We start from the raw sequence: 57,414 nt of genomic DNA on the forward strand, positions 1-57,414 counted from the left end.
AACCCGCTGATCGGCAAGAGCTTCGTGGTGTACGCGACGAAGCCGCACCTGCCGCGCGTCGCCGACTCCGACGCGACGGCGGCCGGGACCGACGCCGGTACCGCGACCGAGGCCGGTACCGCGTCCGAGGCAGGGGTGGCCGCCAAGTGACGACGCCCCGGACAGAACACCTGGTCCTGCCCGGGGTCCTCACCGCCGAGCAGGCCGCCGCCACCGTAAGCGGGATCCTCGCGGTGCAGCGGCAGGACGGCGCGATCCCCTGGTTCCGCGGACACCACCTGGACCCCTGGGACCACGTGGAAGCCGCCATGGCGTTGGACGCCGCCGGAGAGCACGAGGCCGCCGAACGCGCCTACGAGTGGCTGCGCCGCCACCAGCACGAGGACGGCTCCTGGTACGCCGCGTACGCCGACGGCGACGCCGACGACGTCACCGACCGGGGCCGGGAGACCAACTTCGTCGCGTACATAGCCGTCGGCGTCTGGCACCACTACCTGGCCACCGGGGACGACACCTTCCTCGACCGCATGTGGCCCGCCGTGTACGCGGCGATCGAGTGGGTCCTGCGGCTGCAGCAGCCCGGCGGCCAGATCGGCTGGAAGCGCGAGGACGACGGCACGCCCGTGCACGACGCCCTGTTGACGGGCAGTTCGTCGATCCACCAGGCGCTGCGCTGCGCGCTCGCCATTGCCGAGCAGCGGGAAGAGCCGCAGCCTGACTGGGAGTTGGCCGTGGGCGCGCTGCGGCACGCGATACGTCGCCACCCCGAGCGGTTCCTCGACAAGGACCGCTACTCGATGGACTGGTACTACCCCGTGCTGGGCGGCGCGTTGACCGGCACGGAGGCCAAGTCCCGCATCGAGGAGAGCTGGGACCGCTTCGTCGTGCCCGGCTTCGGAGTCCGCTGCGTGGTCCCCAACCCGTGGGTGACGGGCGGCGAGTCCGCCGAACTCGCCCTCGCCCTCTGGGCGATGGGCGAGTCCGACCGGGCCCTGGAGATCCTTCAGTCCATCCAGCACCTGCGCGACCCGGCGACCGGCCTGTACTGGACGGGCTACGTCTTCGAGGACCAGGCCGTCTGGCCCGAGGAACTGACCTCCTGGACGGCTGGGTCGCTGCTGCTGGCCGTGGCCGCGCTGGGCGGCGACGAGGCGACCTGCGCGGTGTTCGGCGGCGAGCGACTGCCGCGGGGCCTGGACGACTTCGACGACTCGGAGTGTTGCTGAGGGTCCGCCTTCCGGGCGGGGTGCCCGGGCCGTGAGGCGGCTGCGGGTGAGTGGGGGCTGGTCGTACAGTTCCCCGCGCCCCTAAAGCATGGGCCGGGCCCGGGGTGTTCAGGGGCGCGGGGAACCGCGCGAGCAACCACGACCCACCCGCAGTCACCCAGCGCCGCAACCCGCCCGCGCCCGCTCCGCGAAGCGCTAGTGGCGGTGCATGCGGTTCGCGATGGCGTGCCCCACGAACAGGTAGACGACGGCGGCGAGCCCGTACCCGGCGACGACCCGCGCCCACTGCTCGTCGAAGGTGAACAGGTCGTGGGACCAGCCGGCGAGCCAGCGGGCCGCGTCATGGACGAACTGCACGAAGTCGTTCGCGCCGTTCGCACCCAGCAGATACATCAGGATCCACAGGCCGAGAATGAAAGCCATCACGTCCGCGACGATCGCGATGACCCGGCCCGCCTGATTGGAGCCGCTATATCGAGACATGCCTGACGGGTTGCCCGTAACCCCTGGCCGAAACCTATGAGTTGAGCTCCGCCAGCACCCGCAGCGTGGGCCGGTCCGGTGCCACGACGAGCAGATCCGTCACCGGACCCTTCCGCCACGCCTCCAGCCGCTCGGCGATCCGCTCCCTCGGCCCGACCAGCGAGATCTCGTCGGCGAACGCGTCCGGCACCGCGAGCACGGCCTCCTCGCGACGGCCGGCCAGGAACAACTCCTGGATCCGGCGGGCCTCTTCCTCGTACCCCATGCGCGCCATGAGGTCGGCGTGGAAGTTGCGCTTCGCATGCCCCATCCCGCCGATGTAGAAGCCGAGCATGATCTTCACCGGCAGCAGCCCCTCGGTGATGTCGTCGCAGAGCTGCGCCCGAGCCATGGGTGCGATGAGGAACCCCTCGGGCAGGTCGGTCAGCGACGCCTCGTAGACCTCCGTCCGCGTCGGCGACCAGTACAACGGCAGCCAGCCGTCCGCGATCCGGGTGGTCTGCGCGATGTTCTTGGGGCCCTCGGCGCCGAGCAGAACGGGCAGATCGGCGCGGAGTGGATGCGTGATGGACTTCAGCGGCTTGCCCACCCCCGTGCCCTCCGGCCCGCCGTACGGCAACGTGTGGAAACGCCCGTCGAGCTCGACCGGGCCCTCCCGCCCGAGCACTTGCCGTACGACGTCGACGTACTCCCGCGTCGCGGTCAACGGCGACCTCGGGAACGGCCGCCCGTACCAGCCCTCCACGACCTGCGGCCCGGACAGCCCGAGGCCGAGGAGCATCCGCCCGCCGGAGAGATGGTCGAGGGTGAGCGCGTGCATCGCGGTGGTGGTCGGCGACCGCGCCGCCATCTGCGCCACGGCCGTACCGAGTTTGATCCGTGACGTGCGCGCCGCGATCCAGGTGAGCGGCGTGAACGCGTCCGACCCCCACGACTCGGCGGTCCACACCGAGTCGTACCCGAGCCGCTCCGCCTCCTGGGCGAGCGGCACATGGTCCGCCGACGGACCGCGCCCCCAGTACCCGAGTGCCAGACCGAGCCGCATGCGCCCGCCTCCTGACGATCCGTCAGTTCCACTGGTGAGGAGGGCGACTGTACGACAACGGCCCCCCGCTCGGAAGAGCGAGGGGCCGGTCGTACGGCGAGGGTGCGGTCGGTGCCGCGTTCAGCCGCGCTGGATGCCGGTGGTGTCCTGGAGGACACCACGACGGCCGTCCTGCGTCTGGGCGACCAGGGCGGGGCCGCGCTGCTCGACCGCCAGGTACCAGGTGCCCGGCGCCAGTTCCGCGATCGTCGACTGCGAGCCGTCCTCGGCGAACAGGGGACGCGCCACCGGCACGGCGAACCAGAAGGGCGAGAAGTCGCTGGCCGCCGCCTGCTGCGGGGCCGGGGCCTGCTGCTGCGGCTGCTGGCCGCCGAACGGCGCCCCCGGCTGCCCGGGCTGCGGCTGGCTCGCACCGTACGGCGCCTGGGCGCCGGCGCCCGGGTAACCGTAACCACCGGGCGGCTGGGCGCCGTACGGCTGCGGGGCCGCGGGGCGCGGGGCGCCGACGAGGGCGGCCTTGAGAGCGGGGACCATGGGGGTGGCGATGGCTGCGGCGGCCAGGAGCAAGGCTGCGATCAGGCCGAGGATGAGACCGGCACCGGCGTCGGGCTCGGAACTCCCGAAGGCGCCGAAGAGCTCCTCAACTGCTCCCAGCGGGTCGATGATGGACCAGAACGAGGTCCACGCGGCGAAGATCGTCAGACCCACTCCGAGCTGAGCCACGTCGAGACCGATGAGCTTGGGCGGCTGCGGCAGCGCACGGGAGATGACGATCAGCACCGCACCGATGATGCCGCCGACGTACATGCTCATCACCAGGCCAAGGTTGTCCCAGGCGTTGGGGATGTCGTCTCCGGAGCCGTCGAACGTGTCGAGGAACGACGCGATGAACAGCAATACCGCTGCTCCGATCACGACGCCGTCGCCTCTGGTGAGGGAGCGGATATTCACTTCAGGTCCTTCGTCAGTCGTCTCGTCATCGGTGTGGAGGCGTCGCTGTTCACCATGTCGCCGTCCGGCTCTGGTGGGAAAGCGCGGGGGTGGCCCCTCATCGTAGGGATGACCATATCGTCCACCCGACGTAGCCGTACGTCGGGATTGCAACGATGATCACGACCCTTCCCCTACCCGCGCAGGAAACTCACGATTCCCTCAGAGATGCCCTGCGCCGCCTTCTGCCGCCATGTGCCACTGGTCAACAGTGCCGCGTCCTTGCTATCGCGCATATTGCCGCACTCGATGAACACCTTGGGAACCGTTGACAGATTGAGACCGCCCAGGTCCTGACGTGTGACGAGACCGGTACCTCCGCCTACATAGTTGGAGGGCGCGCTGCCTGTCTCGCGGACGAACTTGCCCGCGATGCGCTCCCCGAGATCGCGGGAGGGGCCGACGATGGGACGGGTGTCGGCGGCGCCCTCGTGCACTGCCCCCGGAAGGATGACGTGGAATCCGCGGTTGCCGGCCGCCGATCCGTCCGCGTGGATCGACACCACCGCGTCGGCCTCCGCCTCGTTGCCGATGCGGGCGCGCTCGTCGATGCAGGGGCCCCACTCCCGGTCGCCGTCCTGCGTGAACTTCACGGTGGCGCCCTGTCGTTCCAGGATCGCCCGGACCCGACGGGAGACGTCCAGCGTGAACTTGGCCTCCGTGTAACCGTCGTTGGTCGACGTCCCCGTGGTGTCGCACTCCTTCATACCGGTCCCGATGTTCACCTTGCGGTTGATCTCGGTGGTGTGCTGGAAGTTCGCCGGGTTGTGGCCGGGGTCGATGACGACGACCTTGCCCTTCAGGGGCCCGTCGGCGGCGGCCCCGGAGGAGGCCGTGGCGCTCGCCTTGCCGCCGTCGCCCCCCTCATCGCCGTCGCCGTCCTTCGAGGGGGTCGGCTCGGCGGAGGGCGTCGGCGACGCCGGGGGAGCGGTTCTCGGCTCGCCCTGCGGGGCCGCCCGGTTCGACCTGTCGCCGCCGCTTCCCGGGTCCCCGACGGCCTGCCACACCCCCCAACCGGCCACCGACCCCACCACGACGGCGGCGACGGCCACGGTCAGCGGACGGCGCAGAGGCGAACGGCGGGGCTGGGGCGGCTCGAAGTCCGGTCCTACGTACGACACGCCTGCCACCATACGGGGCGGGCCACCGGTGACGGCTGCCCGATGCCCTACCGCCGTCCCCGCGACTGGGGGCTCGCTCCCTCCGCTGTCCCCCGTGTCGCTGCGGTCCCATGGCCCGCATGGGGGTGTGACCAGCGGATGGGCGAACGCGTGGTCGCACGGTAGAGTCGGCCAATTACTGCTTGTCGTGGGGCAGGGCCCGGCCGGGTGAGGTGGCAGGGTCCTGGGGGGAGGGCCTGTAACGGATGAGTCGTCGCTCCAACGGGTTGGTCGGGGTCTGGGCCGAGGCGCAGCGCCAGCAGCAGCGTCAGCTGGAGGCGCGGGCCAGGCAGCAACGCGAGTACGAGCGGCAGCAGCGCGCGTACCAGCGGGAGGTGGCCCGCAGCCACCGCGAGCAGCAGCAGGCGTACCGGCAGCAGCGTGAGGCGGAGGCCCGGCGGCGCACCGAGGAACTGGACGCGCAGGTCGCCGCCCTCCAGGGGCTGCTGGCCGCAGGCTGCCGGGCCCCGGCGTTCCGCGCCGCCTCCCTCACCCGCTCCGAACAGCTGGAGCCCTTCGCCCCCGGCGTGCTCGCCCAGCCCGTGCCCATGCCGGACCCCGCCCACTACCAGGCCCAGGGCGGCTGGACCGCCGGCCGGCGGGCCCAGGCGCAGGCCGAGGCACGGGCCCGGTTCGAGCAGGACTGGCACGCGGCACAGGCGGCGGAGGCCCAGCGGCAGCGGCAACTCGACCAGTACCAGCGGCAGTACCAGCAGTGGGCCGACGGACAACTGGCCGACGTCCGCCGGCACAACGCGGGCATCGCCGAGATGACGGCGGCCCTGCGTGCCGGCAGCGACCCGGAGGCCGCCGTCGAGTACTTCTCCGCCGCGCTCTACGCCTCCGCCGCCTGGCCAGAGGGCTTCCCCCGCCAGGTCCGTGCCGCCTACGACGCGGCCGCCCGCGAACTCGTCCTCGACTGGGAGCTGCCCCGCTTCGATGTCGTCCCCGAGGCGAAGTCCGTGCGCTACCAGCCCGGCGTCGACCAGGACAAGGAGACGGCCCGGCCCGTCACCCAGCGGCGCGCCCTCTACCGGGACGTCCTCGCGCAGTGCGTCCTGCTCGTGCTGCACGACCTCTTCGCGGCCGACGAGTTCGGCGCCCTCGAGGCGGTCACGCTGAACGGGTTCGTCGACGACCACGATCCGGCGACCGGCCGGCGCGCGCCGATCGTCCTCGCGAGCGTCATGGCACCGCGCCCGGTGTTCACCGGCCTGAACCTGGAGCAGGTCAACGCCGTCGACTGTCTGCTCGACGGGCTCCGCGGCCAGCTGTCCGCGAAGCCGGACCAGCGCACCGCCGTACGGCCGGGCCGCCGGCCCGCCGACGTCGGCAACGGTGTCGTCACCCACGGCGGCGACGAGGACCCCGACCTGCTGGAGATGGACCCGGTCGCCTTCGAGGCACTGGTCGCCGAGCTCTTCCAGGCCATGGGGATGCAGGCGGTCACCACCCAGCGCTCGAACGACGGTGGTGTGGACGTCGACGCCCTCGACCCGACGCCAATCCGCGGCGGCAAGATCGTCGTCCAGGTCAAGCGCTACCGCAACACCGTGCCGCCGACGGCCGTCCGGGACCTCTACGGCACCGTCCAGCACGCCGGCGCCAACAAGGGCGTTCTGGTGACGACGTCCAAGTTCGGCCCCGGCTCGCACACCTTCGCCAACGGCAAGCCGCTCGAACTCGTCTCCGGCAGCGAACTCGTCGACCTGCTCCACCGGCACGGCCTGCGCGGGCGCCTCGGCGACGGCGGGCGCGCCGTCCCCGCCCAGCGGACGGCACCGGACCCCCGGCAGGCACTGGCCACGGCCCCGGCCACCGGCCCGGACGCGGAGCCCCCGTCGGGGGCAGGGGGCGACCACAGCGTGCTGGGCATGGGCTGGCGCGGCACCGTCGCCCTGGACGTCTGCGCGCTCGTCTGCCGCGGCAACCGGGTGCTCAGCGACGACCACTTCGTCTTCTACAACAACCTGCGCACCCCCGACGACACGGTCCGCGCGCTCCCTCCGACGGCACCGGACAAGGCCGCGATCCTGGTTTCCTTCGACACGCTGCCCGCCGAGGCCGACCGGCTCGTCCTCGTGGCGGCGATCGACCCCGCCGTCAACCCGGACGCCGACCTGTCCGGCTTCACCGACGCCTGCATCCGGCTCCTGGACCCCTCACGCACCGAACAAGGCCGGCTCGACGTCTCAGACGGCCGCCCGGGCGAGACCGCCCTGGTCCTCGGCTCGTTCCGCCGCCGCGCCAACGGAGACTGGGACTTCGTCCTCGGCGGCAAGGGCTACCGCGGCGGCCTGGAGGAACTGGTCCAGGACTACGGGATCGAGGTGGCGTAGGCGGCCCTGGAGGTCGTGTCAGACACCGGCAGCCGTGCGCCGCAGCACCCGCAGCGAGTCCGTCACCGACACCTCCGTGAAGGCGCCCGAGGCGAGGGCCCGCAGGTAGACGCGGTAGGGGGCCTGGCCGGTGAACTCGTCCACCGGGTCGGGGAAGACGTCGTGGATGACGAGGAGGCCGCCCTCGGCGACATGCGGGGCCCAGCCCTCGTAGTCGGCGGTGGCGTGCTCGTCGGTGTGGCCGCCGTCGACGAAGACGAGGGCGAGGGGGGAGTTCCAGACCTTCGCCACCTGCGGGGAGCGTCCCACCAGGGCGATCACGTGCTCCTCCAGGCCCGCCCGGTGCAGGGTGCGGCGGAAGGTGGGCAGCGTGTCCATCAGGCCGATCTCGGGGTCGACGGTCTCCGGGTCGTGGTACTCCCAGCCCGGCTGCTGCTCCTCGCTGCCCCGGTGGTGGTCGACCGTGAGGGCCGTGACGCCCGCCTCGCGCGCCGCGTCCGCGAGGAGGATCGTCGAGCGGCCGCAGTACGTGCCGACCTCCAGCAGCGGGAGCCCCAGGCGCCCCGCCTCCACGGCCGCCGCGTACAGGGCCAGCCCCTCGCCGACGGGCATGAACCCCTTGGCCGACTCGAACGCGGCGAGGATCTCCGGCTTGGGGGCCGCGGGCATGGGGTCCTCCGTGGTGGCGCAGGCATGGGTGGGTCGGGCGCGGAACGGGGCCTCGTGGCCGTACGTCCCCGGGAGTGCCCCATGCTGCCATGCGGCCGGTCGGCGGCGTCAGGACACCCGTCCGCTGGACGCGGTCGCGGTCAGGACACCCGCTCGGCCGGACGTTCGACGGCTGTTGTGTCCGCCGCACTGCTCGCCCGGAGCGTCGGGCCGTTCACGGGGCGGCGGCCGGGGAGGAACACGGCGAGGAGGATGCCGACGGCCACCGCGGCGGTGGCGATCAGGAAGGACATCCGGAAGCCGTGCATGGTGGGGACCGCGACACCGCCGACGTGGTTCGCGGTGTCGGCGAGCACCATGCCGATGACGGCGCTCGACACGGACGTGCCGATGGAGCGCATGAGGGTGTTGAGGCCGTTCGCGGCACCTGTCTCGGACGGGTCGACGGCGCCGACGATCAGCGCCGGAAGCGAGGAGTAGGCGAGGCCGATACCCGTGCCGAGGAGCACCGACACCACCACCGTCTGCCAGGCGGCGCTCATCAGCCCGAGACCCGCGCCGTAGCCGACGGCGATGATCGCCAGGCCGAGGATGAGGGTGGTCCTCGGGCCGTACTTGGCGGACAGCCGGGCGTAGACGGGCGCGGTGAACATCATCGTCAGGCCGAGCGGGGCCACGCACAGGCCGGCGACGACCATCGACTGGCCGAGCCCGTAGCCGGTGGCGGTGGGCAGCTGGAGGAGCTGCGGCAGGACGAGGGAGACGACGTAGAAGGAGACGCCGACCATGATCGAGGCGAGGTTGGTGAGGAGCACCTCGCGGCGGGCGGTCGTGCGCAGGTCCACCAGGGGCGCGGTGACGCGCAGCTCCAGGACGCCCCACAGGAGCAGGACCACGGCCGACGCGGCGAACAGGCCGAGTGTGGTCACGGAGGTCCAGCCCCAGTCGCTTCCCTTGGTGATGGGCAGGAGGAAGAGGACCAGGCCGAGGGAGAGGCCGAGCGCCCCGAGGAGGTCGAAGGTGCCCTCGGCGCGGGTCTTCGTCTCGGGGACCGTGATGACGGTGAGGGCGATCGACAGGACGCCGAGGCCGGCCGCGCCGAAGAAGAGGACGTGCCAGTCGGTGTTCTGGGCGACGGCCGCGGCCAGCGGCAGCGCGAGTCCGCCGCCGACGCCTATGGACGAGCTCATCAGGGCCATCGCGGAGCCGAGGCGTTCGCGGGGCAGCTCGTCGCGCATCAGGCCGATGCCCAGCGGGATCGCGCCCATGGCGAAGCCCTGGAGCGTGCGGCCCACGATCATCGGGACCAGCTCACTGGTGAAGCCGCTGATCAGCGCGCCGACCACCATTACCGCCAGGCTGGCGAGCAGCAACCGGCGCTTGCCGTGGAGGTCGCCGAGACGGCCCATGATCGGGGTGGCCACGGCGCCCGACAGGAGGGTGGAGGTCAGGACCCAGGTGGCGTTGCCGGGCGTGGTGTCGAGGAGCTGGGGGAGGTCCTTGATCACTGGGACCAGCAGCGTCTGCATCACCGCGACCACGATGCCCGCGAAGGCCAGCACGGGGACGATCCCGCCGTTGGTTCTCGTGGTCGGCTGGGGGGCGGCTGGGGTGGGCGGGTGCGTCATCGAGCGGGGCCTCCTGGCCGGACGAAGGTGCGGGCCATCGGAACCTCGTCGACCAGGGCAACTATTCCGATGGTTTGAGTAGCTAATGAAAGCTTGACCTGCTCATGGGAATGTGATCGTCCGTCAGCTGGGGAGGGGGCGCGCTGGAACTGGGTGACGTCGAGACTTCTCCGCCGGACGAGGCAACGGATCCGGGCCCTCGTGGACTGTTAAAGACATCTAGGAGGTGCTCATGGGGGATCGGAAACAGGCTCGGGACAAGGAGTTCCAGAGCTTCCTCGTCGGTCGCTGGCCACGGCTGATGCGCACGGCATTTCTCCTCACGGGGGAGCAGCACGCCGCGGAGGACCTGGTACAGACGACGCTGGAGCAGGTCTACGCGGCCTGGCGCCGGGTCGCTTCCACGGACGACCCGGACACCTATGTGCGGCGGGTGATGATCAACGCCCATGCGCGCAGACACCGCAGACGCCTCAAGGAGTTCCTGGCGCCGAGGAGCGACTCGGATCTGGTGCCCGAGGTGCCGGACAGCGGGGACCGCATCGCTCAGGCCGACGACCGCAGCGCGCTCCTCACCGCGCTCTCCCAACTGCCGCCCCGGCAGCGGGAGGCCGTGGTCCTGCGGTACTGGGAGGACCTGAGCGAGAACCAGGCAGCGGAGGCGATGGGCTGCTCCGTGGGCTCGGTGAAGAGCAACGCGGCGAAGGGGATCGCGAAGCTCCGCGCCATACCGGGACTGGCCGAGACGGTGACGCAGGGAGGGCGGAAGTGAGGGACGCGGACGACACACACGGCATCGACGGCGGGCACGGGAAGGCGGAGCGGGACATGACGCGGGACGACGGCATCCATGGCGACGGCACGCTCGGCGGCCTCACCGGGTGTACGGCACTGGAGAGGGACATCGCCCTGCTGCTGGCGGACGCGACCGACCGGGTGGAGATCGGCATGGCCCCCTATCAGGCGGTCGTCCGGGGCGGCCGGCGCCGCAAGGCCCGCCGCTGGGCCATGGCGGCTGCGGTGACCGTGGTGCTCGGGGGCTCCACGGGGGCTCTGGCTCTGGCCGGAGCGACGGACGGGGGCCGCCGGGTCGCGGTGCCCCCGGCCGCCACGGAACCGGTGAAGCCCGAGCAGCGGCACGTTGATCGACCGGAGTCGACCGAACTGGCCTCGGGGCGCGACGGGGGCAGTGCCTGGAAGGTCACGGTCGACTTCTGGGACGCCCCGAGGACCGCGCGGGAGGCGGAGAGACAGCTCGCCGCGATGGCCCTGCGCGGGGACCAGCCCACGGACGTGGACGACCCCGCCGAACTCGTCGGACGGGCCTGGCACTTCGTTCACCTGTCCGTGGGCCGGGGTCGGACCGACGGGGTGATCGACGGTGAGGAGTGGACCGCGTCCGGCAGTGATCTGCAAGCCTTCGCGATGGTCCTGCCCACGGGCGATCAGGACAAGGGCGACGCCCCCAAGCGCCTCGTCATCGGTGAGGTCGCCCCGACGGCCCAACAGGTCCGCGTCACCTGGTCGGACGGCACCTCCTTGGACGTCAATCGCGAGACCGACCTGCCGGGGTACGAGGACCTCCGCAACCCCCGCATCGTCGACGCCGAGGACTCCCCCGTGAGCTGGTTCGTGGCCCTCGCGCCGAAGGGGACGGAGTACGAGTCGGCGAAGGTGGTGCGGTGATCAGGTGACGGATCGGGCGGTGGCTGCCGGGTGGCCTACGGGGGTGGGCACGCGGGGTCGGCCCCGGCGCCTGCGGTGGCCGGCGATCCACATCTGACACGGCGTCAGGAGTCTTCACAAGTGCACGTGCCTCGGCTATACAGAGGGTCGCCGGACTGGAACGCGTTCTAGAAGGGCGGGTTCCGGACCCCTGTGACGACCTCGGCGCGGCCGCTGGTGCGGACGGTCGTGCCGAGGTTCCGAGGTTCTTCCGAGAACAGGAGCCCCATGCCCATCGACGCAGCCAAGGCCCTCGCGGCCGAGCCCCGTTCCGCCGAGATCACCTGGACTCGCAAGGACGTTCTGCTCTACCACCTCGGCATCGGTGCCGGCGTCCCCGCGACCGACCCCGACGAGCTGCGGTACACCCTGGAATCCCGGCTGCATGTCCTGCCGAGCTTCGCCACCGTCGCGGGCGCCGGCTCACCGGATGTCATCGGCGGGCTGAACGCCCCGGGCGTGGACGTGGACCTCGCCAAGGTCCTGCACGGCGGCCAGCGTGTCGCAGTGCACCGGCCCCTCCCCGTCGAGGGCCGGGCGACCGCGACCTCACGGGTGGCGGCGGTGTACGACAAGGGCAAGGCCGCCGTGCTGGTCATGCGCACCGACGTGGCCGACACCGACGGCCCGCTGTGGACGAACGAGGCCCAGATCTTCGTCCGGGGCGAGGGCGGCTGGGGTGGCGAGCGCGGCCCGTCCGCCCGCCAGGAGCCCCCGTCCACCGCCCCCGACAAGGAGGTCGAGCGCGTCGTACGAGAGGACCAGGCGCTGCTCTACCGCCTCTCCGGCGACTGGAACCCGCTGCACGCCGACCCGGAGTTCGCCGCCCGCGCCGGGTTCGACCGGCCGATCCTGCACGGGCTGTGCACATACGGCATCACGCTCAAGGCGGTGGTGGACACGGTGCTCGACGGTGAGGTCGCCCGGGTCCGCTCGTACGGCACCCGCTTCGCGGGAGTCGTCTTCCCGGGCGAGACCCTCCGCATCCGGATGTGGCGGCCGGACGACCGCTCGGTCCATGTGGCGGTGAGCGCCGTCGACCGGGAGGACGCGCCGGTCCTGGCGGACACCCTGGTCGAGCACGAATGACCAGCTCAGCACAACCGTAGGTCTTGTACGCCGGACAGGTTCCGTACCCCTGACGGGTTACTGCCGGCCGGTACTCCAGAGGGGAGCCGCACCATGCGCGCAGCCGTACTGCACGAGATCGGCCAGGACAAGCTGGAGGTGCTCGACGACGTCGAGGTGGCGGGCTTCGGGCCGGGCAGGGTGAAGATCCGGGTGCGGGCCACGGGGCTGTGCCACTCGGACCTGTCCGCGATGGCCGGGGTGCTGCCGCAGCCCGGGCCGTTCGTCCCCGGACACGAGGGCGCCGGCGAGATCCTCGACGTGGGGGAGGGCGTGAGCGGCCTGAAGCCCGGCGACCGGGTCGTCGTCTGCTGGCTGCCGGCCTGCGGCAGCTGTCCCGCGTGCAAGCGCGGCCAGACCCAGCTGTGCCTGGCCGGGTTCCTCAACGCCGGCACCCCCAACTTCAAGCGGCCCACCGGTGACCTCTTCGGCTTCGCGGGCACCGGCACCTTCGCCGAGGAGGTCGTCGTCGACGCCGGGTGCGCCGTGCCCATCCCCGACGACGTGCCGTTCGACGTCGCCGCCCTCATCGGCTGCGGGGTCACCACCGGGCTCGGCGCGGCCCTCAACACCGCCGACGTCGAGGCCGGTTCCTCGGTCGCCGTCATCGGCTGCGGCGGTGTCGGCATCTCGGCCATCCAGGGCGCCCGGCTCAAGGGCGCCGCCGAGATCGTCGCCGTGGACCCGGTGGCCTCACGCCGCGAGGCCGCCCTCACGTTCGGCGCCACCAAGGCCGTCTCCCCGGAGGAACTGGCCGACACCAGGCAGTCCGTCACCGGCGGCGAGGGCTTCGACTACGTCTTCGAGGTCGTCGGCCGCTCGGCCACCGCCCGCACCGCGTACGAGAACACCCGGCGCGGCGGCACCCTCGTCGTCGTCGGCGCGGGCGCCATGGACGACTTCCTCCAGCTCAGCATGTTCGAGCTGTTCTTCGACGAGAAGCGCATCCTGCCCTCCATGTACGGCGGCGGCGACGTCCTGCGCTCCTACGAGCGGGCCATCGCCCTGTGGCGGGCCGGCCGGATCGACCTGGAGGGCCTGATCACCCACCGGGTGCCGCTCGCCGACATCAACGAGGCCCTCGACCAGATGCGCACGGGAGCGGCGCTGCGGACCTGCATAGAAATCTGACGTACCCGGACACCGGGGGCGATTTCCGAGGCGGACCCGCACGCCCAGGACGGCCTGGGCGTCCCCGCCGACTGGTCGAACTCCGACGACTTCAAGGATGCCCATGTCATTGCCACTGGAGGGACTGTCGGCGATCGTCACTGGCGCGGGCCGGGGCCTCGGCCGGGCCGAGGCGCTGGAACTCGCCCGGCTCGGCGCGGCCGTCGTCGTCAACGACTACGGGCAGCCGGGCCGGGACGGCACCGGGGGCGCGTCCACCGGGCCCGCCGAGGAGGTGGCGGCGGAGATACGGGCCGCGGGCGGCCGTGCCCTCGTCCACACCGGTGACGTCGCCGACCACCGCCAGGCGCGGGAGCTGGTCGAGTCGGCGATCGAGGAGTTCGGAAAGCTGGACATCCTGGTCAACAACGCGGGCATCCTCCGTGACCGGATGGTCTTCTCGATGTCCGAGGACGAGTGGGACTCGGTGATCCGGGTCCACCTCAAGGGCCACTTCAACACGATCCGTTTCGCGTCCGCGCACTGGCGTACGAGGGCGAAGGCGACGGATGAGCCGGTGTACGGGCGGATCGTGAACACCTCGTCGGAGGCGTTCCTCGCCGGCTCGGCCGGCCAGCCCAACTACGCGGCAGCCAAGGGCGGCATTGTCGGTCTGACCACGTCCTCGGCCCAGGCGCTCGCCCGGTACGGCGTCACGGCGAACGTGATCTGCCCCCGGGCCCGGACCCGGATGACGGAGGACGTGTTCGCCGGCCTCGCCCGTCCCGAGCGGGGCCCCGACCCGCTCGCCCCCGAACATGTCGCCCCGCTCGTCGGCTACCTGGCCTCGCCGGCCGCCGGCCACATCAACGGACAGCTCCTCGTCGTCCACGGCGGCATGGTCGCGGTCGTCGAACGGCCGCGTGTACAGGCGCAGTTCGACACCAAGCAGGACACGTTCACCTACGACGAACTGGACGGCCTCCTCACGCCGTACTACGCCGACCGCCCCCAGGGGGAGACCTTCGCGGCGACGGAGGTGCTGGGGCTCCGGAGACGAGAGGGATCCGGCTGACTCCGCGTCGTCAGGGTGACCCCGCGTCAACCGGCTGACCTCGCGTCAACCGGCTGACTCCGTCCCGTTCGGCTGACCCCTGTCTCGTTCGGCTGGCCTGCCTCGGCCGGTTGATTCGTCTCGTTCGGCTGGCTCCGTCTTGTTCGGCTGGCCTGCGGCGGCCGGCTGACTCCGTTTCGTTCGGCTGGCCTGCGTCGGCCGGTTGATCCGTCTCGTTCGGCTGGCCCGCCTCAACGGGCTGGCCTGCCTCAATCGGTTGACCCGTCTCGTTCGGCTGACCCCGTCTCGTCCGGCTGGCCCGCCTCAACTGGTTGACCTGCCTCGGCCGGTTGATCCACTTCGGCCGGACGGCCTTGCTCGGCCGGCCCGTCTCGGTCGGCTGACCCCTCGGCTGCTCGGCCCCGTGCCGCTGGCCGGGCCCGAGCGGCGGAACGGCAGCGGCCCCGTCCCGTCGGTGACGGGGCGGGGCCGGGTGTTGCACCGGTGAGCGGTCCGGTGTCGGATTGACGTTTCTTCAGATCGACTGTCCGGACCGATCGGACATGACGTGTGCCGCGGTTCAGGCGGCCGTCGTCGTCTCCGCCTTCTCCACCGGCTTGCGGTGACGCCCGCGAGGCGTCGTCTCGGCGTCGTGGGCCGAGATCTGGCCCCGGTGCCTGCCATGGCCTTCCGCCTCGTGGGGGTCGGCAGTGGGCGGCTGAGTGGTGTGCGCGTCGCTCATGGAAAGTGTTCCCCGTCGGCATGATCTTCTTACAGGCGGGTGAGTTTATCGGGCTTCGGCACACGATCCGAAGGCACCCAAGGGCGTGTCGGCCTCCGCCGTGTCACCTTGACCAAAACGTATACAGGCCCGACACGAGTACCTCATCCGACGGTCACCTCCTCGCTCATCCGTCCTTCCAGCGGCGCCTGTTGCAACGGCACGGGCCGGGCGGGGGCGGGTCCGCCCGCCGCCGCACCCGCGGGTCCGGGCGAAGCCCCGGGGAGACCCTCGGCCCCCACCGGCCCCGGCATCCCTGCCCCACCGGGCTCACTGGGCACAGGGGGCTCACCGGACTCACTGAGCACACCTGGTTCAACCAGCACCACACCTGGTTCGCCCAGCACCACACCGGATTCCCCCGGCATACCGCACACACCCGGCGACGCCCCCTCGCCCGCCGCAGGCGTTCCCCGCGCACCCTCATGGGCCGGTTCACCGGAATCCGGGTCCTCGTCCCAGGACACGCCCACCCGGGCCAGCCCGCAGCGCACCGCCCGCGTCGCGTACGGCAGGTGCAGCACTCCGTCCCTGGTCCACAGGCCCGCCCCCGTCAACCACCCCTCGGGGGCCGGTAGGTGGTGGACCTGGCGGGAGGCCGGGCGCCACAGACCGACCCAGCTGCCCCGGGCACCGTCCACGCACAGAGCGACCGCGCAGCTCTCCGGTGTCAGGATCTGGCCCGGCTGGATGGCGAACGGGGTGATGCGGTGGCCTTCGGGGCCCCGCAGGCACTCCGGGAAGCGGACCGGCAGGGTGCTGCCCAGCACGCCCCAGCCCAGCCGGTCCCGGCCGGGCGAGGGCGCGTCCGAACTGATCAGCAGCAGCCCGCTGTCGGGATCGGCCAGCAGCAGCCGGTCGTTGCTGTCGTCCGCGATCTGAAGGAGGGGCGAGACCTCGCCGTCCCGCTCCAGGTCCACCACGACCGTCTTCGTGCGGCCGTCCGACTCCCGGTCCAGGGCGAGCAGTCGGCCCGACCCGTCCAGCCAGACCCCGCCCGAGCACCGCCCAGGCACCTCCGCCACCCGTTCCGGCCCGAACGCTCCGCCCGCCACCAGCCACACCACCGTGGAACTCCGGCCCACGGCGAGGGCGTACGCCCACTCCCCGCACGGACCGGGCGGCAACAGCCGCACCTCGGTGGCGGGATCCCCGCAGTCGACCGCGCCGAGGAGCAGTTCGCCGGTGCCGGGGCCGGTCGGGTAGAGGAGCGAGAACAGATGCCGTTCGGCCGCCAGCCGGTGAATGAGGACACGGCCGTCGGTCAGGGGAAGGACCTCGGTGCCGGGTTCCTCGGGCTGACTGGCGGGCAGCGGTACGGCGTACGGCTCGGGGCCGTCCAGGGTCCAGCGCTCGGGAAACCAGGACTCGTCGCCGGCGAGGGCGAGGCGGGCCGCATAGCTCCCGTCCGCGGTGATCACGCAGCCGGGCGGCGACGCGTACCGTTTCTTCTCGTCGCCGGGGCCGCCTTCCTCGCTCTCGTCGTGCCCCTGTCCCGTCTCGTTCCCGTGGCCCGTCGCGGGGGATGGGGATGCACAGGCCGTCATCGTTCGATCACCTCCGGCCACGAAGCTAGTTTTCGCACGCACAGACGTGGGGCAACCGGGCTTCCCCTTCACACATAAGGGTGCTCGTCCCGCGATTCACCTGAGGGAACGGCGCGGAATGTGCTGGCGGGCAGGTCGGGGGCGGGGGCGGTCACGCCGGGGAGAGGGTGACCATCGGCCCGCCGGAGGTACGGAGAGGCGGGCGGGGCGAAGCGGTGGCCGCGGCGGGTGTGTGTCTGGCGGCTGGTCAAGTGACCCATGGCCGGTCGGGGAGGGCAGAGGTGCAGGTAGCCTTTGTGCGTGCCCCGTCTGTCTGAAGTCATCGCCGAGCTCGACGCCCTCTGGCCGCCCGAGAGGGCCGAGGGGTGGGACGCGGTCGGCACGGTCTGCGGCGACCCCGACCAGGAGGTCACCAGGGTCCTGTTCGCCGTCGACCCCGTGCGGGAGATCGTCGAGGAAGCGGTGAAGCTGGGGGCCGACCTGCTGGTCACCCACCATCCGCTGTATCTGCGCGGTACGACGACGGTGGCGGCCTCCACCTTCAAGGGCCACGTCGTGCACACGCTGATCAAGAACGACATCGCGCTGCACGTCGCCCACACCAACGCGGACACCGCGGACCCCGGGGTGAGCGACGCCCTCGCCGGGGCGCTGGACCTGAGGGTCGTACGGCCCCTCGTGCCGGATCCCTCCGACCCCGCCGGGCGGCGCGGTCTGGGACGCGTCTGCGAGCTGGACGGCCCGCTGACCGTACGGGAGCTGGCTGCGCGGGCAGCCGAGCGGCTGCCCGCCACCGCGCAGGGCATCCGGGTCGCCGGCGACCCCGAGGCGCTGGTCCGCACGGTCGCCGTCAGCGGCGGCTCGGGCGACAGCCTCTTCGACGACGTACGCGCGGCCGGTGTCGACGCCTTCCTCACCGCGGACCTGCGTCACCATCCCGCCTCCGAGGCCGTCGCCCGTACGACGGAAGCCACCGCGACGCCCCTCGCGCTGCTCGACGCGGCGCACTGGGCCACCGAATGGCCCTGGTGCGAGCTGGCCGCCGCCCAGCTCGACGAGATCTCCGACCGCAAGGGATGGGACCTGCGCGTCCACGTCTCGAAGACGGTCACCGACCCCTGGACCGCCCACGCGGCGTCCACCACCGCCACCGAGAACCTGGGAGCCCCCAACTGAACGCCGCGCCCGCCGACCAGATCCGACTCCTCGACGTCCAGGCCCTCGACGTGCGCCTCCAGCAGCTCGCGCACAAGCGGAGGTCGCTGCCCGAGCACGCCGAGATCGAGTCGCTGACGAAGGACCACACCCAGCTGCGCGACCTTCTCGTCGCCGCGCAGACCGAGGAGAGCGACACCGCCCGCGAGCAGACCAAGGCCGAGCAGGACGTGGACCAGGTGCGCCAGCGTGCCGCCCGCGACCAGAAGCGCCTGGACTCGGGCGCGGTCAGCTCCCCCAAGGACCTGGAGAACCTCCAGCGCGAGATCGCCTCCCTCGCCAAGCGGCAGAGCGACCTGGAGGACATCGTCCTGGAAGTCATGGAGCGCCGGGAGTCCGCGCAGGAGCGGGTCGCCGAGCTGACCGAGCGGGTCGGCGCCGTCCAGGGCAAGATCGACGACGCGACCGCCCGCCGGGACGCCGCCTTCGAGGAGATCGACGGCGAGGTCGCCTCGGTGACCAAGGAGCGCGAGGTCATCGCCGCGTCCGTCCCCGCCGACCTCCTGGGGCTCTACGACAAGCTCCGCGAGCAGCAGGGCGGCATCGGCGCGGCGAAGCTGTACCAGCGCACCTGCCAGGGATGCCGGCAGGAGCTGGCGATCACCGAGCTGAGCGAGATCCGCAAGGCCGCGCCCGACACGGTCGTCCGCTGCGAGAACTGCCGCCGGATCCTGGTGCGCACGGCCGAGTCGGGCCTGTAGAGCGGCCGTGGCGGACAGACCAAGAGGCTGATGTGGTGCGGGAGTTCATCGTCGAGGCCGACGGGGGTTCCCGGGGCAACCCGGGACCCGCGGGCTACGGTTCGGTCGTCCTCGACGGGGCGACGGGGGAGCCGTTGGTGGAGGCCGCCGAGTACATCGGTGTCGCCACGAACAACGTCGCCGAGTACCGGGGCCTCATCGCGGGCCTGAAGGCGGCGTACGAGCTGGACCCGACGGCCGTCGTCCGCGTCCGTATGGACTCCAAGCTCGTCGTGGAGCAGATGTCGGGCCGCTGGAAGATCAAGCACCCCGACATGAAGCCGCTGGCCGCCGAGGCCATGCGGGTCTTCCCGCCCGGCCACGTCACCTACGAGTGGATCCCGCGCGACCAGAACAAGCACGCCGACCGGCTCGCCAACGAGGCGATGGACGCGGGCAAGCGGGGTGAGCGGTGGTCGCCGTCAAGGTCCATGGCGGACCTGGACGCACGAACGGCGGGGGCCGGTGCCGGCACGGCCGCCGGCTCCGCCGCCTCCGCAGTCCCCGAACCGTCGGGCCCGCCCGGGGACGCGACCGCGGGTGCGGCGCGGGCGAGGGCCGCGCTGGCGGGGGCCAGGGCCGAGGCCGGTGTTGAGCCCGGCGCCGAGACCGATGCCGGGGCCGCCGCCGACACGAGTACCGCCAGGGATGTCGGAGCCGACACGCGAGCCGCGACGCACGCCGACGTCGACGCACGAGCAGCCACGGACGCGGACGTCGACGCACGAGCAGCCACGGACGCGGACGCCGGCACACGTGCCGCGCGGAACGTCGCCGCCGGCACCCCCGCCGTGAGCCGGAAGGTCGCCGCAGACATCCGCGCCGCGAAGAACGTCGCCTCCGCCGTCCCCGATCTCGGCACTCCCGCCACCTTCGTGCTGCTTCGGCACGGGGAGACACCCCTGACGCCCCAGAAACGGTTCTCGGGGAGCGGCGGTTCCGATCCGTCCCTCTCCGATGTCGGCCGCTACCAGGCGGAACGGGTCGCCGCCGCGCTCGCCGCCCGAGGGACGATCCAGGAGGTCGTGTCGTCGCCGCTGGCCCGCTGCCGGGAGACGGCGGAGATCGTCGCGGCCCGGCTCGGGCTGGGGGTGACCGTCGACGACGGGCTGCGGGAGACGGACTTCGGCGCGTGGGAGGGGCTGACGTTCGGCGAGGTGCGGGAGCGGTACCCCGACGACATGAACGCCTGGCTCGCCTCGCCGGACGCGGAACCCACGGGCGGCGGCGAGAGCTTCGAGGCCGTGGCCCACCGCGTCGCCGCCACCCGTGACCGGCTGATCGCGGCACACCGGGGCCGTACGGTCCTGCTCGTCAGCCATGTCACCCCGATCAAGACCCTGGTCCGCCTGGCCCTCGGCGCACCGCCCGAGTCCCTGTTCCGCATGGAACTCTCGGCGGCCTCCCTGACGGCCCTGGCGTACTACGCCGACGGCAACGCCACCCTCCGCCTCCTCAACGACACGTCACCTCTGCGCTGACCGGCGGCCGTCAGGGTCACGGCCGCGCAGGGCCGCGGCCCGACGCGCCAGCGCCTCGACCCGCCCCCAGTCCCGCGCGGCGACCGCGTCCGCCGGGAGCATCCAGGTCCCGCCCACACAGCCGACGTTGGGGAGGGAGAGGTACTCGGGCGCGTCGTCCGGCCCGATCCCGCCGGTAGGGCAGAACCGGGCCTGTGGCAGCGGTCCCGCGAGCGACTTCAGATACGCCGTGCCGCCCGCCGCCCGCGCCGGGAAGAACTTCATCTCCCGCACCCCGCGCTCCAACAGCGCCACGACCTCCGACGCGGTCGACACCCCCGGCAGGAACGGCACCCCGGACGCCTGCATCGCCGCCAGCAGGACGTCCGTCCAGCCCGGGCTCACCAGAAAGCGCGCCCCGGCCCGCACCGCCTCCCTCACCTGCTCCGCCGTGACGACGGTGCCCGCCCCGACCACCGCGTCCGGCACCGCTCCGGCGATCGCCCGGATCGCGTCGAGCCCCGCGGGAGTCCGCAGCGTCACCTCGATCGCCGGCAGCCCCCCGGCTACCAACGCCCGCGCGAGCGGCACCGCGTCCGAGGCGTCCTCGATGACGACGACGGGCACCACGGGGGCCAGGTCCAGCACGGAGGGCGTCGAGACGGGCCACGGCGATGTCATGACCTCATCGTCCCCGACGTCAGCAGCATGCGCAAAGGTCGTTGCACATGCTGCAATGGGTCACTCGGTGCGGCCCACAGCCGCGTCCGCGGGAGTCAGTGCACCTCCGTCACCAGCACGTCCAACGTCCATGCCTTCCCCGTCCCCGCCGGAGGTTCGACCTCCACCACGTACCCGAGGTCCCGCAGCGCCTCCACCAACTGCGCCGGCCCCTTGGGCGCGGCGCCGGCCGACAGCAGGCTGCGGACGATGCGGCCCTTGGTCGCCTTGTTGAAGTGGCTGACCACCTTCCGGGTCGGCGCGTGCAGCACCCGTACGGTCGCAGTGCGGCCGGCGACCTCGCCCTTCGGCTTCCAGGCGGCGGCGTAAGCGGAGGACCGCAGGTCGAGGACGAGCCCGTCACCGGCCGCGTCGGGGAGCGCCGACGCCATCGGCGTACGCCAGTGGGTACCGAGCGCCCCGACGCCGGGCAGCTTCACGCCCATCGAACAGCGGTACGAGGGGATGCGGTCCGTGACGCGGACGGCGCCCCACAGCCCGGAGAAGACCAGCAGCGAACGCGCCGCCCGTCTCTTCGCGGCGGTGTCGAGGGAGGCCAGGTCGAGGGCGTCGTACAGCACGCCCGTGTAGATCTCGCCCGCCGGGCGCGCCCCCGCCGTCCGCAGCTGAGCGTTCTTGGCGACCTCGCCGCGCAGCCCCTCACTCAGGCCGAGCACTTCGCGGGCCTTGTCCTCGTCGCCCGCGCACACCTCGACCAGTTCACCGAGCACGGCCTCGCGCGCCTCGGTGAGCGCCGGGAGGGAAAGGGACTCCAGCTTCAGCGGAGCGCCGCCCCCTGAGGGGGCCTTTCCTTCGGACGGGGGCAGCAGGACGAGCACGGGTACTCCTTCGGATAGGGCTCCGCGACAGCGTACGGGGTCGTTCGGAGCGCGAACCGGGCCCCCGGCGACCCGGTCGGCCCGCACAGGACCGTCGTCGGCGTGCCTCCGCGTCCGCCCCGCCCTACGCTCGACGCATGCCCCGCCGCCACCTCCGCGTCCTGGGCGCCCCCGAGGCTCCCCTGCGGGCGGCCCTGCGCGCACTCCGCGGTGAACTCGGCGTGCCCGACGCCTTCCCGCTCCAGGTCCTCGTCGAGGCGGAGCACGCCGCCAAGTCGCCCCGCCTCCCGTCGTACGACGCCACGGACATCCCCCTCTTCACCATCGACCCGCCCGCCTCCACCGACCTCGACCAGGCGATGCACCTGTCCCGCCGACCGGGCGCCGACGGCCGCCGGGGCTACCGGGTCCGTTACGCCATCGCCGATGTCGCCGCGTTCGTCACCCCCGGCACCACCCTCGACGCGGAGGCCCACCGCCGGGTGACGACGCTCTACTTCCCCGACGGCAAGGTCCCCCTGCACCCCGCCTGCCTCTCCGAGGGCGCCGCCAGCCTCCTCCCGGACCACACCCGCCCGGCGGTGCTGTGGACCCTGGACCTCGACGCGGACGGCCGTACCGAGAGCGTCGACGTCCGCCGCGCCCTCGTCCGCAGCCGCGTCAGGCTCGACTACGCGTCCGTGCAGAAGGAGATCGACGCGGGCACCGCCGAGGAACCCCTCGCCCTGCTCAAGGAGATCGGACACCTCCGCGAGCGCCTCGAAGTGGAACGCGGCGGCATCTCCCTCAACGTCCCCGAACAGGAGATCATCGAACGGGACGACCCCGGCGACCGCGGGACCCGGGGAACGTACGCACTCGAACTCGCCTACCGTGCGCCCCTCCCCGCCGACGGCTGGAACGCCCAGATCTCCCTGCTCACCGGCATGGCCGCCGCCGAACTGATGCTCGGCAGCGGCACCGGGATCCTGCGTACCCTGCCCGCCGCGCCGGACGGCGCCGTGGGCCGCCTCCGCCTTACCGCGAAGGCGCTGCGCATCGACTGGCCGCACCACGTGTCGTACGCGCACCTGGTCCGCTCCCTCGACCCGCACGACCCCCGCCATGCGGCCTTCCTCCAGGAGTGCACGACCTTGCTGCGCGGCGCGCACTACACGGTCTTCCGCGACGGCGCACTCCCCGACATCACCACGCACTCCGCCGTCGCCGCGCCCTACGCCCACTGCACGGCCCCGCTCCGCCGCCTCGTCGACCGCTACACCGCGGAACTCTGCCTCGCCGCGACCTCCGGAACCCGGGCCCCCGAATGGGTCCTGGCCGCCCTCGACGCCCTCCCCGACGAGATGTCCGGGGGCAGCCGTCTGGCGGGCCGTGTGGAGCGCGAGTGCGTGGACCTCGTCGAGGCCGCCCTGCTCCGGGACCGCGTCGGGGAGATCTTCGAGGGCTGCGTGGTGGACGTGGAGGAACGGGCGGCCGGTGACGGCGAACCTGCGGTCGGCACCGTGCAGTTGGAGTCCCCGGCGGTCATCGGCCGTATCGTCGGACGGGCCGGCGAGCCGCTGCCGCTGGGAGAGCGGCTGCGCGTCCGGCTCACGCAGGCCGAGCCGGGAGCGGCGAAGGTCCGCTTCGTGCCGGCGTGAACCCCGCCTGTGTTTGACGGAGCCGCTCGATCTCCCGCACGAGCAGATCGGCGTCGTCAGCGTGGCAGCGCACGATCCGTACCGCCCTGAGCCGCCCGAAGAACGTCAAGTACGCGATGTCGCGGGAGAGTTCGAGGGTGACGGTGGTCTGCGAACCGGCCTCCAGGTTCAGCTCCCCGTCCTTCTTCTCGTGCGTCAGGCACAGCTCGCGGCGGACCGAGGAGACGGCGGCGAGCGGGACGAGGAGGTCCACGGAGGCGAAGCGGCGCAGCCGCAGCGTCGTGTCGGTGAGCACGTGGGGACGGGTCACCGATGCGGCGTGCAGCCCGGCGACGATCAGGATCGTGTAGAGGTCGAGGACGAGGAAGGCCCGGTGCGCCAGCGGATGGTCGTCGAGGAGGACGGACATCGTCACCGTCTCGACGACGCACACGAACCCGAAGCCGAGCATCATCGCGCCCTGCCCGCGCGCGTACCCGAAGGCCCGCCCCTCCCCGGTCCCGTGCGGCCGACGGGCCGCCCAGCGGAACAGACTTGCGAACAGCAGGAGTTCATGGCGCACAAGGGCGCGGCTGATCCGGTGGACACTCGCCCATGGTGTCCCCGTCCCCGTCCCCGTCCCCGTCCGCGTCCTCGGCATTGGATCAGGTGTCCGCGGTGCGTTCATCGGCGATCCTCCATGAGTATCCGGAACGTACGGCGGATGGCCTCCGCCTGGGCGGGTGCGAAGTCGGCGAAGAAGGCCCGCAGAAAGCCGCTGCCGCTGCCGCTCGCGTTTGAGCCGCCGTTGTCGTTGTCGAGGTCGAGGTCGGGCGGGATCAGCTCGGCGGGAATGAGATCGGCGAGCAGCCTGGCCGCCTCGGTCACGCGCGGGTCGTCGAGGTCGGCGTCGGCGAGGTCGTCGAGCAGCGCGTACGCCTCGTGCGCCCGCTCCACCGCGCCGGGCGCCGCCATCATTGCCTCCAGCCCGGCCAGCAACTCGGCCCGAGCCTCAGGGGGCGCGGTCGTCTCCAGGAGCGCGAACACCTCCCGGTCCTTGGCGGCCATCGCGGACTCGGGCGCCACAGGCCCGAACTTCCCGAAGAGATCGGCGAGTTCCGGCGAGACGGGACCCTCGGCGGGCAGCCGCCCGCGCCGCGCGTCCTCCCTCAGGACCCGCAACCGGGCCCGCCGCTCCCGGATCGCCGATTCCTGCCGCGCCAGGTCCTCGTCCAGCTCGCCCAGCACCTCGACGAGCTCACGCCCCGCGTCGTCCGCCAGCACGTCCCGCACCTCGGCGAGCCCGAGCCCCAGCTCCGTCAGCCGCCGGATCCGCGCGAGCACGACCGCGTGCCGCAGGGTGTAGTCCCGGTACCCGTTCGACCGCCGCTCCGGCTCCGGCAACAGCCCCAGGTGGTGATAGTGCCGCACCGCCCGGGTGGTGACCCCGACGGTCGCGGCCAGCTCTCCGATCCGCATGGGACCAGTAGAAACGTTGACGTCGCGGCAGGGTCAAGCCACACAGGGCGGGGGCCGGTCCAAGCCTCACGGTGCCTGACCGCAACGACTCGTTCGAGGGAACAGCCCTCGATCTCCAGGTCAGGAGGTCGGCCGGTACCGCAGTCTGGCGAGGTGCAAGGAAGAGGGCATGTGACGTGAGTTCCACGGATCGTGGGGCCCGTGGGGCTCGCATCGATGCGGAGATCCTGATCGAGGGCTTTCATGCCCTGGCCACCCGGAGGGCTTTCGGGCGGAGCTGATCGAGGGGGAATTCGTGATGACGGCGCCGGCGGACGGAGACCATGAGGACTGCATCGGGCTGATCGTGAGCCAGGTGATCAGACGGTCCCGAACCGCCATGCAGTTCACCGGCAACAAGGGCCTGTCGCTCGGAGCCAGGGAGTCCTACCCCGAGGACCACGTCATCCCGGACGGCACCTTCGCCCCCATGGATCTGCGGCTCTTCCGTGGCGCCGGTCCCTGGATGCCGTGCGACGGCGTGGCCATGGTGCTCGAAGTGACGTCACCCAGGCCCCGGGCCGACCGCGAAACCAAACACCGCTGCTATGCCCGCGGCGGAATCCCCCTCTACCTGCTGGTCGACCGCGAGGCCTCGTCGATCACCCTGCTGAGCGACCCCGAGAACGAGAAGTACCGGCAGCTCGACACACGCCCCCTCGGCAAGTCGATCACCCTCCCCGAACCCTTCGCCTTCGACCTGGACACGGCGGACCTCCTCTGAAGAGCCGAGGGACCCGGCCCGCGGGGATGGAAACGAGCCGCCCGCGTGTTGCACCCCCTGTGACCGACCGGCGGAAGGAGCGGGGGACGTGGGCGGCAGCGAACAGACCCGGTGGACCCGGGCGACCCTAGGCCGCCCCGACCGCCCCCTCGACCTGCTGACCGCCCGCTTCGACCGCCACCGCTACGCCCCGCACACCCACGAGGAGTTCAGCGTGGGCATCTGTGTGCTCGGCGCCTCGTGCATCGACTACCGGGGCGGCGCCCTGACCGTGGGAGAGGGCTCGATCGTCGTGCTGGCCCCGGGAGAGGTCCACACCGGCGAGTCGGCGTACGGCACCTACGCCTACCGCGCCCTCTACCCGGCCCCCACCCTCCTCGCCGACGGCATCCTCGGCGGCACCCCGCACTTCCGCGAACCCCTCCTCCACGACCCGGAACTCGCCGCCGCCCTGCGCACCGCCCACCACGAGCTGAGCACCTGCCCCGACCCCCTGGAGGCCGAGTCCCGCCTCCCCTGGCTGCTCACGGCTCTGGCCCGCCGCCACTCCACGGCCCGTCCCGTCTCCGACACGGTCCCGGGCGCCGGCACCATCGCCCTCGCCGTACGCGACCGCCTGGCAGACGAACTCCAGGCCCCACCCTCCCTCGCCGACCTGGCCGCCGAACTGGGCCTCTCCCGCTACCAACTCCTGCGCGCGTTCCGTACGACGATGGGCATGCCCCCGTACGCCTGGCTGGCCCAGTACCGGGTGAGCCGTGCCCGCACCCTGCTGGAGTCCGGCGACCGCCCGGCGGAGGTCGCAGGCCAGGTGGGCTTCGCCGACCAGGCCCATATGACGCGCTGGTTCAGACGGGTCCTCGGGGTCACCCCGGCGGCGTACCGGACGGGCGTACGCCCGTAAGCCCTGCCAGCCCCGCAAGTCTTGGCCCGGCGACCGCTGCGCAACAACGTTCAAGACACAGCCCCCCGACCGGCCGGAAACTCTCCCCATGACTGCACGCGGCTGGTTCCTCTTCTCCTTGATGGGAGTCCTCTGGGGCATCCCCTACCTGATGATCAAAGTGGCGGTGGACGGAGTGTCCCCGTCGATGGTGGTGTTCGTACGCTGCGCCCTGGGCGCAGCTCTCCTGCTCCCCTTCGCGATCCGCCAGGGCGGACTGGCCGCGACCGTACGGACCCACTGGCGCCCCATGCTGGCCTTCGCCGTGATCGAGGTGATCGGCCCCTGGTGGACCCTGACCGACGCCGAACGCCACCTCTCCAGCTCCACGGCCGGCCTGCTGATCGCGGGCGTCCCGATCGTGGCCGTGCTCCTGACCCGTTTCTTCGGCGACACGGAACACCTGGGCGCGCGGCGGCTGACGGGACTGATCCTGGGCCTGGCCGGAGTGGCGGTCCTCACGGTCCCGCACCTGACCGGGGGAGATGCCCGCTCCCTGGCGGAGGTGGCCGTCACGGTGATCGGCTACGCCACGGCCCCGCTGATCATGGCCCGCCACCTGAAGCAGGTCCCGACGCTGCAGCTGATAGCCCCGGTCCTGCTCCTGTCGGCGATCGTCTACGCCCCCGCGGCGGCCCTGACCTGGCCGACGACCATGCCCTCGCCCTCCGTCCTGGCCTCCCTGGCGGGCCTGGGAGTGATCTGCACGGCGCTCGCCTTCGTCGTCTTCCTGGAACTGATCCGCGAGGTCGGCCCGACGAGGGCGACGGTCTTCACCTACGTCAACCCGGCGGTGGCGGTGGCGGCGGGCGCGCTCTTCCTCGACGAGCAGCTCACGACGACGGTCCTGCTCGCCTTCGCCCTGATCCTGGCGGGCTCGTTCCTGGCGACGGCCTCGGCGGGACCGAGGCGCCCCAGCCGCCCGGTAACATGGTCGACACGGCAGACGAGCCGGGCGGACGGCCGCGTGGAGTCCCCCTAGGGGGCTTCCCGAGGAACGTCCGGGCTCCACAGGGCAGGGTGGTGGCTAACGGCCACCCGGGGTGACCCGCGGGACAGTGCCACAGAAAGCAAACCGCCGGGGACCGTATCCGTACGGGCCTCGGTAAGGGTGAAACGGTGGTGTAAGAGACCACCAGTGCCCAGGGTGACCTGGGCAGCTAGGTAAACCCCACCCGGAGCAAGGTCAAGAGGGGCCGCCGTGAAAAGCGACCCTGCGCGGACGTTCGAGGGCTGCCCGCCCGAGTCCGCGGGTAGACCGCACGAGGCCGGCGGCAACGCCGGTCCTAGATGGATGGCCGTCTCCCCGGCCGCCGCGAGGCGACCGGGCGACAGAACCCGGCGTACAGCCCGACTCGTCTGCCGCTACCTGCGGCTTTGCCTGGGAAAGGGCCTCTGACCTGCGTCGGAGGCCCTTTCCGATCTTTCAGGAGCTTGCCGCGTTAGGCGGCAAAAAGTCCCTCGCAAGTCCCTCGGACAGAGCTGAAAGTCCCTGAAAAGTCCCTGGAGCGGAGGGGTGCGCGAGGCCTCTGGGCTGGGCGTTTGCGACAGCCGTTGGAGCATGGCGCTGGAGCCGCGGGCATCGTGGCGGTCCTGGCCCGGCGGGGTTACGCCGCCTCGGCGTCGGCCGTCGTGTCGTTCCGCGCGGCCCATTCGGCGCGGGCTGCGGTGAGCCGAGGGTGCATGGCGCGAAGCTCTTCCAGCTGCCCGGCCACCGTTGCGATGAACTCGGCCAGCTGGTCCGGCCCCATCGGGCGGGTGTACATGTCGGCGGCTACTTCGACCAGTACGTGCGGGACTCGGTAGGCCGGGCTGACTGTCGAGTCCGGACTTACGGCGAGGTGTGCGCAGAGCACCTGCCAGGACTCGTACTCCTCGTAGGCCTCGGTGTATTCGGTAGAGGCCACAGCGCCGTACATCTGGTGGTGTACGTCGGCGGGGTGGGGCCTGCCCTTCATTTCAAAGGTGTGGTCCGTCGTGCACCAGGACGGGCAGGTGACGGTGTGCCGGGTGCCGTATCTGTCGTCGTACATCCAGGTGCGGTCAAGCGCTGCGGTCGTCTCGCCGGTCCGCCCGGATACCAGGCACGCGAGCTGCGTACGTGCGGCCCGGAGCTTCGCCAGGTGCGCGCTCATGTCGCTGATCAGTTCGTCGACCTCTCCGAGGTCGAGCGTCGGCCAGTCGCCGCCGGCCACGAAGTCCAGGCCGGGCGTTTCGTCGTCGACCTGGGACAATTGGAACGCCATGATGCCGTCCCTGCGCTGACAGGCGTAAGGGCGGTGAGCACCCATGGCGATTAGCGGGCCGTGGTGAAGGTGTTCGCGCGGGTCCTCGTGGTCCCTGGGGTTTCCATCGCAGAACGAGACGCCGGCGGGGCAGGCGGTCATCTGCGGAGTGCCCGATGGCTCGTGGCTGGCGGAGACCTCCACCTTGTCCGCGAGGGTCTCGAGCTCGTCGGCGAACCCGCGAAGCTCCGTCGCCTTGACGCGGGCCTCGGCCGCAGTCGTGTCCGTGTCGCCCAGACCGATGATCGGCTTCGAACCAGACAGATCCAGAAGGTGCGCATTCAGCAGCTCCCGGCCGTCATTGCCCTTGACGGTGTGCAGGGTTCCGAAGTGGTCGTAGTGGTTGCCGGTTTCTGTGCACCAGTCTGGGTGGACAGTGCACGGCTGCCGGTCACTGGGCTCGAGGCTTGCCTCGGTCGGGGGCATCGAGGGGGCGTCGGCAAGTTGGAGGGCCCGGGCGGGGAAGTCCTCGTCGCTCTCAGTGGCTGTCGTTGCGATGATGCTCACGCTTCTCTCCTTGTTGCAGAAAGGCTGGGGCAGAGACGTTGGCCTGTGGGCGCGACTGTCGAATGCACGGTTGCTCTGCTGCTTCGGTCCTCGTGGTCGCCCAGCTCGCCAAGGTCAGGCACCTGCCTCTCCGTTCGGGCGGCACTTGCCTCAGAACTGGCTGCTCGGCGGTACACTGCGCGGCTTTTGCGGCGAAGCGGAGCACGGTGGGGCGCTGTGTAGACAACGTGATGTCGGCGAAGTAGTGGCGACGCTTCGATTGAAGGGGGGCGAGCAGGCGCCCGTTCTCGCCGTGTGAAGTGACTGGTTCCAGCCTCATGCCGCAGCACGATGTTGTGTCCGCAGTGGCGTACGCGAGAGCATGTTCGATGATCGATGAGACGTTCGTCTTGTCGGGACAGTCGGTGCGGCGGCAGGGGCTGACGCCCTGTATCGGGTGGCTCTTGGCGTGTACGGGGTTGGGAGAGCGGTGTGACGGGCTGGGACATAGACCCGGTCGGGGTGCGCGGTGTTCTGGAGACGTCGGGTACGCATGGGAAGAACCTGTCGGAGGCGGGTTCGGCGATGCAGGGCAACCTGGAGGAGGCGGCCTCGGCGGCGGGGATGATCACCAGTCAGTACGGGCCCTACACCAGCACCGTTGGCGTGGTGGGCGCGGCGCTGGGGGAGTTTCTGCAGCAGTGGAGCCATGACCTGCTCTATATCGCCGAGCGGGCGTCCAAGTCGCTGAGCGGGGCTGCGGAGGCCACCGGGCACTACGTCGAGGGCGACCTGACTCTGGCGGCCAACGCACAGCGTGAAGCGGCCAAGGAACCGAAGGTCGAGCTGCCTGGGGTCGATTCGCCGGCCAAGGGTCAGTGATGGCGGACGAGGCGAAGCTGATCGACCCGTCGGGGATACCGCAGTTCCTCGGGGATCTGTCCACCCTTGGCATCGACGTGATGTTGCTGTACGCGAACGCGGGTCAGTTCCGGGCTTCGGGCGCGGATCTGCACACCGCCTTCCAGGGGTTGTCGGCCTTCTACCGTGCCCCGGAGGCCCATGACCTGTTCTCCTCCACGCAGCCGGTGAAGGCGAAGGCGGACGCGTTCGCGGACGATCTGGAGAAGGTCGCTGGCGCGTTGGATGAGTATGGTGTCGAAGTCAGGCCGCTGGTGGAGAAGTTGGCCACCCTGAAGGCGGACGCGCGGACGTTCGTGGACTCGGTCGCGGGGGACGACGACTAGCGCAAGGACAAAGACAAGGTCGACACCAACAATGGCTTATGGCGCGAGGTCAACCAGACAGTCGCCGCCTTCCAGGCCGCTGAACGCGCCTGCCACAACAAGATCACCGCCCTCGTCGGCGGCACCACGCTCACCGTCGATGACGGTTCGCACGGCGAGAACATGTACGGCTATCGCGCCGAGGACCTCGATCACGCCGGGGAGACCCCGTGGGGCGCGGCTGTCGAGCAGGAGTACGAGGGCTGGGACTGGTTCACGCACACGTCCGGGCAGGTCTGGGACGGTTTCTGGACCGACGGTGTGATGGGCACGGTCCATGGCGTGGGCACCCTGTTCGGCGCGGACGGCTCGGACGCGGCGGGCGAGGCGTGGACGGGCCTGGCCAAGCTCGGCGCTGCCTCCTTCCTGACCAGCGCCACCCTCGGCACCTGGTGGCTGGTGCCCGACGACAAACTCCCCTCGTGGCTGCGCGATTCCCGCACCACCTACAAGCAGACCGTCAAGGGATTTGTCGCCTGGGACACGTGGGAGAGCAACCCGGCCCGGGCTGCTGGTGCCGTCAGCTTCAACGTCCTGGGCCTGCTGGGCACCGAAGGGGCGGGCGCGGCGGCCACCGGTGCCGGCCGGACCGGAGCGGCCGCTCGTGCCGTGTCGGTCGTGGGCAAGGTCGGCCGGGCCGTCGACCCGTTCACGCATGTCGGCAAGGCGGGCAAGTTCGCCTACGTCAAAGTCGGTGACGCCTTTAGCACATTGAAGAGACTGGACTCCGGGGCAACACTGGACCTGCTCGAGCGAGGCGATGCCCTCCGGTCGCCCAGGGTTCCCGACAACGCGATCCCGTACGTCGACGACGCGACCGGAAGGGTCGTCTACCTCACCGACAAGGGCCACCTGCTCAACGCCGACGGCACCCTTCACCAGCACGCCTCCCAGGCCAAGGCCGAGCCGTCGGCCGCCGCCCGCGCCGGGGACGACTCCACGTCTCGCGCCCCGGTGACAGGAACCCGGGAGCCAGAACTCGTCGGTGCTCACGCGGGGACGAATTCCGTCGCCGACGTGGGCCGGACGGGCGAGCGCGCTCCGGGCAACGGTGTCGGGCATGGTTCGGGAGACGGTCCGGGGACGGGCAGGGGGACCCCAACCGGTTCCGGTCCTGGACATGGCGGGCCGCATGACCGCGCCACACGGTCGGCAGGGCCCGATGAGCATCGGGCGGATCGGGCGGACGGCGACGGCTCCCGTGACGAAGGACAGCGGAAGCTGACTCCTGCCGAGCGCAAGGCCATTCAGGACGAGCATGTCCGGAGGGCCAACGAAGACCCGGAGTGGCGCAAGAAGCACTACGACACCCTCGGACGCAGGAGACCCCATATCGGACTGGTGGACGGCGTCGAACTTCCCCAGCTCGCGAAGGATGCGCAAGGGCGCTTCGTGGCCAAGCACGACCTGCCGAGTGGTCCGTCCGAAACCCGGTTCGGTGCGAAGCCGCTGCCGCGGAGTACCGCCCCCGACGACGTTCTTCCGAGGCTCGACAGAAGGACCGCTGACCGTCGCGCCTATATGGACCTCATGAACGCGCAGAAGGCCTTCGACGAGACGCCCTCGACATCGAACCGTGAGGCCCTTGCCGCTGCTCAAAAGGCCTATGGAAAACAGCTCGGAGACGTGCCTCCGAACAGCAAGATCTCCGAGAAGCTGGGTGAGGACGCCTCCAGGCTCCACGCCGTTCGACGCGAGTTCCCGGAGGCTCAGGAGATCGACCTCCCCAAGACGCCCACCGGGGCCCACATGTTCGACGGCGCATACAGGCTTGAGGACGACAAGATCCTGATCGTTGAGGACAAGGCGCCGGGAAACGATCTCCAATGGCGACAGGGACGAGCCGACCCCGAGGATCCTGGGCGACCGCACGTCGGCGACGACGGCGGGGCGGCCGGTATGCGAGTGAAGCAGGGGACGTATCTGTACCTGCGGACCATCCTGGGCGAGATGACGAAACGTGGCGGTCGGGACGCCGAACTCGCGCGAGAGTTCAGACAGGCGCTGAAGGACAGGAAGTTGCAGTACGTCCTGGTCAAGGTCCAGGAGCCGGACGGCACCCTCTATGCTGGCGTCGTGATCGAACACATGAAAATCAACTGAGAAAGGGAGGGGCGTGGTCATCCATATTTCCCGTCACGACTTCCCCGTGGACAACGTGGCCGAAGCCATGGCGCCGATCGTCCAAAGCAACGACGAAGCACTTGCTGAACTCGAAACGTCAGAGTTTGACCGCTTCGATGCCTTGGACTATTCACTGACTGTCGCCAAATGGAACTGCCTGACGGATCCCTCGGGTGAGGAATTTTCGACGTGGGAGACCTGGGTCACCGCGATGCAGGTCGGATCGGGCCTGTTCATCTCTGGAGCGGCTGCGGAAGGCCCTGTCCCATGCCGTATCGGAGGAAAAGGTGAGATCAAGAACCTTCCGGCAACCGGCCCGCAGGAATATCTGCACGCCGGCAACTGGCTCACCACGTACTACTTGGCGGTGATCTGCCGGGAGAACGAGCGTCTCGACCAACTCGCCCGTGTACCCGTCTCCTTCCTGCGCGCATCAGGTGTGGAGTTCGACGAGTACATCTACGCCTGGGTGGAGACCCTCCAGAATGCCTGGTTCGGCCGCCCGGAAACCTGGAACACCCTGGCCGCCGCGATTGATGGGACGGACCCCGAAGCCCCCCACATTGCCAGTGTCGAACTGATGCTGAAAATTCTCTACCCTCCGCTGGAGATCTTCCACCGCTACCAGCGGCAGGAGCCGGAGCCGTTCAACACCGCTCTTGCGGAAGCACTCACCTGGCATCGCGAGTACTGGACCGAGAACGAGACACGGTCAAAGAGCAGCGAAGGCCTGGTGGCTCTGGCCCCATTGGCCGTCGCCTGCATGGCGTTCGACGCGGACATCCCGGTCGACGTCGAATCCGCGTACCTGCCCAAGCACCTCCTCGAACGCTCCTGGGTGGGCGAGTTCCCGACGTGACCAAAGACGTCATAGCCCTCACCCCGAAGATGCCGGACACCCGCTCCTTGATCGCCGGCCTCTCAGCAGGCGGCCCCGACCTGGGACTGACCTCCACCGGTGACGGCGGCGTCCTTCAGCTGTGCACAAGCGTTGGCCGTCCGCTGGTCTCCGTCGAGGCACCCCTCCTGATCCACATACCCGGCGAAGCGGAACGCCTCCTCGGCCCCGATGTGTCAGCGCCCCCGCCGCCGTACTGGTGGACCGAGACCCGCGCCTCGACCTCGGTACCCGAAGCAGAAGCTCTCGCTGAATCGTTGTGCGGACGCCTGACCACGCTGCTCGGCGGGACAGCGTGGCCGCGCGCCGCAGGTACGACACGCGTGGTGGCCATCCCGCAGGACCAGTCGGCCGATGACGCTCAGGAGGTCGTCGCCCCCTCCGCTCCCGCCGTTCCCTCGGTCGACGTCCTGACCGACTCCACGGCGGTCGTCATCTCCGACCGCCCCGTCCTCGCCTTCACCACCTGGCTCTCCGAAGTACTCCGCACCACGAGCGCCACCAACCGAGCGCTGCACCTGGTCACCCCGCCCCAAGCCCGGCTCACTCTCCCCCTGCGCACGGCGCTGCGGGGCGCCCCCAATCGGTGGGTGGTCCAGGACCCGGCCGGCGGTTACTACGACGGGCTGTCCGGGGTCCCCCTCGCCTGGCAGCAGGGAACGTTCAACCCCACCAGCACCACAGTCGCCGACGCGTTCACCCAGGACACCGAGCCCACCCCCGAACGCCAGCTGACCATCACTTTCCGCACGGTCCACGCCCCCACCGCCGACCTGGTCCTCGGCCGCGGTCTGGAGACCGCCTGGCGCCACCTGACGGGCGCGGCGCCGGTGGGGTGGAGCACGTCGGAGCCGGTCAACCTGCCCTGGTCGCCGCGCCAGCTGACGGACCTGGCCCGCGACCGCTCACCAGCACCGACCCACCTGATCGCGATCGGAGCTCCGGACCATCCGTCCATCGCGACACTCCGCACAGCGCGTACGAAGGCCGGCGTCGCCCAGGACATCACGCTCACACTCGGCTACACGTCCCCTGTGGATGTCCCCCTGGACGCCGTCGAATCCCTCGCCGCCGCGCTGGTCGAGCACGGCCTGGTGTCGATGCTCACCACGCTCCGAGCAGCCCGCGCGGACCTGACGCTGACCCCGCGTCTGGAGGCCCCGCCCATCCCGGTGTCCTTCACCCTCGGCGCCCGGGACGTCAACGCCATCGGCCTCACCCACGCCCGAAGACCACCCCTCGCCCCGCGCCCGCGACAACTCGGCACACACACGCGCCCAGCCCTCCACTACGGCTTGGGCGACGGAACCGACGCCGACGCATGGACTGTGCTCCAACATCTCACCACCCACCTCAAGGCCACTCCTGGAGCGGAGCGAATCGGCCTGATGCTGAAATGAGTGAGTGTGACCGAGCGCAATGTAGGCAGTGACGGGACCGAGGAATCCACTTCGGAGGGACTGCCCCTGTTGTTCCAGCGACGGTCGGGGAGAACTGAGTGGCCGTTGACACGAAGAGGTACGGTTCACTCGACGGTCAGCATCTCGCCGGCCTCGGCTAGGACTCCAGTGCGACTTCGTGATCTTGTGTTGGTCCCATCTGGTCGAGTGCTTCGGTGGTGGGTTCGAGGATTGAGGTGTCCGGTGCGGCGGCGTCGGGACCGGGTGGCCAGCCACATCATGTACCGGGTGGGCAGTACAGAGTCGGCCCTGATGTCCACAGCCGGCACACGATGGGATGCAGAAGCGAGCATTCGCTACTCGGTCGTGGCCGGAGCTTCCCGCTCCCTTTGGCGCTGCTCGTACCGTGAGGGCGCACCGAGTATCCAGGACCACGACTCGTACTCGTCGACGGGTCCCACCCGGTCTGCGCCATCGATACAGCGCGGATCGTCCCGCTCGGCCAGTCCGTAGACGGCCCAGATCCGGGTCTGCTGGTCCTCGTCATCGAGCAGATCGGCCAGGGTGTCCCCGATGGCGGGTTCCGGATTCAGGCTGTACGCGAGCTCGTAGCCGGCGACTTGGCGTACGGAGGAGTCGGTGTCCCGGGCCAGTGCAAGCAGGACGTTCAGTCCCTCGGATGTGAACGTCTTCCGCCCAGACCTCTCCGAGTCCACGATTCTCAGGGTCGAAGGCACCACAGCACGGACTTGTGGGGCTGCGTGGGCAAGGAATGAGAGCCCCAGTGGCTCGATCCTCGGGTCGTCATGGTGGCTCAGGCCGGCCAGGGCCTCGGCCAGGACGTCCGGGTGTCCCTCCTCCTTTGCCCAGTCGAGGAGGAGCTCGAGCGTGCGCTGTTCGAACGGACTCGGGACGTTCGTCAGCTCCGCCTCGAGGTGGAGGCAGACCAGGACCTCCGCGCCGAAGCGGCGATGCAGGGGATCGGGATGGCCCCGCAGTACCGCCGCAGCCTCCCAGGTCTCGTCGTCCTGTCTCCGGGCAAGGGTTTTGACGATCTCCGACCAGACGGCGTGCTGCCAGTCCGGGTACTCGAGTGCGCACGCACGGGCCGCCAGTTCGTCAAAGCCCAGGTGCAGTCCGAAGTGTTTCTCGAAGAGGGTGAGGATCCCTGTGTGGCCGTCGCGGACGGTCATTCCGCCGAGCCGGAGCTCGTGGTACTCGGTGAACCACTCCCTGTCCCGGATACGAACCCGCTCGACCTCGTCCGAGGTGCCGGTCCGCTCCCGGAGCATGGCGACCGGGCCCATCTCGTGCCACTGCCGGGCGCGTGCCAGCAGCTCCGCGCGGGTGGCCTCGCTGATCACCGCCGCGTCACCGAGCAGGCCGAAGACGAGACCGATGGAACCGCTGTCGACGGCCCGCAAGAGGGGAGTGGTCCCGTCGGGCAGCCGGCGGTCCGGATCCGCGCCGCCTTCCACAAGGTAGCCGGAGATCGTCGAGTTGAACGCTGAGACGGCCAGGCAGAGTGCGGGGGTGCCCTGCTCGTCGAAGACGTCGGGATCCGCCCCGTCCTCGAGCAGTGTTCTGACCGCGTTCTCGTCCCCGCTCCGCACCGCCGTGATGAGCGGATCCTCACCCATCCCCAACCCCCTGTCGGTCTCGATCGCCACGCAGCCGCAGGCCGGGAGAGACATCATCGGCCGGGTCCGTCACACCGTCCCCGGCCGGAGCCATGGGCTGAACGTCCGGTCGTCGGGCCGCAGACGGCATGTCGCATGGGCGGTCGATCCCGAGCCTCGTCCTGCGCGGATCCCACTGGCTGAAGCAGCCTGTCACACCCGGTGGATCCGGAGCGGCCACCGAGTGATCACCAAAGGTTGCGTGGACTCCTGAAGATCGTGCTGTGGCCGCGGACAACAGCATAGACGCCGCCCGTTGGCGTGCGATGTTCGACCGGGCCATGGCCCGGATCGCGGGCCGGTTCAAGCGGGTGGAGCCGCGGGCGACGGCCCGCGCCTTTGTGCTCGCCCTGCTGTCCGGCGTCGAGCGGAAGTACTGCTGGCGGCTGGCCGAGCAGGCCGGTCACGCCCGCCCCGGGCCGATGCAGCGGCTGCTGCGAAGCACCCCGCTGGGACGCGGATGCGGTCCGCGACGACATCCGCGCCTACGTCCTTGAGCACCTCGGTGCCGACGACGGCGTCCTGGTCGTGGACGAGACGGGCTTCTTGAAGAAGGGCACCGCCTCGGCCGGTGTGCAGCGCCAAAACACCGGCACCGCACGCCGGCTCGAGAACACCCAGGTCGGCGTCTTCCTCGCGTACGCCTCCAGCAGAGGACGGGCGTTGATCGACCGCCGCCTCCACCTGCCGGACGCCTCGTGGTGCCAGGACGCCGAGCGACGAGCCCGCACCGGGGTGCCCGACCGGGTGGAGTTCGCGACCAAGCCCACGTGGGCCGGGCAGATGACCACGGCATGCGGCTACGCGCTGGCCGTCGCCTGCAGCAGGCGGGTGCAGATCAACGAGGGACGGACGGACCACTGCCCGCGCGGATGCGGTGGCCGACCGCCTGCCTGCCTCGGCCTGACACCGGCAGAGCGTCGGAGCCGGGGCGAAAGGATCGCGTCACTACGACTGGGCCTGGATCGAAATCGGTGCCGACCGCCACCGGCACCTGCTCATCCGCCGCAACCCGAGCAGCGGTGAACCCGCCTTCTAGTCCATAAGGGTGGATATGTGGCGTATGGGAAAACCGGGTGCGCTGGGCGGAAGTTGAGCGTAGGCCGACTCGCTTTCGCCCCTCGAACGGAAAAGTCCAGTGACCCGCTCCTTTCCCCCGATCCCGGCGGCCAGACCCGTGATCGGTGAAGCCGAGATCGCTGCGGTCGTCCGCGTTCTGCGCAGCGGCCGCGTCGTCCAGGGGCCGGAGGTGGCTGCCTTTGAGGAGGAGTTCTCCGAGCTGGTCGCGGGACGCGCCTGCGTCGCGGTCAACTCCGGAACCTCCGCCCTGCAGCTGAGCCTCATGGCGCTCGGTATCGGACCGGGGGACGAGGTGGTGGTGCCGTCCTTCTCGTTCGCGGCGACCGCCAACGCGGTCCGCCTGGTCGGTGCCGAACCCGTCTTCGCCGACATCACGCCCGGCACCTACTGCCTCGACCCGCTCGCCGCGTCGGCGGTGATCGGACCGCGCACCGCGGCCCTCATGCCGGTGCATCTGTACGGGCACCCCGCGCCCATGGACCAGCTGACGGAGCTTGCCGCACGTCATGGGCTCGCCGTGCTGGAGGACGCCTGCCAGGCCCACGGAGCCACCTTGCACGGACGCCCCGTCGGCAGCTTCGGTGAGGCGGGGTGCTTCAGCTTCTACCCGACGAAGAACATGCACGCGATCGAGGGCGGCATGATCGCGACCGATGACCCGCACCTGGCCCGCACCCTTCGGCTGCTGCGGAACCAGGGCATGGAGCAGCGGTACGCCAACGAGATCGTCGGCGCGAACATGCGGATGACCGACGTCGCCGCCGCGGTCGGCCGTGAGCAGCTGAAGCGGCTGCCGGCCTGGACGGAGCGGCGCAGGGCCAACGCCAAGGTGCTCGACTCCCGCATCGAGGGGCTGTTCGTCCCCCACGAGGCGGACGGCGCGCGGCACGTCTACCACCAGTACACGATCCGCGTTCCGGGCGGGCGCCGGGAAGCCGTGCGGCAGGACCTGGCGCGACAAGGCATCGGCAGCGCGGTGTACTACCCGACCCCCATCCACCGGCTCAGGCCCTACCAGGACCCGGGCAGGCCCTCCCTGCCCGAGACCGACCGGGCAGCGGCCGAGGTGCTGTCCCTCCCGGTTCACCCGAGCCTCGGGCAGGCCGAGCTGGAGCGGATCGCCCAGGCCGTGAACGACGCCGGAGGGGCACGGTGAGCCGGCGTACCCTGCGGGCCGGGCTCATCGGACTCGGAGCCATGGGGCGCAACCACGCCCGGGTCCTGGCGTCGCTCGACGGTGTCGAGCTGGTGGGCGTCATGGACCCGGTGGGGGACTCCACCGGTGCCGCCCGGAACGCCGTGGTTGTCGACACCCTGCCGGACCTGGTCGCCCTCGGACTCGACTACGCGGTGGTCGCGTGCCCCACGGCCCAGCACGAGGAGACCGGCCTGGCGCTGGCCGAGAACGGCGTGCCGGCCCTCATCGAGAAGCCGCTCGCCCACTCCGTGCAGGCCGCGCAACGACTGGTGGAGGCCTTCGGCAGAGCCGGACTCGTCGCGGGGGTCGGCCACATCGAGCGGTTCAACCCGGCGCTGCAGAGCCTGCGTTCCCGTCTCGAGTCGGGAGAACTGGGGGACGTGTTCCAGGTGGTCACGCGCCGGCAGGGGCCCTTCCCGCACCGCATCGCCGACGTCGGGGTGGTCAAGGACCTGGCGACCCACGACATCGACCTCACCAGTTGGGTCACCGGCCATGGCTACGCCTCGGTCTCGGCGCGCACGGTGTCGAAGAGTGGCCGCCCCCATGAGGACATGGTCAGCGTGGTCGGCGACCTCAGCGACGGCACCCTGGTCAGTCATCTCGTCAACTGGCTCAGCCCCCACAAGGAGCGCTTCACGGCGGTGACCGGCGAGCGCGGCTGTCTCATCGCGGACACTCTCACGGCTGACCTGACCTTCCACGCCAACGGAGCGGTGACCACCGAGTGGGAGGCCCTGCGCGCCTTCCGCGGGGTGGCCGAGGGCGACATGATCCGCTACGCCATCCCCAAGCGTGAGCCCCTCCTGGTCGAGCACGAGCGGTTCCGTGATGCCGTGGCGGGCGAAGCGGCGGACATCGTCACGCTCGATCAGGGGCTGAGGACGGTCGAGGTGGCGGAGGCGGTCCTCGACTCCGCACGGAAGAAGGTGTCCGTGGGTCTGCGATGCCCGCGCGCCCCCACCCTGGCGATGGTCGCCCAGCGGTCGTGACGGCCCCCCGACCGGGGGGCCGGGCCGAGGGCGGGCCGAAGCACTGTGCGCCCCCAGCAGCTTGAACACGCAAAGAAACCGCCAAGAGAGGATGCGCGGAGCGAAAGTGTCCGCTGGGGGGATCTCGACCCTCGTCGGTCACCCGCGCAGCTTCTGCCCCGTCGGAGGGAAGTAGCCGTGCAGATCTGTGTAGTGGCGCTCGGAAAGATCGGCCTGCCACTCGCCGTCCAGTTCGCCGCGAAGGGCCACCACGTCATCGGCGCCGACGTGGACGAACGCGTCGTACGCCTCGTCACCCAGGGTGTTGAGCCGTTCCCCGGCGAGGCCGGACTCGCCGAGAAGCTCAAGGGCGTCGTCGCGGAAGGGCGGCTGCTGGCCACCACCGATACGGAGGCGGCGGTCGCGCGGGCCGAGGCGGTGGTCCTCGTCGTCCCGTTGTACGTCGATGCGGCAGGCACCCCCGACTTCGGCTGGCTGGACGAGGCGACGCGGGCCGTGGCACGCGGGCTGCGGCCCGGCACGCTCGTCTCGTACGAGACGACCCTGCCCGTGGGCACCACGCGGGTGCGCTGGACGCCGATGCTCGAGCAGGGCAGTGGACTGACCGCGGGCCGGGACTTCGCTCTCGTCTTCAGCCCCGAACGGGTCCTGACCGGCCGTGTCTTCGCCGACCTGCGCCGCTACCCCAAGCTCGTCGGCGGTATCGACGCGGCGTCCGCGCGCCGTGGTGTCGAGTTCTACGAGTCCGTCCTCGACTTCGACGTACGAGGCGAGCTGCCCCGGCCCAACGGCGTCTGGAACCTCGGTTCGGCGGAGGCCGCGGAGTTCGCGAAGCTGGCCGAGACCACCTACCGCGACGTGAACATCGGGCTGGCGAACCAGTTCGCGCGGTTCGCCGACCGGGTCGGCGTCGACATCGACCTGGTGATCGACGCCTGCAACTCGCAGCCGTACAGCCACATCCACCGGCCCGGGATCGCCGTCGGAGGCCACTGCATTCCCGTCTACCCGCAGATGTACCTGTGGAACGACTCCGGGGCGACGGTCGTGCGAGAGGCCCGTGCGGCCAACGCCTCGATGCCCGAGTACGCGGTGAGCCGGCTGGCGGACGTGTACGGCGACCTGACCGGCGCGGGCGTCCTGGTCCTCGGCGCGGCCTACCGGGGCGGCGTCAAGGAGACGGCGTTCTCCGGGGTGTTCCCCGTCGTCGAGGCGCTCCGGGCCCGGGGCGCCGCACCGTATGTGTCGGACCCGCTGTACGGGGCTGACGAACTGCGCGCACTCGGCCTGCCGCCGTACGACGGGCAGGACGTCACGGCCGCCGTCATCCAGGCCGACCACGAGGAGTACCGGGAGTTCGGCTCCCACCAGTTCCCGGCGGTGCGCGTCGTGGTCGACGGGCGGCGGATCACCGATCCGGTCCGGTGGACCGGAGCCGAGGTGATCGTGCTCGGTGCGCCGTCACCGACGGCTCAGCGGACGTGAGACACGCTCAGATGCTCTTCCAGCGCCCGCACCACGCGGGCCGCCGCTCTGCCGTCGCCGTACGGCGTGTCACGCGGGACCTCGGGCGCGGGGCGCAGGACGGTGTCGGACCAAGCCTGTGACCGGGACTCCAGTACACCCGGCTCCGGCACGAGCGTGTTCCAACCGCCCCGGAGCGTCTCCGGCCACTCCGTCTCGGTACGCAGAGTCGTGCAGACCCGCTCCAGCAGGTACGCCTCCTTCTGGAGCCCACCCGAGTCGGTGATCACACCGCGTGAACCGAGCACCGTGGCGATCAGCTCGGCGTAGGGGAGGGGGCGGCTGACATGGAGAGCGCCACGGTCCAGCTTGATACCGAAGTCCGCGGCACGTGCGCGCAGCCGCGGATGAGCGGCCAGGACGACGGGAACGGGCAGACCGGCCAGGGCGTCCACCAGGGCGGACAGACGATCGGGACGGTCGGTGTTCTCCGCCCGGTGCAACGTGGCGAAGAGATAGGGCTCCCGGGCGTCGACAGGGGCCGGAAGAGCGGGGGCGTTGACCTCGCCCCTCAGCACCTTGTCCCTGAGCCGCAGGCAGACGTCGACCATGACGTCCCCCGTCAGCACCGCACGGTGGGCCAGGCCCTCGGCCGTCAGGTGGCGCACCGCCTCCTCGGTGGGTACGAGCAGCAGGTCGGCGGCGTGATCGGTGAGGACGCGGTTGTGCTCCTCGGGCATCCGCCGGTTGAAGGAGCGAAGGCCTGCTTCCAGATGGGCAACGGGAATGTGCTGCTTGGCCGCGGAAAGGGCTCCGGCGAGCGTCGAGTTGGTGTCCCCGTACACCAGCACCCAGTCGGGGCGCGCGGCCGCGATCACCGGATCGAGGGCGGCCAGGACCGTACCGGTCTGCACGCCGTGAGTGCCCGAGCCCACGCCCAGGTGCACAGCGGGCTCGGGGATGGAGAGCCCTTGGAAGAACACGTCCGACAGATCGGCGTCATAGTGCTGGCCGGTGTGGACGATCGTGTGACAGTGCTCCGTGCCGTCGAACGCGGCGGCGACAGCGGCGAGCTTGACGAATTGTGGGCGTGCCCCCACGACACTCATGACCTTCACGGGCGCGACATCTCTCCTGGTTGAGCTGAAGCCTCGGTGAGCAGGCCGTCCCTCTCCGCATAACGGGCCCCGTTTCTCGGGCACTCCCAGAAACCGGCCTGATCCGGCACCGCGCGCAGACGCTCGCCGGCTCGTCCCACCCATCCGACCCGACGGGCGGGAACACCGGCGACCAGGGCGAAATCCGGCACGTCCCGGGTGACGACGGCACCCGCGGCGACCATCGCCCAGCGGCCCACGCTGACCGGGGCAACACACACCGAGCGGGCGCCGAGTGACGCCCCCTCAGCTACCCGGACGCCGACCGCCTCCCAGTCACCGGCGCGCTTCTGGCGTCCGTCCGCGTCGACGGCCCGAGGATTGCGGTCGTTCGTGAGGACGGCCGCGGGCCCCACGAAGACGCCGTCGCCCAGCTCGGCTGGCTCGTACACCAGCGCATGGTTCTGAATCTTGACCCTGTTGCCGATCCTCACCCCGGGGCCCACGTAGACCCCCCGGCCCACGACGCAGTCACAGCCGAGCAGGGCCTTCTCGCGAATCTGGGCGAGTTCCCACACCGTGGTACCGGGGTTGAGCACGGCCGAATCGTCGACCTGCGCGCCGGGGGCGATGCGCACCTGGGAAAACGGTGCCTCCGCGCTTTGGTTCATGTGCTGAGCAACGAGCGCGGGCCGATACGGGCACGGTTGACCGTTGGCCTTTGACCGGCACTCGACGAAGCGAATTCCCGCGGCCCCCGATTGCATGAGGAGTTGACCCGGGTGGGGCACCGAACCGTCGTCAGCGATTGCTGGTCCGTATCCGCGTCGATGCCGCCGCGAGAACACGCCGTGCGGTCGGAATATTAGGCCGTTCGGACCGAGTTTCCCGCTGCCCGACGTGGTGCAGTTCGCAACGCGTCTTCGTGACTGCCATTACTGATGTAATCCACATGCCTGCTCCAGGTGCAGCCTTTGATTCAGGGGCGGCAGGCGATGAAGGCAGGGAAGGACCCGATGCGCAGGCTCAAGGGCGTTGTCGAGAGTATGCGGGCACGCGCGGCTCTGATGGCCCGGCGGCGCCGCCGGGCATTCCTGTGGATTGCCGTGGCCATCGGTCTGTCGTCCGCAGCATCGGCCGCTTTCCTGGTGTGGGAGGTCCGCACGGTCCAGAGCAACCTTGCCGCGGCGCAGGCGGCGACTGACCGACTGAAAACAGAGATGGCCCTCAATCGCCGACCCCCGGCAGAACTCTTGGCCTCCATCCGGAAACACACGGCGACCGCCCGGAGCGCGGCCCTCACACCGGTGTGGGGCATGGCCGAGGAACTCCCCCTGATGGGACCGCCGCTTCGTTCCGCCCGGGGGTTGAGTGCCGCCGCCGACGAGATGGCCAGCGGGGTGCTGCCGGAGGCGGTGCGACTGCATCAGATGTTCGCCTCCGGCCGGCTCGTGCACCGCGGTCACATCGACCTCCACCGACTCTCGGCCGCCGCGGACGTGCTGGGGACCGTGGAGCGTCGGCTGACCGGAATCGAGACCGGTCTGAACCGCCTGCCCGCCTCGACGGTGGTCGGTCGCCTCGACATGGCACGGCAGGGGCTGACCGACCGAGTGACGCGCCTTTCCGACGCGGTCTCCCAGGCGGAGGCGACGGCGCGGCTGCTGGTGCCTGTTCTGGGTGCCTCGGAGCCGCGCTCCTACTTCCTGGCCTTCCAGAACAACGCCGAGGCCCGGGGCACCGGAGGCCTCGTGGGCACCTTCGGCATCCTGACCGCCGACCGGGGGCGCATCACCTTGCACGGCTTCGCGTCGGACGACAAGCTGCTGCGTACGGCCACCCCCGTGGCGGACTTCGGGCCGGCGTTCGCTCGCCAGTACGGAGCTGCCGAGAGCACCCAGAGGCTCGCCAACTCCAATATGTCCGCTCACTTTCCCTATGCGGCGCAGATCTGGTTGGGCCTGTGGCAGCGGCACACGGGGCAGCGTCTCGACGGGGCGATCGCCACCGATCCCGTGGGACTGGCCCGCGTCCTCAATGCCACTGGGCCGGTCAGGCTTCCGGACGGAAAGCAGCTGACGCCGGACAACACCGTGGAGTTCACCGAGAGCACCCTCTACGCGTCGTACGGCAACGTCGAACGCAAGCGTTTCCTGGTCCAGGTCGCACAGTCGGTCGCCGCTGCCCTGCTGCACCACCACCACGATTCGGCGGCCCTGCTCCACGCGCTGCGGGAGAACGCGACCGACGGCAGACTTCGCATCTGGAGCAGGGACGCCTCCACCGAGTCGGCGCTCAGGAAGAGCGGGCTGTCCGGCGAAGTGCCCAAGACGCCGGGGCCGTTCGCGTATCTGGTGGTCAACAATTCCGCCGGCAACAAGATGGACTACTATCTGCGCCGGTCACTGACGTACGAACTCGGTCCCTGCAGGGGCGGTGTCCGTTCCAGCAGGGTGCGCATCAGGCTGACGAATACCGCTCCCGCCGCGGGTCTCCCTCCCCTCGTCACTCTCCGGTCCGACGATCCCGACAACCCGCACCCGCCGGGATCCACCACCATCTGGCTTTCCCTGTACGCCAGTTCAGGAGCGCAGTTCACGGGCGGGAGTCTGGACGGGCGGCGACTTCTGGTGTCGTCGGACGAGGAGCGCGGTCACCCGGTATTCGGGACACAGGTGGAACTGCTGCCCGGTCGGACGCGGGAACTGGACATTCGTCTGCTGGAACCCGTTTCCGACCGCACCCCTGTGCTTCCTGTGCAGCCGTTGGCAAGCCCGCAGACCACCAAGGTGCGTATCCAGACGTGCCCGAAGTGATCGGAGCGCTTGAGTGAATCCCGAAGGGGCTCGTAGCTGCCCGGGAAAAGCGCGACGGTATTCGTCCGAACGGGCGACGAAGTCGTATCCACAGTCATGGGAGTCGCCAAGATCACGAGAAATATTATGACCACCCGAAAGGACGCGGCGGCGTCCGTGGACAAGTCGTGGGCATAGTGCCGAAATAGGTCTTCGGTTACTGACATCCTGCTGATCGGGGTTCACCTTGCGTGGGGAATGCACGGGCAACGGCAAGCTGACAGCGGTTCATCCCGCGGTGTTCCACACCGCGCAGGAAAGCCGCGCCCGTCCGGGTGGCCGATCCGGCGTTGCCGCCTGGTGTCGCCGTCCGGCGATGCAGGCCGCCATAGACGCCTTCGCCTGGACATGCGGCCTGCTCATCGCCGGCCTGACCACCGGCAGCGCTTCCGATCCGCTCGCCGGACCTGGCGGTCTGGTCCTCGTCTGCGCCGTCACCTCGACAGCGGCGGTCCTCGCCGGGGCCGTGTGCGGGCTCTACTCCGGCCGCTATCAGGCGGAGAGCGGCGCGGAGTTGAGCGCGGTGCTGGTCTCGGCCGCACTGACCGGGCTCTTCCTGGAAGCCGTCTGCCAGGCGGGGCTTCCCCTGGTGGGTGACAGGCCGGCCGTGGCCGGCCTTGCCGCCCTGATCGGCGTACTGGCCATGATCACCGTGAGGGTCGCGGCCGCGGCCGTCCGGCGCAGGCCGAAGCCACCCGCGCCGACCGCCGTCAAGGTGATCGTCTTCGGTGCGGGCAGCGCCGGAACGCAGCTGGTGCAGCGGCTGATCGGTCAGCCCGGCGCACAGTACCGGCCGGTCGCCCTGCTGGACGACGACCCCGGCAAGCGCCGGCTGCGCATCTGCGGTATCCGCGTGCGCGGAGGGCGGGACCGGCTCGCGGAAGTCGCCGCGGAGACCGGGGCGACGGTCATGGTGATCGCGATCGCCGGCGGCTGCCGGGACGGTTGGGTGATCCGGGAACTGATCACCATGGCCGAGTCGATCGGTCTGGTCACCAAGGTGATTCCGCGCGTCGAGGAACTGGTCGCCGGACCGGCGCGGATCGACGACGTCCGCGACCCGCGGATCACTCAGCTGCTGGGCCGCGATCCGGTCCGGCTGGACCTCGAGGCCGCTGCCGGCCATTTCGCCGGACGCCGCATCCTCGTCACCGGCGCCGGCGGCTCGATCGGCTCCGAGCTGTGCCGCCAGTTGCACCGGCTGGGCCCCGCCTCACTGGTGATGCTCGACCGCGACGAATCGGCCCTGCACGCGATCCAGCTCGCGCTGCACGGCCGTGCGCTGCTCGATTCCGACGAGGTGGTGCTCGCGGACATCACCGATGCCTCCCGTATCCGCGAGGTCTTCGAGCAGACCCGTCCCGAGATCGTGTTCCACACGGCTGCGGTGAAGCATCTGCCGCTGCTCGAGCGCTATCCGGCCGAGGCGTTGAAGACGAACGTGACCGGCACGCTGAACGTACTGCAGGCGGCCGCGGCCTGTGGTGTGCGGTCCTTCGTGAACGTCTCCACCGACAAGGCGGCCGACCCGGTGAGCGTCCTCGGCACCTCCAAACGGATCACCGAGCGGCTCACGGCACACATGGCGGCGGAATTCCCCGGGACCTGGGTGTCCGTGAGGTTCGGCAACGTCCTCGGCAGCCGGGGTTCGCTGCTCGGTTCGCTGTCCGCGCAGATCGCCGCCGGCGGCCCGGTCACCGTGACCCACCCCCAGGTCGCCCGCTACTTCATGACAGCCACCGAGGCCGTCCAACTGGTGCTGCAGGCCGTGGCCGTCGGGGAGAGCGGTGAGGTGCTCGTCCTGGACATGGGAGACCAGGTCCGCATCGTCGACCTCGCCCGCCGGATGGCCGCCGGGGCATCGCAGCGCGTCGAGATCGTCTTTACCGGCCTGCGGCCGGGCGAAAAGCTGACCGAGGACCTGCTCGGCGAGGGTGAGCCGGACCACAGGCCGAGGCATCCGCTGGTCAGACAGGTGCCGGTGCCCGCACTCGACGCCGGTGAGGTCACCGGCATCGGTCACCTCACCGAACCGGACGAGGTACGCGCCGCCCTGGCGCTCCTCGCCGCCGCGCCCGTCTGCGAGCAGCAGGCTGACCAGCCCGTCCTCCCCGGCCAGCCCGGAAAAGCAGGGGCCAGCACATGACCGCCCCGCCCCTGCCTGGCCAGTACTCGGCGGACTCGTCGGTCCCGCAGCCGAATACCGCCGTGCCGGGCGGCGCCGGGACCGGTGGCCATGGACCTCACCTCAGGTCGTACCGCGGCAAGAGACTGCTGGACCTGGCCGTGGTCAGCCTGATCATCGTGCCGGCCGGGCTGCTCTGCCTGATCGCCGCGCTGGCCCACCTGGTGGCGCACGGCAGACCCGTGCTGTACCGGCAGGAGCGGGCCGGGCGGGACGGCCGCCCCTTCGTCCTGCTGAAACTGCGCACGATGCGCGAGGGTCCGGCCGACCCGGACAGGCCGGGGGACGCCGATACCGCCAGGGTGACCGCGGTCGGCCGGGTACTGCGCCGTACTTCCCTCGACGAGTTGCCTCAGCTGGTCAATGTGCTGCGCGGACAGATGAGCCTGGTCGGACCTCGGCCGACACTGCCCTACCAGGTACGCCGGTACACCGATCGTCAGCAGCTGCGCCTGCTGGTGACCCCCGGCCTGACCGGCCTGGCGCAGGTGCACGGGCGACAGCGGCTGAGCTGGCCGGAGCGCATCGAGTGGGATCTGCGGTACGTCCTGCGCCAGAGCTTGCGGCTCGACCTGATCATCCTGGCACTCACCGTCTGGACGGTCCTGGCCGGGCGCGGAGCCACCGCCAGCCACGACAAGGACCCGATCGCCCGCAGACCAGAAAGGATGCCTTCAGGTGTCTGACAGCAACATCCGGATCCGGCTTGCCAGTCCCGACCTCGGTGACGAGGAGGGGGAGGCGGTCCTCAGGGTCCTGCGCAGCGGTGTTCTCACCAACGGCGCGGAGAACGAGGCGTTCGGGCAGGAGTTCGCCGACCGGCACCAGGCGCGGTTCGGCGTGACGTTCTGCACCGGCACGGCCGCGCTGCAGGCGATGCTGCTCGCCGAGGGGATCGGGCCCGGCGACGAAGTGATCGTCCCGTCGATGACCTTCGTCTCCACCGCGACGTCGGTGTGCCACGTCGGGGCCACCCCGGTGTTCGGGGACATCGATCCACGGACGTTCAACCTCGACCCGGCATCGGTCGCGGCCCGGATCACCAAGGCCACGCGGGCCGTCATGACCGTTCACTACGCAGGGCAGCCCGGCGATCTCGACGGGCTGGCGCGGGTGTGCGACGCCGCCGGCGTGCCGTTGCTGGAGGACGCCGCGCAGGCGGCCGGCGCCGAGTACCGCGGCAGGCCGGTCGGCACCTTCGGCCGGTCGGCCATGTTCAGCTTCACCCCCGCCAAGAACATCACCACCGGTGAGGGCGGAATCGTCCTGACCAACGACCCCGACGTCGCGAAGCGGCTGAAGCTGCTCCGCAATCATGGTCAGACCAGCCTCTACCGGCATGAGAGCCTCGGCTACAACTGGCGGCTGACCGAGATGCAGGCCGCGATCGGCCGGGTGCAGCTGCGCAAGCTGGACGGCATCCTGCGGCGCAAACAGCGGATCGCGGAATCACTGGGCCTGCGGTTGGCAGGTGTGCCCGGTCTGACGACGCCGTATCAGCTGCCCGATGTCCGGGGAACCCAGGCGCTGTACACCTGCCTGCTCTCCGGCAATCGCGACCAGGTGCTCGCCGACCTGTTGGCCCGGGGCATCGAAGCGCGGGTCTACTTCCCGCCGGTGCACCGGCAGCCGATCTTCGCCCGCAGGGACGGCGGCACGGAGGACGCCGCCGCACTGCCGGTGACCGAGGCCGTCGCCCAGGCGATGCTCTCGCTGCCGGTGCACCATCGGCTGACCGAGGCCGAGGTGGCAGAGATCGCCGACGCGGTGACAGCCGCGGTCGGCCGGGCGACCGCGTCGCCGAGTGCCGCCCAGCCGATGCCGGTCGGGACCCGGTGACCACGCATCACGTGCCGGCGACGGGGCTTGGCCGCCCCGCGCCGGAACCACTCCGAGGGCCTGGCCGCACCGCCTCCGGGTACGCCTGGGCGGTGCCCGCGATCCGGACGTGAGGGGCGGCACGGCGCTGCCCGGCTCGCCCGTGCCGGCGTGCTCGCGCCGGCGTGCTCGCGCCGGACGTGGGCGTGCCGTTGTGCCCGTGCCGGACGTGGGCGTGCCGTTGTGCCCGTGCCGGACGTGGGCGGGCTGTTGTGCCTGTGCCGGACGTGGGCGTGCCGTTGTGCCCGTGCCGGACGTGGGCGGGCTGTTGTGCCTGTGCCGGACGTGGGCGTGCCGGACGTGGGCGGGCTGTTGTGCCTGTGCCGGACGTGGGCGGGCGGGACGTGGGCGGGCTGTTGTGCCTGTGCCGGACGTGGGCGGGCGGGACGTGGGCGGGCTGTTGTGCCTGTGCCGGACGTGGGCGTGCGGGACGTGGGCGGGCTGTTGTGCCTGTGCCGGACGTGGGCGTGCGGGACGTGGGCGGGCTGTTGTGCCCGTGCCGGACGTGGGCGGGCTGTTGTGCCCGTGCGGGACGTGGGCGGGCTGTTGTGCCCGTGCCGGACGTGGGCGTGCCGGACGTGGGCGGGCCGTCGTGTCCGCGCCGGTCGCCCGTGCCGGGCATGGGCGTCCGCCGGGGAACTGATCGGCGCCGGGTGTCCGGGAGTCCTGACCGGCCCGCCGGTCAGGACTCCCGGGCCCTGGCGGGGACGCCGACGACCAGCCGGCCGGCGGCGACATCGCGGGTCACCAGAGCGGCGGCGCCGACCATGACGGACGGCCCGATCCGCCGTCCCTGCAGCACGGCGGCATTGCTGCCGACCGTCGACCCGGCGCCGAGGGTCACGTTGCCGGCGATGTTGGCTCCCGGCAGGATCGTCACGAAATCCTCGAGCACCGTGTCATGACCGATGCTGGCCTGATAGTTGACCTGGACATGAGCGCCGATGACGGTGCCGGTGGAGATGAACGCCTGGCCCAGCACGACGCAGCCCCGTCCGATCCCGGCGCCGGGGGAGACCACCGCACGCGGGTCGATCACCGTCGCGGCCCGCAGGCCGCGATCCTCGAACTCCCGGGCGAGCCTGCGGCGCACGTCGGCGTCGGCGATCGCGACCACGAACTCGTCGGGCCGGCCGCCGGACGCGGCCAACTGCCCGGGCAGCAGCACCGGACAGCCGTTCACCGTGGTGGCTGCCGGGTGCTCGTCCACGAACACCACCTCCGGTGCCGCGGCCGTCGCCCGCACCGCGTCCAGCGTCTCCCGGCCGAAGCCACCCGCGCCCACGATGTGCAGCGTCACAGCCGCGCCTCCGCCACCGGATCCTCGCTCCGCGCCGGTTCCGAGACCGCGGTGAGAAACGCGCCCGCCAGCGCGGTCATGCCGTGATGCCGGTAGACCCAGCGGCGCCCGCGCTCACCCATCCGCTCCCGCTCCGTCCCGCTCATCGCGGCCAGGCCGGCCAGCGCGGCAGCCATGTCCGCCGGTGACTCGGCGGGCACGCACACGCCGCCGCCGGACTCTCGGACCGGGCCGCCGGGCGCGTTGCTCGCGAACAGCACCGGCTTGCCGGAAGCCAGGTAGTCGAACAACTTGTTGCTGCTCAGGCCGTACTTGAAGACCGCGACATCGCGCAGGCAGAACAGCGTCACATCCAGCTCGGCCAGCACGGCCGGTACGGCCCGCTTCGGCACTGGTGACCAGAACAGCACGTTGTCCAGGTCGTGCCCGCGCGCGAGCCGTTGGCACGCGGCCTTCTCCTCGCCGTCGCCGACCATCACCACAGCGACCCGCGGATGGCCGGCGGCTCGCAGTTCCGCCGCGGCCGCGACGATGGTCGCCACCCCATTGGCCGGTCCGTGCGAGCCGATGTAGCCGGCGGTGAGATAACCGTCCTTGCGGAAGCGCCTGATCCGCTCGATCAGGTCGGCGACCTCGTTCCCGGGGCTTGTGACGTCCGAACCTGCCGACTGACCCGGCTCGGTCGGCCGCGGAAAGTCGGCGATCCCGTTGGGCACGTAGTGAATCCTGTCGGCCGGGACGCCGCGGGCCTTCACATAGTCGGCGGCACCGGGCAGAAGGCAGACCACAGCGGACGCGCGTCGGTAGAAGAAGGACTCGGCCAGCCGCAGCAGCCGCGCGGGCAGCCCGTTCCCGCGCAGCGCACCCATGTCGATCAGCGTCTGCGGCCACAGATCGCGCACCTCGAAGACGAAGCGGGCACGGCGGCCGCGGGCCGCCAGCCAGGCGGCGAACACCGCGGCCAGGTGCACCGATGAGCCGACGATCACATCCGGCCGGTCCAGTCGGCGCTGAGTCGAGAGCACCCGGGCCGCGTAGTGGGCCATGTTCACCACACGCCGGTATCCGTTGCCGTGGTAGGGCGGCGTGCGGACCCAGAGGAAGCGGACGCCGTCGATCGTCCGGACAGCCACTTTCTCGCCGGGCGCGAGCCGTTCCTCGCGCCGGCTGAAATGGCTGAAGCTGCTGGCGAAGACGGTGACGTCGTGCCCCTCGGCCGCCAGGACCCGGCCCAGCTCGTAGTGCCGGGTGCCGGCGGCACGGTCCGGTGGCGCCGCGTAGTGGTTGAAGATCCAGATCCTCATGTCCTCACCTCCGCCGAGACCGCCCCGCCGTAGCCGACGGCGTGCTGAGCGGTGGGTTCGTCGTATGCCCGTGGCGCCGGTACGTCGGTGATCCTTACGGCGGCTTGTCTCCCACCGAAGGGTCCTGGCGGCCGCCGGCCGACGGTAGTTCGGCCGCCGCCGACGGTTTCGGAGGCCGGACCGGCCCGTCGCCGAGAAACGCTACTACCTTACGTGCCCAAATGGACACGTACCGTTACCGGTGCCGCTACATTGTGCGTGCCTGTCGGGGCGGCGAGGAGATCCGCCACTCGACGCGGCGTCACCCATCCCGTCTCCCGACTCCGGAGGCTGTTCCCTGGTGCAGGCGATCATGAAAAGTCTCCGTGTCCGGTTGCCGGGGGTGAGCCCGGCGGCGATCGGAGGCACGCTGGCCGCGCGACTACTGGCGGCGGCCATGAGCTTCGCGGCGGGCGTCATCGTGGCGCGGGATCTCGGAGTGCAGGGCCGGGCGACGTTCGCGGTCATGATGTCGGTACCTGCCGTGCTCGGCATTGTCACGGCTTTGGGTGTGGACAACGCCAACGCCCGGTTCGCCGGAACCTCGCACACCGCGTTCCGGCAGATCGTGCGATGGAGTGTGGCGTTCTCCCTGCTTTCCGGTTCGGCCCTGGCGGGGCTATGGCTGCTGCTCGGGCATCTCTGGCCGGTCGTGCTGCTGGGCCTGCCGTTCCGGCTTGCGGTGGTCGTGGCCATGATGTGCCCGGTGGCCTTGCTCGCCACACTGCTCGGCATGGCCGAGATCGGCCGTGGCCGGGTGGTGACGTTCAACCTCGTGACCACCGTCCCCGCGGCCTGCTACCTCGTCGGAGTCTGCGGCCTTCTCGCCGCAGGGGCGCTCACCCCCATCAACTGCTTCCTGTCGGCGCTGGCGGGGCAGCTGATCTGCGCCGGGATGTTGCTGGTCGCAGCCGGCTCCCGCGTCCATGCCGACGGTGAACCGGTGTCCGCTCGCACCTTCTGCGGCTTCGCCATCCGGTCCTATCTGCCCAATCTCGTCCAATACGGGCTGCTGCGCTTGGACGTGCCGCTGATCCACATGTTCGCCGGCGCGACGGCCGTCGCCGTGTACGCGGTGGCGCTGCCCGTGGCCGAGGCCCTGCTCCTGTTGTCGACGGCGGTCGGTTTGGTGATGTTTCCTGCGGTCACGTCTGGTGCCGTCGATGCCCGGGCGACAGCCAGGATTGCGCGGACCGTGCTCACTGCCGCCGCTGCGGCGGCCGCCGCAGCAGCGGCCGCCGCGCCACTTCTGATCCCCGCGGTCTACGGGCGGCCGTACTCCGGTGCCGTGCCGGTGCTCTGGGCGATGCTCCCCGGCCTCGTGCTGTTCTGCGCGGGCCGCTCGATCCAGCCGTACCTGGCGGCCGCAGGCCTCCTACGGTCGGTGACCGCGGCCACTGTGAGCGGTGCGATGGTGACCATCGCCCTGCTCGTCGCCCTGACCCCCCATTACGGTGCGGTCGGTGCCGCCGCCGCTGACTCGGCCGGATACCTGGTGTTCGCGGTACTGGTCGGCCGCGCGGCTCGGCTGGCCGCCCGCGCGCAGCGGTGCCGACTGGCCGAGCCCGCCGCCGAGAAGGCAGCGGTCGTCCCCACACCCCAGCCGGTCGGGCTACCGTCGGTCAAGACGGTCGGCCATCTCGGACTGGGCGTGTATCCAAGGCAGGTGCGGGCCGCCCTGACCGGCAGAGCACCCATGGTCGCGGTGGGGCTCCTGACCGTGGCCGGCGCCGGCTGTCTCGCGGCGGCGTATGGCTCCGTCATGAGCGTCGCCGGCGCCGCTGGGTTCGTCCTCCTCGTGTTGGCCTGTGCAGTGGTTCCGAACGCGGGCCTGTACGTGCTCGCGGCCGCGATTCCGTTGTCGCAGTCCAGCGTCGGCGCTTCACTGATCACTCCGAGGGCGCTGGTCGTTCTCATGCTCGTCTGCCTGCTGGGCCGCGTCGTCGCCGGCCGGGGCATCGCGCGGCCGAAGCTGATCGGCGTCCTGATCACCGTCGGCACGGTCGGTTACATGGCGCTCGCCAGCGCCGTGATGGGCGACACCGATCCGGCGAGCGCCGGAACCTGGCAGTACCTGCTGCTGAGTTGCGCGCCACTACTGCTGCTGCCGCTGGTCGCCGAACCTGGAAGGGCTCTCGAGCGTGCGCTTGTGGTGTTCTGCTGCGGCAGCGTGGTTCTCGCCGTGATCCAGATCGTTCAGGTCGACTCCGACGTCGCGACGAGGACCGATGTGGCTCCTGAGATCGCCGCCGCTCTGGCCATGACCCAGGAGGAGGTGGCCAACCACAACGCCGTGGGCGCCCTGTTCGTGATGGCGGTCGCTGTTCTGCTCACGCGCTATTCGGCTGTCCGGGAGGGCCTGCCGCGGCTGGCGACCGGCGCCGGGATCGTCGTGCTCGCCCTGGGGATCGCCTACTCGCTGAGCCGCGCGGCCTATCTGGCGGGAATCGCCATGGTCGTGGTCTTCGCCTTCCGCAGATCGCTGCGTGGGTTCCTGACCCTGGGCGTCGGTGCGGCCTGTCTGGTGCCGTTGCTGCCTGCCGCGATCGCGGCCCGTTTCGGCTCGATGCTCGGCGGCAGCACTCTGGACGCCGACTCCGCCGTACGGCTCGACCTTTGGACCAGCGCCCTACGGATGTTCGACGCGCACCCGGTGTTCGGTGTCGGATATCTGAACTTCGCCAGCCAGTTGCCCGCCTATTACCAAGCGACCGGTGATTACGAGGTCATGCTTCTACAGTTCCCGTTCCTGAGTTTCGCGCACAACACCTATCTGACAGTGCTCTCGCAGACCGGCCTGGTGGGCGCGGTCGGCGTCGGGGCGCTTGCCGTGTTCGGCGTCCGCCGGGCGTGGTACGCGGCCCGGTCCGGTGACCCCGCAGGCGAGGCGGCGCTGATGGCCCTGGTCGGCGCCGGGGTCTGCTCCTTCTTCGGCGAGGTCCTGATGCTCCCACCCCTGTTGGCCGGTCTGATTCTGATCGTCCTGGCCGCGAAACCCGCTTCAACCGACGCACGGGGACCGGTGGTCCGATGAGTACGCCAGTGACCGGGAAACAGCCGCTACGGATCCTGCAGATGACTTCCGCCGCGGTCGGCGGAAGCTGGTTCCACGACCAGGTGCGGGGCCTTGCCGAGCTGGGCAACGAGGTCTGCGCGGTGATGCCCCGAGAGGGCCCGCTTGCCGACCGGCTGCGTGAGGTCCGCGGCGTGCGGGTGGAAATCATCCCGTTCGGACTGCCCCGCCGGATCAAACAGCTGCCGGGGCTGACGGCTGGGCAGTGGCGGCTGATGAAGTTTGTCCGGGCATACCAGCCGGATGTCATCCATTCGCATTTGATCACGGCGAAGCTCGCAGCCCGAGTGGCGGCGGCTGCCTACCGGCCCACACTGGTCGTGTCGCAGGTTCCGGGAGTGGTGCATCTGCGGATGGCGCCTTTCTGGATCCTGGAACGCGTTTCGTTGCGCCGCGACGATCTGGTGATCGGATCCTGCCGGGCGATCGCGCGACGCTACCAGGCCATGGGGGCGCGGTCGGTCGCGGTCAGCTACTACGGATGCGACGTGCACCAGTTCGACCCGGCAACCCCGCGGGAGCCGTTCCGCCAGGAGTTCGGACTCACCGACGACACGCCGGCCATCGGCATGGTCGCCTACATGTATCCCAGCAAGTCGCGGGCCTTCCGCCAGGTTGGTGTCAAGGGGCATGAAGTCTTCATCGACGCCGTCCCTCTCATCCTGCGACAGGTCCCCAATGCCACGTTCTTTGTCGTCGGCGACGAGCTGGTCGGTGACGGGGAGTACCGGCGAGAACTGGAAGGCCGTGCCGCCAGGCTCGGAGTCGCCGACCGGATCCGGTTCACCGGCTTCCGGTACGACATCCGCTCGGTCATGGCCGGGCTGGACGTACTGGTGAACCCGTCTATGGAGGAGTCGGCCTGTTATGCCGTGGTGGAGGCGCTGCTCATGCGTAAGGGCGTGGTGGCAACCGAAGTCGGTGGCCTGCCGGACACCGTTCAGCACGGCCGCACCGGCCTGCTGATTCCACCCGCCGATCCGGCGGCACTGGCTCATGCCGTCACTGCACTGGTCGCCGATCCCGCAGCGCGTCTGCGCATGGCCAGTCGTGGCCGTGAACTCGCGCTCCGCCAGTTCGACATCACCGGGACAGTGAGCCAGGTGAACGAGCTGTACCACCAGGCACTGGCTGCGCGGGGGCCCCGCAGGCAGCTCCGCCGCAAGAATCCGGCATGAAGCACGGAACGCGGGCCGCAACGACACCGGTCGGCACGGCGGGGAAGGCGGCGCGCGATGTGCGGCGGCAGAGCATCCTCGATGAGGCGACGCCGCCGTCAGTCGACCTGCCGGACCGCCGGCCGGGCAGGTACCCGTGAGGAGCGCCGTGTCCGATCATGACGAGGTCCCCCGACGCCTCGTCGGGTGTGAGTCGCCGACCCTGCCGCTGCGCATCGTCCTGCTCGCTCCGGCCGCGTCGGCGCACACCCGGCGTTGGGCGGGCGACCTGGCCCTGAGAGGGCATCAGGTCACCGTGTGCAGTTGGCATGAGCCGGGTCTGCGTCCCGACGGCTGGCGAGCCGCGTCCGCACCCGCGGGAGGACCTGTGCCGTTGCGGGTGATGCGCGCGGGACAGTGGCTGCGCCGCGAGGTGCGCCGGGCCCGGCCGGATGTCATCCACGTCCATTCGCTGGGCGTGCACGGGGCGCTGTCCCTTCTGCTGCCGGCCCGGCCGGCGACACCGCTCGTGGTCACTCCGTGGGGTTCCGAACTGCGTGCGGCGGACCGGCATCCGGGCCGGGCGTCGGTCGCTCGGCTGGCGCTCCGGCGGGCCGCGCGTGTGGTGCCGACCTCCGGAGAGGTGGCTGAGCTGGTGGTCAGCCGATACCGGGTCCCGCGCTCACGGACGACGGTCCTTTCCTGGGGGGTACCGGATGCGCTGCTGGACGCCGGGGGCGAGTCCGATCCCCGAGCGACGCGCGCCCAGTACGGCGTTCCGGCCGACGCCACGGCCGTGCTGTCGGTCCGCAGCACGGCGGAGGTCTACCGGACCCATGAGATCCTCGCGGCGTTCGCCCAGGCCGCACGGGTCCGGCCCGACCTGTTCCTCGTGGTCGTGGTGGGACACCAGCCGGCACACACCGCCGCCAGACGGGCCCAGCGGGAGTATCTGGCCTTCTTGCGCTCCC

47 protein-coding genes, 1 other RNA gene and 3 pseudogenes (2 of these 51 running past the window's edge) are annotated in these 57,414 nt (G+C 70.8%); 32 read left to right on the top strand and 19 right to left on the bottom strand.

The features are described 5' to 3' along the window. Together ACZ43N_RS07100 and ACZ43N_RS07105 are read left to right on the top strand one after the other, a co-directional pair. A protein-coding gene (locus ACZ43N_RS07100) for a class I SAM-dependent methyltransferase (RefSeq protein WP_468095619.1) crosses the window boundary here: on the top strand, window positions 1-150 show its 3' end. Its footprint begins 663 nt before the window's first position; only the last 150 of its 813 coding nucleotides appear in the window; the start codon falls outside the window, past its left edge; it ends in the stop codon at window positions 148-150. Further along, window positions 147-1,226, top strand: a complete 1,080-nt coding sequence (locus tag ACZ43N_RS07105) for a prenyltransferase (RefSeq protein WP_468095620.1) — start codon at window positions 147-149, stop codon at window positions 1,224-1,226. Before ACZ43N_RS07100 ends, ACZ43N_RS07105 begins: the two co-directional genes overlap by 4 nt. Window positions 1,227-1,421: 195 nt before the next feature. Here ACZ43N_RS07105 and ACZ43N_RS07110 read toward each other — a convergent pair whose 3' ends face one another. The 4 genes from ACZ43N_RS07110 to ACZ43N_RS07125 form a co-directional block, all read right to left on the bottom strand. Then, complete coding sequence (locus tag ACZ43N_RS07110) at window positions 1,422-1,709, bottom strand: hypothetical protein (RefSeq protein ID WP_033527342.1); 288 nt, start codon at window positions 1,707-1,709, stop codon at window positions 1,422-1,424. Between the two features lie 34 nt (window positions 1,710-1,743). Further along, window positions 1,744-2,754 (bottom strand): LLM class F420-dependent oxidoreductase, encoded by a 1,011-nt coding sequence (locus tag ACZ43N_RS07115; protein ID WP_468095621.1) that lies wholly within the window; start codon window positions 2,752-2,754, stop codon window positions 1,744-1,746. A gap of 120 nt (window positions 2,755-2,874) precedes the next feature. Continuing rightward, on the bottom strand, window positions 2,875-3,705 hold the full coding sequence (locus ACZ43N_RS07120; RefSeq protein WP_468095622.1) for a hypothetical protein: 831 nt from the start codon (window positions 3,703-3,705) through the stop codon (window positions 2,875-2,877). 173 nt (window positions 3,706-3,878) lie between these two features. Then, entirely contained in the window at window positions 3,879-4,865 is a 987-nt protein-coding gene (locus tag ACZ43N_RS07125; protein WP_468095623.1) for an N-acetylmuramoyl-L-alanine amidase, read from the bottom strand. 245 nt (window positions 4,866-5,110) lie between these two features. Between ACZ43N_RS07125 and ACZ43N_RS07130 the strand changes: the two genes are divergently transcribed. Continuing rightward, complete coding sequence (locus tag ACZ43N_RS07130) at window positions 5,111-7,243, top strand: restriction endonuclease (protein WP_468095624.1); 2,133 nt, start codon at window positions 5,111-5,113, stop codon at window positions 7,241-7,243. A gap of 18 nt (window positions 7,244-7,261) precedes the next feature. Here ACZ43N_RS07130 and ACZ43N_RS07135 read toward each other — a convergent pair whose 3' ends face one another. Both ACZ43N_RS07135 and ACZ43N_RS07140 read right to left on the bottom strand, forming a co-directional pair. Further along, window positions 7,262-7,912, bottom strand: coding sequence for a class I SAM-dependent methyltransferase (locus ACZ43N_RS07135; RefSeq protein WP_468095625.1), 651 nt, complete (start codon window positions 7,910-7,912; stop codon window positions 7,262-7,264). 140 nt (window positions 7,913-8,052) lie between these two features. Beyond that, window positions 8,053-9,540, bottom strand: a complete 1,488-nt coding sequence (locus ACZ43N_RS07140; protein ID WP_468095626.1) for an MFS transporter — start codon at window positions 9,538-9,540, stop codon at window positions 8,053-8,055. 232 nt (window positions 9,541-9,772) lie between these two features. Between ACZ43N_RS07140 and ACZ43N_RS07145 the strand changes: the two genes are divergently transcribed. The 5 genes from ACZ43N_RS07145 to ACZ43N_RS07165 all read left to right on the top strand — a co-directional run bounded on the left by ACZ43N_RS07145 (window position 9,773) and on the right by ACZ43N_RS07165 (window position 14,578). Next, complete coding sequence (locus ACZ43N_RS07145) at window positions 9,773-10,312, top strand: SigE family RNA polymerase sigma factor (protein WP_468095627.1); 540 nt, start codon at window positions 9,773-9,775, stop codon at window positions 10,310-10,312. Next, window positions 10,309-11,226: a hypothetical protein gene (locus tag ACZ43N_RS07150; protein ID WP_468095628.1), complete on the top strand. Its 918-nt coding sequence runs from the start codon at window positions 10,309-10,311 to the stop codon at window positions 11,224-11,226. The genes ACZ43N_RS07145 and ACZ43N_RS07150 overlap by 4 nt, the downstream gene beginning before the upstream one ends. 267 nt (window positions 11,227-11,493) lie before the next feature. After that, the gene (locus tag ACZ43N_RS07155) at window positions 11,494-12,354 is read left to right on the top strand and encodes a MaoC/PaaZ C-terminal domain-containing protein (protein WP_468095629.1); all 861 of its coding nucleotides are present in this window, start codon (window positions 11,494-11,496) and stop codon (window positions 12,352-12,354) included. A 93-nt stretch (window positions 12,355-12,447) separates the two neighbouring features. Next, window positions 12,448-13,524: a Zn-dependent alcohol dehydrogenase gene (locus tag ACZ43N_RS07160; RefSeq protein ID WP_468095630.1), complete on the top strand. Its 1,077-nt coding sequence runs from the start codon at window positions 12,448-12,450 to the stop codon at window positions 13,522-13,524. A 103-nt stretch (window positions 13,525-13,627) separates the two neighbouring features. Continuing rightward, a complete protein-coding gene (locus ACZ43N_RS07165; RefSeq protein ID WP_468095631.1) occupies window positions 13,628-14,578 on the top strand; it encodes a 3-oxoacyl-ACP reductase in 951 nt (316 codons plus the stop codon). A gap of 559 nt (window positions 14,579-15,137) precedes the next feature. On the opposite strand, the gene ACZ43N_RS07170 is transcribed toward ACZ43N_RS07165, so the two are convergent. Continuing rightward, complete coding sequence (locus tag ACZ43N_RS07170) at window positions 15,138-15,299, bottom strand: hypothetical protein (protein ID WP_468095632.1); 162 nt, start codon at window positions 15,297-15,299, stop codon at window positions 15,138-15,140. Window positions 15,300-15,442: 143 nt separating this feature from the next. Then, window positions 15,443-16,885, bottom strand: coding sequence for a hypothetical protein (locus ACZ43N_RS07175; RefSeq protein ID WP_468095634.1), 1,443 nt, complete (start codon window positions 16,883-16,885; stop codon window positions 15,443-15,445). A 300-nt stretch (window positions 16,886-17,185) separates the two neighbouring features. Here ACZ43N_RS07175 and ACZ43N_RS07180 point away from each other — a divergent pair, with 300 nt between their 5' ends. Genes ACZ43N_RS07180 through ACZ43N_RS07190 form a run of 3 tightly spaced genes read left to right on the top strand, consistent with a single transcriptional unit; the run spans window position 17,186 to window position 20,321 of the window. Further along, complete coding sequence (locus ACZ43N_RS07180) at window positions 17,186-18,061, top strand: Nif3-like dinuclear metal center hexameric protein (RefSeq protein WP_468095635.1); 876 nt, start codon at window positions 17,186-17,188, stop codon at window positions 18,059-18,061. Then, entirely contained in the window at window positions 18,058-18,801 is a 744-nt protein-coding gene (locus ACZ43N_RS07185) for a zinc ribbon domain-containing protein (protein WP_468096446.1), read from the top strand. The genes ACZ43N_RS07180 and ACZ43N_RS07185 overlap by 4 nt, the downstream gene beginning before the upstream one ends. Window positions 18,802-18,836: 35 nt before the next feature. Beyond that, the gene (locus ACZ43N_RS07190) at window positions 18,837-20,321 is read left to right on the top strand and encodes a bifunctional RNase H/acid phosphatase (RefSeq protein ID WP_468095636.1); all 1,485 of its coding nucleotides are present in this window, start codon (window positions 18,837-18,839) and stop codon (window positions 20,319-20,321) included. Here ACZ43N_RS07190 and eda read toward each other — a convergent pair. Both eda and yaaA read right to left on the bottom strand, forming a co-directional pair. Further along, window positions 20,307-20,981, bottom strand: coding sequence for a bifunctional 4-hydroxy-2-oxoglutarate aldolase/2-dehydro-3-deoxy-phosphogluconate aldolase (gene eda, locus ACZ43N_RS07195; RefSeq protein ID WP_468095638.1), 675 nt, complete (start codon window positions 20,979-20,981; stop codon window positions 20,307-20,309). The two genes, ACZ43N_RS07190 and eda, sit on opposite strands and share 15 nt — an antisense overlap. Window positions 20,982-21,076: 95 nt before the next feature. After that, window positions 21,077-21,859: a peroxide stress protein YaaA gene (yaaA, locus tag ACZ43N_RS07200; protein WP_468095640.1), complete on the bottom strand. Its 783-nt coding sequence runs from the start codon at window positions 21,857-21,859 to the stop codon at window positions 21,077-21,079. A gap of 137 nt (window positions 21,860-21,996) precedes the next feature. Here yaaA and ACZ43N_RS07205 point away from each other — a divergent pair, with 137 nt between their 5' ends. After that, window positions 21,997-23,499 (top strand): RNB domain-containing ribonuclease, encoded by a 1,503-nt coding sequence (locus tag ACZ43N_RS07205; RefSeq protein ID WP_468095641.1) that lies wholly within the window; start codon window positions 21,997-21,999, stop codon window positions 23,497-23,499. Here ACZ43N_RS07205 and ACZ43N_RS07210 read toward each other — a convergent pair. Both ACZ43N_RS07210 and ACZ43N_RS07215 read right to left on the bottom strand, forming a co-directional pair. Further along, on the bottom strand, window positions 23,450-24,139 hold the full coding sequence (locus ACZ43N_RS07210; protein ID WP_468095643.1) for a hypothetical protein: 690 nt from the start codon (window positions 24,137-24,139) through the stop codon (window positions 23,450-23,452). The genes ACZ43N_RS07205 and ACZ43N_RS07210 overlap by 50 nt on opposite strands. A gap of 23 nt (window positions 24,140-24,162) precedes the next feature. After that, complete coding sequence (locus tag ACZ43N_RS07215) at window positions 24,163-24,957, bottom strand: MerR family transcriptional regulator (protein WP_468095644.1); 795 nt, start codon at window positions 24,955-24,957, stop codon at window positions 24,163-24,165. A gap of 212 nt (window positions 24,958-25,169) precedes the next feature. On the opposite strand from ACZ43N_RS07215, the pseudogene ACZ43N_RS07220 reads away from it, so the two are divergent. The 4 genes and pseudogenes from ACZ43N_RS07220 (at window position 25,170) to rnpB (ending at window position 28,025) form a co-directional block, all read left to right on the top strand. After that, window positions 25,170-25,720 (top strand): annotated as a pseudogene (locus ACZ43N_RS07220) (Uma2 family endonuclease). Window positions 25,721-25,808: 88 nt separating this feature from the next. Next, window positions 25,809-26,624 (top strand): helix-turn-helix domain-containing protein, encoded by an 816-nt coding sequence (locus ACZ43N_RS07225; RefSeq protein WP_468095645.1) that lies wholly within the window; start codon window positions 25,809-25,811, stop codon window positions 26,622-26,624. A 151-nt stretch (window positions 26,625-26,775) separates the two neighbouring features. Next, window positions 26,776-27,492: pseudogene (locus tag ACZ43N_RS07230) on the top strand (DMT family transporter); the annotation flags it as partial. Between the two features lie 118 nt (window positions 27,493-27,610). Next, an RNA gene (gene rnpB, locus ACZ43N_RS07235) (RNase P RNA component class A) lies at window positions 27,611-28,025 on the top strand. A gap of 245 nt (window positions 28,026-28,270) precedes the next feature. Here the strand turns inward: rnpB and ACZ43N_RS07240 are convergent. Next, on the bottom strand, window positions 28,271-29,374 hold the full coding sequence (locus tag ACZ43N_RS07240; protein ID WP_468095647.1) for a DUF6907 domain-containing protein: 1,104 nt from the start codon (window positions 29,372-29,374) through the stop codon (window positions 28,271-28,273). 552 nt (window positions 29,375-29,926) lie between these two features. Here ACZ43N_RS07240 and ACZ43N_RS07245 point away from each other — a divergent pair. Beyond that, entirely contained in the window at window positions 29,927-30,316 is a 390-nt protein-coding gene (locus ACZ43N_RS07245) for a DUF6507 family protein (protein WP_060893610.1), read from the top strand. Continuing rightward, window positions 30,316-30,681, top strand: a complete 366-nt coding sequence (locus tag ACZ43N_RS07250; RefSeq protein ID WP_468095649.1) for a hypothetical protein — start codon at window positions 30,316-30,318, stop codon at window positions 30,679-30,681. Before ACZ43N_RS07245 ends, ACZ43N_RS07250 begins: the two co-directional genes overlap by 1 nt. Before the next feature lie 36 nt (window positions 30,682-30,717). On the opposite strand, the gene ACZ43N_RS07255 is transcribed toward ACZ43N_RS07250, so the two are convergent. After that, window positions 30,718-30,876, bottom strand: coding sequence for a hypothetical protein (locus ACZ43N_RS07255; RefSeq protein ID WP_468095650.1), 159 nt, complete (start codon window positions 30,874-30,876; stop codon window positions 30,718-30,720). 126 nt (window positions 30,877-31,002) lie between these two features. Here ACZ43N_RS07255 and ACZ43N_RS07260 point away from each other — a divergent pair, with 126 nt between their 5' ends. Genes ACZ43N_RS07260 through ACZ43N_RS07270 form a run of 3 tightly spaced genes read left to right on the top strand, consistent with a single transcriptional unit; the run spans window position 31,003 to window position 35,142 of the window. After that, entirely contained in the window at window positions 31,003-32,823 is a 1,821-nt protein-coding gene (locus ACZ43N_RS07260) for a hypothetical protein (RefSeq protein ID WP_468095651.1), read from the top strand. Between the two features lie 13 nt (window positions 32,824-32,836). Next, on the top strand, window positions 32,837-33,703 hold the full coding sequence (locus ACZ43N_RS07265; RefSeq protein WP_468095652.1) for an immunity 49 family protein: 867 nt from the start codon (window positions 32,837-32,839) through the stop codon (window positions 33,701-33,703). Further along, window positions 33,700-35,142 carry a DUF6177 family protein gene (locus ACZ43N_RS07270; RefSeq protein ID WP_468095654.1) on the top strand — a complete coding sequence of 481 codons (1,443 nt, stop codon included), beginning with the start codon at window positions 33,700-33,702 and terminating at the stop codon, window positions 35,140-35,142. The genes ACZ43N_RS07265 and ACZ43N_RS07270 overlap by 4 nt, the downstream gene beginning before the upstream one ends. A 356-nt stretch (window positions 35,143-35,498) precedes the next feature. Here ACZ43N_RS07270 and ACZ43N_RS07275 read toward each other — a convergent pair whose 3' ends face one another. Continuing rightward, window positions 35,499-36,782 (bottom strand): ankyrin repeat domain-containing protein, encoded by a 1,284-nt coding sequence (locus ACZ43N_RS07275; RefSeq protein ID WP_468095656.1) that lies wholly within the window; start codon window positions 36,780-36,782, stop codon window positions 35,499-35,501. A gap of 320 nt (window positions 36,783-37,102) precedes the next feature. Between ACZ43N_RS07275 and ACZ43N_RS07280 the strand changes: the two are divergent. The 4 genes and pseudogenes from ACZ43N_RS07280 to ACZ43N_RS07295 form a co-directional block, all read left to right on the top strand. Further along, window positions 37,103-37,857: pseudogene (locus tag ACZ43N_RS07280) on the top strand (IS701 family transposase); the annotation flags it as partial. 102 nt (window positions 37,858-37,959) lie between these two features. Beyond that, on the top strand, window positions 37,960-39,057 hold the full coding sequence (locus ACZ43N_RS07285) for a DegT/DnrJ/EryC1/StrS family aminotransferase (protein WP_468095657.1): 1,098 nt from the start codon (window positions 37,960-37,962) through the stop codon (window positions 39,055-39,057). Between the two features lie 41 nt (window positions 39,058-39,098). Beyond that, entirely contained in the window at window positions 39,099-40,091 is a 993-nt protein-coding gene (locus ACZ43N_RS07290) for a Gfo/Idh/MocA family protein (RefSeq protein WP_468096448.1), read from the top strand. 177 nt (window positions 40,092-40,268) lie between these two features. Next, complete coding sequence (locus ACZ43N_RS07295; RefSeq protein ID WP_468095658.1) at window positions 40,269-41,576, top strand: nucleotide sugar dehydrogenase; 1,308 nt, start codon at window positions 40,269-40,271, stop codon at window positions 41,574-41,576. Here the strand turns inward: ACZ43N_RS07295 and wecB are convergent. Both wecB and ACZ43N_RS07305 read right to left on the bottom strand, forming a co-directional pair. Then, entirely contained in the window at window positions 41,564-42,673 is a 1,110-nt protein-coding gene (gene wecB / locus ACZ43N_RS07300; RefSeq protein ID WP_468095659.1) for a non-hydrolyzing UDP-N-acetylglucosamine 2-epimerase, read from the bottom strand. The genes ACZ43N_RS07295 and wecB overlap by 13 nt on opposite strands. After that, window positions 42,670-43,323, bottom strand: coding sequence for an acyltransferase (locus tag ACZ43N_RS07305; protein WP_468096450.1), 654 nt, complete (start codon window positions 43,321-43,323; stop codon window positions 42,670-42,672). The genes wecB and ACZ43N_RS07305 overlap by 4 nt, the downstream gene beginning before the upstream one ends. Before the next feature lie 645 nt (window positions 43,324-43,968). Here ACZ43N_RS07305 and ACZ43N_RS07310 point away from each other — a divergent pair. From ACZ43N_RS07310 to ACZ43N_RS07325, 4 genes are all read left to right on the top strand, one after another. Next, window positions 43,969-45,468, top strand: coding sequence for a DUF4012 domain-containing protein (locus tag ACZ43N_RS07310; RefSeq protein WP_468095660.1), 1,500 nt, complete (start codon window positions 43,969-43,971; stop codon window positions 45,466-45,468). 355 nt (window positions 45,469-45,823) lie between these two features. Continuing rightward, window positions 45,824-47,653, top strand: a complete 1,830-nt coding sequence (locus ACZ43N_RS07315; protein ID WP_468095661.1) for an SDR family NAD(P)-dependent oxidoreductase — start codon at window positions 45,824-45,826, stop codon at window positions 47,651-47,653. Next, window positions 47,650-48,378, top strand: a complete 729-nt coding sequence (locus ACZ43N_RS07320) for a sugar transferase (protein WP_468095662.1) — start codon at window positions 47,650-47,652, stop codon at window positions 48,376-48,378. Before ACZ43N_RS07315 ends, ACZ43N_RS07320 begins: the two co-directional genes overlap by 4 nt. After that, on the top strand, window positions 48,371-49,531 hold the full coding sequence (locus tag ACZ43N_RS07325; RefSeq protein ID WP_468095664.1) for a DegT/DnrJ/EryC1/StrS family aminotransferase: 1,161 nt from the start codon (window positions 48,371-48,373) through the stop codon (window positions 49,529-49,531). The genes ACZ43N_RS07320 and ACZ43N_RS07325 overlap by 8 nt, the downstream gene beginning before the upstream one ends. Window positions 49,532-50,252: 721 nt before the next feature. On the opposite strand, the gene ACZ43N_RS07330 is transcribed toward ACZ43N_RS07325, so the two are convergent. Next, window positions 50,253-50,870 (bottom strand): acetyltransferase, encoded by a 618-nt coding sequence (locus tag ACZ43N_RS07330; protein WP_468095665.1) that lies wholly within the window; start codon window positions 50,868-50,870, stop codon window positions 50,253-50,255. Further along, a complete protein-coding gene (locus ACZ43N_RS07335; RefSeq protein WP_468095667.1) occupies window positions 50,867-52,174 on the bottom strand; it encodes a glycosyltransferase family 4 protein in 1,308 nt (435 codons plus the stop codon). Before ACZ43N_RS07335 ends, ACZ43N_RS07330 begins: the two co-directional genes overlap by 4 nt. Before the next feature lie 340 nt (window positions 52,175-52,514). Between ACZ43N_RS07335 and ACZ43N_RS07340 the strand changes: the two genes are divergently transcribed. The 3 genes from ACZ43N_RS07340 to ACZ43N_RS07350 form a co-directional block, all read left to right on the top strand. Beyond that, window positions 52,515-55,247 (top strand): O-antigen ligase family protein, encoded by a 2,733-nt coding sequence (locus ACZ43N_RS07340; RefSeq protein ID WP_468095668.1) that lies wholly within the window; start codon window positions 52,515-52,517, stop codon window positions 55,245-55,247. A gap of 41 nt (window positions 55,248-55,288) precedes the next feature. Beyond that, window positions 55,289-56,464, top strand: coding sequence for a glycosyltransferase family 4 protein (locus ACZ43N_RS07345; RefSeq protein WP_468095669.1), 1,176 nt, complete (start codon window positions 55,289-55,291; stop codon window positions 56,462-56,464). Between the two features lie 148 nt (window positions 56,465-56,612). After that, a protein-coding gene (locus ACZ43N_RS07350; RefSeq protein WP_468095670.1) for a glycosyltransferase family 4 protein crosses the window boundary here: on the top strand, window positions 56,613-57,414 show its 5' portion. The gene runs 488 nt beyond the window's last position; 802 of the gene's 1,290 nt are visible here — the first part of the coding sequence; its start codon is at window positions 56,613-56,615; its stop codon lies beyond the right edge, outside the window.

The sequence above is a fragment of the Streptomyces sp. NPDC030814 genome (assembly GCF_055572155.1).

What these genes read in the sequence shown, in the direction of transcription:
- ACZ43N_RS07315 (WP_468095661.1), top strand. Translation starts at nt 45,824, where the DNA reads ATGCAGGCCGCCATAGACGCCTTCGCCTGGACATGCGGCCTGCTCATC.
- ACZ43N_RS07290 (WP_468096448.1), top strand. Translation starts at nt 39,099, where the DNA reads ATGGGGCGCAACCACGCCCGGGTCCTGGCGTCGCTCGACGGTGTCGAG.
- ACZ43N_RS07250 (WP_468095649.1), top strand. Translation starts at nt 30,316, where the DNA reads ATGGCGGACGAGGCGAAGCTGATCGACCCGTCGGGGATACCGCAGTTC.
- ACZ43N_RS07135 (WP_468095625.1), bottom strand. Translation starts at nt 7,912, where the DNA reads ATGCCCGCGGCCCCCAAGCCGGAGATCCTCGCCGCGTTCGAGTCGGCC.
- ACZ43N_RS07130 (WP_468095624.1), top strand. Translation starts at nt 5,111, where the DNA reads ATGAGTCGTCGCTCCAACGGGTTGGTCGGGGTCTGGGCCGAGGCGCAG.
- ACZ43N_RS07170 (WP_468095632.1), bottom strand. Translation starts at nt 15,299, where the DNA reads ATGAGCGACGCGCACACCACTCAGCCGCCCACTGCCGACCCCCACGAG.
- ACZ43N_RS07335 (WP_468095667.1), bottom strand. Translation starts at nt 52,174, where the DNA reads ATGAGGATCTGGATCTTCAACCACTACGCGGCGCCACCGGACCGTGCC.
- ACZ43N_RS07320 (WP_468095662.1), top strand. Translation starts at nt 47,650, where the DNA reads ATGACCGCCCCGCCCCTGCCTGGCCAGTACTCGGCGGACTCGTCGGTC.
- ACZ43N_RS07210 (WP_468095643.1), bottom strand. Translation starts at nt 24,139, where the DNA reads ATGCCGAGGACGCGGACGGGGACGGGGACGGGGACGGGGACACCATGG.
- ACZ43N_RS07175 (WP_468095634.1), bottom strand. Translation starts at nt 16,885, where the DNA reads ATGACGGCCTGTGCATCCCCATCCCCCGCGACGGGCCACGGGAACGAG.
- ACZ43N_RS07160 (WP_468095630.1), top strand. Translation starts at nt 12,448, where the DNA reads ATGCGCGCAGCCGTACTGCACGAGATCGGCCAGGACAAGCTGGAGGTG.
- eda (WP_468095638.1), bottom strand. Translation starts at nt 20,981, where the DNA reads ATGACATCGCCGTGGCCCGTCTCGACGCCCTCCGTGCTGGACCTGGCC.
- ACZ43N_RS07310 (WP_468095660.1), top strand. Translation starts at nt 43,969, where the DNA reads ATGGCCGAGGAACTCCCCCTGATGGGACCGCCGCTTCGTTCCGCCCGG.
- ACZ43N_RS07145 (WP_468095627.1), top strand. Translation starts at nt 9,773, where the DNA reads ATGGGGGATCGGAAACAGGCTCGGGACAAGGAGTTCCAGAGCTTCCTC.
- ACZ43N_RS07240 (WP_468095647.1), bottom strand. Translation starts at nt 29,374, where the DNA reads ATGCCCCCGACCGAGGCAAGCCTCGAGCCCAGTGACCGGCAGCCGTGC.
- ACZ43N_RS07115 (WP_468095621.1), bottom strand. Translation starts at nt 2,754, where the DNA reads ATGCGGCTCGGTCTGGCACTCGGGTACTGGGGGCGCGGTCCGTCGGCG.
- ACZ43N_RS07215 (WP_468095644.1), bottom strand. Translation starts at nt 24,957, where the DNA reads ATGCGGATCGGAGAGCTGGCCGCGACCGTCGGGGTCACCACCCGGGCG.
- ACZ43N_RS07275 (WP_468095656.1), bottom strand. Translation starts at nt 36,782, where the DNA reads ATGGGTGAGGATCCGCTCATCACGGCGGTGCGGAGCGGGGACGAGAAC.
- ACZ43N_RS07305 (WP_468096450.1), bottom strand. Translation starts at nt 43,323, where the DNA reads ATGAACCAAAGCGCGGAGGCACCGTTTTCCCAGGTGCGCATCGCCCCC.
- ACZ43N_RS07165 (WP_468095631.1), top strand. Translation starts at nt 13,628, where the DNA reads ATGTCATTGCCACTGGAGGGACTGTCGGCGATCGTCACTGGCGCGGGC.
- ACZ43N_RS07140 (WP_468095626.1), bottom strand. Translation starts at nt 9,540, where the DNA reads ATGACGCACCCGCCCACCCCAGCCGCCCCCCAGCCGACCACGAGAACC.
- ACZ43N_RS07110 (WP_033527342.1), bottom strand. Translation starts at nt 1,709, where the DNA reads ATGTCTCGATATAGCGGCTCCAATCAGGCGGGCCGGGTCATCGCGATC.
- ACZ43N_RS07205 (WP_468095641.1), top strand. Translation starts at nt 21,997, where the DNA reads ATGCCCCGCCGCCACCTCCGCGTCCTGGGCGCCCCCGAGGCTCCCCTG.
- ACZ43N_RS07155 (WP_468095629.1), top strand. Translation starts at nt 11,494, where the DNA reads ATGCCCATCGACGCAGCCAAGGCCCTCGCGGCCGAGCCCCGTTCCGCC.
- ACZ43N_RS07345 (WP_468095669.1), top strand. Translation starts at nt 55,289, where the DNA reads ATGACTTCCGCCGCGGTCGGCGGAAGCTGGTTCCACGACCAGGTGCGG.